Origin of the sequence: uncultured Idiomarina sp., assembly GCF_964010655.1 — a bacterium.
In the GTDB taxonomy this organism is placed as follows: Bacteria; Pseudomonadota; Gammaproteobacteria; order Enterobacterales; family Alteromonadaceae; genus Idiomarina; species Idiomarina baltica.
Window position 1 is genome coordinate 1 of sequence record NZ_CAXGLS010000014.1, and the last position, 49,284, is coordinate 49,284.

General features: G+C 47.2%; 45 protein-coding genes and 3 tRNA genes. 30 read left to right on the top strand and 18 right to left on the bottom strand.

Going from position 1 to position 49,284, the window contains the following annotated elements:
- Nucleotide 1 precedes the first annotated feature (1 nt).
- The 6 genes from ABNS04_RS05310 to ABNS04_RS05335 all read left to right on the top strand — a co-directional run bounded on the left by ABNS04_RS05310 (nucleotide 2) and on the right by ABNS04_RS05335 (nucleotide 3,735).
- Nucleotides 2-94: transfer RNA gene (locus ABNS04_RS05310), tRNA-Ser, on the top strand.
- A 29-nt stretch (nucleotides 95-123) separates the two neighbouring features.
- A tRNA-Arg gene (locus ABNS04_RS05315) sits at nucleotides 124-200 on the top strand.
- Nucleotides 201-229: 29 nt separating this feature from the next.
- A tRNA-Arg gene (locus tag ABNS04_RS05320) sits at nucleotides 230-306 on the top strand.
- A gap of 225 nt (nucleotides 307-531) precedes the next feature.
- A complete protein-coding gene (locus ABNS04_RS05325) occupies nucleotides 532-777 on the top strand; it encodes an OadG family transporter subunit (protein ID WP_006956593.1) in 246 nt (81 codons plus the stop codon).
- 24 nt (nucleotides 778-801) lie between these two features.
- Complete coding sequence (gene oadA, locus ABNS04_RS05330) at nucleotides 802-2,604, top strand: sodium-extruding oxaloacetate decarboxylase subunit alpha (RefSeq protein WP_006956595.1); 1,803 nt, start codon at nucleotides 802-804, stop codon at nucleotides 2,602-2,604.
- A gap of 3 nt (nucleotides 2,605-2,607) precedes the next feature.
- Nucleotides 2,608-3,735, top strand: coding sequence for a sodium ion-translocating decarboxylase subunit beta (locus ABNS04_RS05335; protein ID WP_006956596.1), 1,128 nt, complete (start codon nucleotides 2,608-2,610; stop codon nucleotides 3,733-3,735).
- Nucleotides 3,736-3,754: 19 nt separating this feature from the next.
- Here the strand turns inward: ABNS04_RS05335 and ABNS04_RS05340 are convergent, their stop codons facing one another.
- Both ABNS04_RS05340 and ABNS04_RS05345 read right to left on the bottom strand, forming a co-directional pair.
- Nucleotides 3,755-3,937: a hypothetical protein gene (locus ABNS04_RS05340; protein ID WP_006956601.1), complete on the bottom strand. Its 183-nt coding sequence runs from the start codon at nucleotides 3,935-3,937 to the stop codon at nucleotides 3,755-3,757.
- The gene (locus tag ABNS04_RS05345) at nucleotides 3,934-6,540 is read right to left on the bottom strand and encodes a response regulator (RefSeq protein ID WP_006956602.1); all 2,607 of its coding nucleotides are present in this window, start codon (nucleotides 6,538-6,540) and stop codon (nucleotides 3,934-3,936) included. Before ABNS04_RS05345 ends, ABNS04_RS05340 begins: the two co-directional genes overlap by 4 nt.
- Nucleotides 6,541-6,695: 155 nt before the next feature.
- Here ABNS04_RS05345 and gshA point away from each other — a divergent pair, with 155 nt between their 5' ends.
- On the top strand, nucleotides 6,696-8,303 hold the full coding sequence (gene gshA / locus ABNS04_RS05350; RefSeq protein ID WP_272977949.1) for a glutamate--cysteine ligase: 1,608 nt from the start codon (nucleotides 6,696-6,698) through the stop codon (nucleotides 8,301-8,303).
- A gap of 128 nt (nucleotides 8,304-8,431) precedes the next feature.
- Nucleotides 8,432-9,067, top strand: coding sequence for a hypothetical protein (locus ABNS04_RS05355; RefSeq protein WP_006956606.1), 636 nt, complete (start codon nucleotides 8,432-8,434; stop codon nucleotides 9,065-9,067).
- A 23-nt stretch (nucleotides 9,068-9,090) separates the two neighbouring features.
- Here the strand turns inward: ABNS04_RS05355 and ABNS04_RS05360 are convergent, their stop codons facing one another.
- Nucleotides 9,091-10,389 (bottom strand): CNNM domain-containing protein, encoded by a 1,299-nt coding sequence (locus tag ABNS04_RS05360; protein ID WP_040488136.1) that lies wholly within the window; start codon nucleotides 10,387-10,389, stop codon nucleotides 9,091-9,093.
- A 69-nt stretch (nucleotides 10,390-10,458) separates the two neighbouring features.
- On the bottom strand, nucleotides 10,459-11,256 hold the full coding sequence (gene ccsA, locus ABNS04_RS05365) for a cytochrome c biogenesis protein CcsA (protein WP_006956610.1): 798 nt from the start codon (nucleotides 11,254-11,256) through the stop codon (nucleotides 10,459-10,461).
- 157 nt (nucleotides 11,257-11,413) lie between these two features.
- Here ccsA and ffh point away from each other — a divergent pair, with 157 nt between their 5' ends.
- The 7 genes from ffh (at nucleotide 11,414) to tyrA (ending at nucleotide 16,726) form a co-directional block, all read left to right on the top strand.
- Nucleotides 11,414-12,778, top strand: coding sequence for a signal recognition particle protein (gene ffh, locus ABNS04_RS05370; RefSeq protein WP_006956611.1), 1,365 nt, complete (start codon nucleotides 11,414-11,416; stop codon nucleotides 12,776-12,778).
- Nucleotides 12,779-12,920: 142 nt separating this feature from the next.
- The gene (gene rpsP, locus ABNS04_RS05375; RefSeq protein ID WP_006956612.1) at nucleotides 12,921-13,169 is read left to right on the top strand and encodes a 30S ribosomal protein S16; all 249 of its coding nucleotides are present in this window, start codon (nucleotides 12,921-12,923) and stop codon (nucleotides 13,167-13,169) included.
- A gap of 26 nt (nucleotides 13,170-13,195) precedes the next feature.
- Nucleotides 13,196-13,741, top strand: a complete 546-nt coding sequence (gene rimM, locus ABNS04_RS05380) for a ribosome maturation factor RimM (protein ID WP_272977659.1) — start codon at nucleotides 13,196-13,198, stop codon at nucleotides 13,739-13,741.
- 8 nt (nucleotides 13,742-13,749) lie between these two features.
- Nucleotides 13,750-14,496: a tRNA (guanosine(37)-N1)-methyltransferase TrmD gene (trmD, locus tag ABNS04_RS05385; RefSeq protein ID WP_272977658.1), complete on the top strand. Its 747-nt coding sequence runs from the start codon at nucleotides 13,750-13,752 to the stop codon at nucleotides 14,494-14,496.
- 31 nt (nucleotides 14,497-14,527) lie between these two features.
- A complete protein-coding gene (gene rplS, locus ABNS04_RS05390; RefSeq protein ID WP_006956616.1) occupies nucleotides 14,528-14,884 on the top strand; it encodes a 50S ribosomal protein L19 in 357 nt (118 codons plus the stop codon).
- 72 nt (nucleotides 14,885-14,956) lie between these two features.
- Nucleotides 14,957-15,556 carry a DNA-J related domain-containing protein gene (locus ABNS04_RS05395; protein WP_006956617.1) on the top strand — a complete coding sequence of 200 codons (600 nt, stop codon included), beginning with the start codon at nucleotides 14,957-14,959 and terminating at the stop codon, nucleotides 15,554-15,556.
- Between the two features lie 21 nt (nucleotides 15,557-15,577).
- The gene (gene tyrA, locus ABNS04_RS05400) at nucleotides 15,578-16,726 is read left to right on the top strand and encodes a bifunctional chorismate mutase/prephenate dehydrogenase (RefSeq protein WP_006956618.1); all 1,149 of its coding nucleotides are present in this window, start codon (nucleotides 15,578-15,580) and stop codon (nucleotides 16,724-16,726) included.
- On the opposite strand, the gene ABNS04_RS05405 is transcribed toward tyrA, so the two are convergent.
- Complete coding sequence (locus ABNS04_RS05405; RefSeq protein ID WP_006956619.1) at nucleotides 16,716-17,081, bottom strand: response regulator; 366 nt, start codon at nucleotides 17,079-17,081, stop codon at nucleotides 16,716-16,718. The genes tyrA and ABNS04_RS05405 overlap by 11 nt on opposite strands.
- Before the next feature lie 88 nt (nucleotides 17,082-17,169).
- On the opposite strand from ABNS04_RS05405, the gene ABNS04_RS05410 reads away from it, so the two are divergent.
- Nucleotides 17,170-17,814, top strand: coding sequence for a cytochrome b/b6 domain-containing protein (locus ABNS04_RS05410; RefSeq protein ID WP_006956620.1), 645 nt, complete (start codon nucleotides 17,170-17,172; stop codon nucleotides 17,812-17,814).
- Between the two features lie 19 nt (nucleotides 17,815-17,833).
- On the opposite strand, the gene ABNS04_RS05415 is transcribed toward ABNS04_RS05410, so the two are convergent.
- Nucleotides 17,834-18,304, bottom strand: coding sequence for a cytochrome c (locus ABNS04_RS05415; protein ID WP_006956621.1), 471 nt, complete (start codon nucleotides 18,302-18,304; stop codon nucleotides 17,834-17,836).
- 141 nt (nucleotides 18,305-18,445) lie between these two features.
- Here ABNS04_RS05415 and ABNS04_RS05420 point away from each other — a divergent pair, with 141 nt between their 5' ends.
- Together ABNS04_RS05420 and ABNS04_RS05425 are read left to right on the top strand one after the other, a co-directional pair.
- Nucleotides 18,446-21,523, top strand: a complete 3,078-nt coding sequence (locus ABNS04_RS05420; RefSeq protein WP_287830302.1) for an amidohydrolase family protein — start codon at nucleotides 18,446-18,448, stop codon at nucleotides 21,521-21,523.
- 2 nt (nucleotides 21,524-21,525) lie between these two features.
- Complete coding sequence (locus ABNS04_RS05425; RefSeq protein ID WP_348671216.1) at nucleotides 21,526-22,833, top strand: amidohydrolase family protein; 1,308 nt, start codon at nucleotides 21,526-21,528, stop codon at nucleotides 22,831-22,833.
- Between the two features lie 48 nt (nucleotides 22,834-22,881).
- On the opposite strand, the gene ABNS04_RS05430 is transcribed toward ABNS04_RS05425, so the two are convergent.
- Nucleotides 22,882-23,676, bottom strand: a complete 795-nt coding sequence (locus ABNS04_RS05430; RefSeq protein ID WP_006956637.1) for a response regulator — start codon at nucleotides 23,674-23,676, stop codon at nucleotides 22,882-22,884.
- Nucleotides 23,677-23,779: 103 nt separating this feature from the next.
- On the opposite strand from ABNS04_RS05430, the gene ABNS04_RS05435 reads away from it, so the two are divergent.
- Nucleotides 23,780-24,085, top strand: a complete 306-nt coding sequence (locus ABNS04_RS05435; RefSeq protein ID WP_006956639.1) for an STAS domain-containing protein — start codon at nucleotides 23,780-23,782, stop codon at nucleotides 24,083-24,085.
- Nucleotides 24,085-25,767 carry a fused response regulator/phosphatase gene (locus tag ABNS04_RS05440; RefSeq protein ID WP_006956641.1) on the top strand — a complete coding sequence of 561 codons (1,683 nt, stop codon included), beginning with the start codon at nucleotides 24,085-24,087 and terminating at the stop codon, nucleotides 25,765-25,767. The genes ABNS04_RS05435 and ABNS04_RS05440 overlap by 1 nt, the downstream gene beginning before the upstream one ends.
- On the opposite strand, the gene yciH is transcribed toward ABNS04_RS05440, so the two are convergent.
- Genes yciH through ABNS04_RS05455 form a run of 3 tightly spaced genes read right to left on the bottom strand, consistent with a single transcriptional unit; the run spans nucleotide 25,748 to nucleotide 27,557 of the window.
- Complete coding sequence (yciH, locus tag ABNS04_RS05445; protein WP_006956643.1) at nucleotides 25,748-26,083, bottom strand: stress response translation initiation inhibitor YciH; 336 nt, start codon at nucleotides 26,081-26,083, stop codon at nucleotides 25,748-25,750. The genes ABNS04_RS05440 and yciH overlap by 20 nt on opposite strands.
- Nucleotides 26,084-26,089: 6 nt before the next feature.
- On the bottom strand, nucleotides 26,090-26,845 hold the full coding sequence (locus tag ABNS04_RS05450; RefSeq protein ID WP_040488138.1) for a hypothetical protein: 756 nt from the start codon (nucleotides 26,843-26,845) through the stop codon (nucleotides 26,090-26,092).
- A gap of 31 nt (nucleotides 26,846-26,876) precedes the next feature.
- On the bottom strand, nucleotides 26,877-27,557 hold the full coding sequence (locus ABNS04_RS05455; RefSeq protein ID WP_006956651.1) for a HAMP domain-containing sensor histidine kinase: 681 nt from the start codon (nucleotides 27,555-27,557) through the stop codon (nucleotides 26,877-26,879).
- 99 nt (nucleotides 27,558-27,656) lie between these two features.
- Between ABNS04_RS05455 and cysB the strand changes: the two genes are divergently transcribed.
- Nucleotides 27,657-28,631 carry an HTH-type transcriptional regulator CysB gene (gene cysB / locus ABNS04_RS05460; protein WP_006956652.1) on the top strand — a complete coding sequence of 325 codons (975 nt, stop codon included), beginning with the start codon at nucleotides 27,657-27,659 and terminating at the stop codon, nucleotides 28,629-28,631.
- Between the two features lie 25 nt (nucleotides 28,632-28,656).
- Here the strand turns inward: cysB and ABNS04_RS05465 are convergent, their stop codons facing one another.
- The 3 genes from ABNS04_RS05465 to pabB all read right to left on the bottom strand — a co-directional run bounded on the left by ABNS04_RS05465 (nucleotide 28,657) and on the right by pabB (nucleotide 32,189).
- Nucleotides 28,657-30,030, bottom strand: a complete 1,374-nt coding sequence (locus tag ABNS04_RS05465) for an L-serine ammonia-lyase (protein WP_071462400.1) — start codon at nucleotides 30,028-30,030, stop codon at nucleotides 28,657-28,659.
- Nucleotides 30,031-30,157: 127 nt separating this feature from the next.
- Nucleotides 30,158-30,769, bottom strand: coding sequence for a CoA pyrophosphatase (locus ABNS04_RS05470; protein WP_272977367.1), 612 nt, complete (start codon nucleotides 30,767-30,769; stop codon nucleotides 30,158-30,160).
- Entirely contained in the window at nucleotides 30,762-32,189 is a 1,428-nt protein-coding gene (gene pabB, locus ABNS04_RS05475; protein ID WP_348671217.1) for an aminodeoxychorismate synthase component I, read from the bottom strand. Before pabB ends, ABNS04_RS05470 begins: the two co-directional genes overlap by 8 nt.
- 181 nt (nucleotides 32,190-32,370) lie before the next feature.
- Here pabB and ABNS04_RS05480 point away from each other — a divergent pair, with 181 nt between their 5' ends.
- Together ABNS04_RS05480 and rmuC are read left to right on the top strand one after the other, a co-directional pair.
- Nucleotides 32,371-33,894: a fumarate hydratase gene (locus ABNS04_RS05480; protein ID WP_272977402.1), complete on the top strand. Its 1,524-nt coding sequence runs from the start codon at nucleotides 32,371-32,373 to the stop codon at nucleotides 33,892-33,894.
- A 15-nt stretch (nucleotides 33,895-33,909) separates the two neighbouring features.
- Nucleotides 33,910-35,205, top strand: coding sequence for a DNA recombination protein RmuC (rmuC, locus tag ABNS04_RS05485; RefSeq protein ID WP_040488161.1), 1,296 nt, complete (start codon nucleotides 33,910-33,912; stop codon nucleotides 35,203-35,205).
- 376 nt (nucleotides 35,206-35,581) lie between these two features.
- On the opposite strand, the gene cysZ is transcribed toward rmuC, so the two are convergent.
- Nucleotides 35,582-36,331 carry a sulfate transporter CysZ gene (cysZ, locus tag ABNS04_RS05490; RefSeq protein ID WP_006956662.1) on the bottom strand — a complete coding sequence of 250 codons (750 nt, stop codon included), beginning with the start codon at nucleotides 36,329-36,331 and terminating at the stop codon, nucleotides 35,582-35,584.
- A 152-nt stretch (nucleotides 36,332-36,483) separates the two neighbouring features.
- On the opposite strand from cysZ, the gene smc reads away from it, so the two are divergent.
- Genes smc through ligA form a run of 3 tightly spaced genes read left to right on the top strand, consistent with a single transcriptional unit; the run spans nucleotide 36,484 to nucleotide 42,912 of the window.
- On the top strand, nucleotides 36,484-39,969 hold the full coding sequence (gene smc / locus ABNS04_RS05495) for a chromosome segregation protein SMC (protein WP_272977910.1): 3,486 nt from the start codon (nucleotides 36,484-36,486) through the stop codon (nucleotides 39,967-39,969).
- An 18-nt stretch (nucleotides 39,970-39,987) separates the two neighbouring features.
- Nucleotides 39,988-40,866 (top strand): cell division protein ZipA, encoded by an 879-nt coding sequence (gene zipA, locus ABNS04_RS05500; RefSeq protein WP_006956665.1) that lies wholly within the window; start codon nucleotides 39,988-39,990, stop codon nucleotides 40,864-40,866.
- An 18-nt stretch (nucleotides 40,867-40,884) separates the two neighbouring features.
- The gene (gene ligA, locus ABNS04_RS05505) at nucleotides 40,885-42,912 is read left to right on the top strand and encodes an NAD-dependent DNA ligase LigA (protein WP_348671218.1); all 2,028 of its coding nucleotides are present in this window, start codon (nucleotides 40,885-40,887) and stop codon (nucleotides 42,910-42,912) included.
- Nucleotides 42,913-42,936: 24 nt separating this feature from the next.
- Here the strand turns inward: ligA and ABNS04_RS05510 are convergent, their stop codons facing one another.
- From ABNS04_RS05510 to gloB, 3 genes are all read right to left on the bottom strand, one after another.
- Nucleotides 42,937-43,458, bottom strand: a complete 522-nt coding sequence (locus tag ABNS04_RS05510) for a hypothetical protein (protein WP_348671219.1) — start codon at nucleotides 43,456-43,458, stop codon at nucleotides 42,937-42,939.
- A gap of 114 nt (nucleotides 43,459-43,572) precedes the next feature.
- Nucleotides 43,573-45,195 carry a LysM peptidoglycan-binding domain-containing protein gene (locus tag ABNS04_RS05515; protein ID WP_006956692.1) on the bottom strand — a complete coding sequence of 541 codons (1,623 nt, stop codon included), beginning with the start codon at nucleotides 45,193-45,195 and terminating at the stop codon, nucleotides 43,573-43,575.
- 49 nt (nucleotides 45,196-45,244) lie between these two features.
- Nucleotides 45,245-46,003, bottom strand: a complete 759-nt coding sequence (gene gloB / locus ABNS04_RS05520) for a hydroxyacylglutathione hydrolase (RefSeq protein WP_006956690.1) — start codon at nucleotides 46,001-46,003, stop codon at nucleotides 45,245-45,247.
- Between the two features lie 59 nt (nucleotides 46,004-46,062).
- Here gloB and ABNS04_RS05525 point away from each other — a divergent pair, with 59 nt between their 5' ends.
- Together ABNS04_RS05525 and ABNS04_RS05530 are read left to right on the top strand one after the other, a co-directional pair.
- The gene (locus tag ABNS04_RS05525; protein WP_272977907.1) at nucleotides 46,063-46,833 is read left to right on the top strand and encodes a methyltransferase domain-containing protein; all 771 of its coding nucleotides are present in this window, start codon (nucleotides 46,063-46,065) and stop codon (nucleotides 46,831-46,833) included.
- Between the two features lie 2 nt (nucleotides 46,834-46,835).
- A complete protein-coding gene (locus ABNS04_RS05530; protein WP_006956686.1) occupies nucleotides 46,836-47,231 on the top strand; it encodes a rhodanese-like domain-containing protein in 396 nt (131 codons plus the stop codon).
- A 9-nt stretch (nucleotides 47,232-47,240) separates the two neighbouring features.
- Here the strand turns inward: ABNS04_RS05530 and rnhA are convergent, their stop codons facing one another.
- The gene (gene rnhA, locus ABNS04_RS05535; protein ID WP_006956683.1) at nucleotides 47,241-47,705 is read right to left on the bottom strand and encodes a ribonuclease HI; all 465 of its coding nucleotides are present in this window, start codon (nucleotides 47,703-47,705) and stop codon (nucleotides 47,241-47,243) included.
- A 53-nt stretch (nucleotides 47,706-47,758) separates the two neighbouring features.
- On the opposite strand from rnhA, the gene dnaQ reads away from it, so the two are divergent.
- Both dnaQ and ABNS04_RS05545 read left to right on the top strand, forming a co-directional pair.
- Nucleotides 47,759-48,469, top strand: coding sequence for a DNA polymerase III subunit epsilon (gene dnaQ / locus ABNS04_RS05540; protein ID WP_006956682.1), 711 nt, complete (start codon nucleotides 47,759-47,761; stop codon nucleotides 48,467-48,469).
- Nucleotides 48,454-49,284: TIGR03503 family protein (locus ABNS04_RS05545; RefSeq protein WP_348671220.1), on the top strand; the 831-nt coding region annotated here is incomplete at its 3' end. The genes dnaQ and ABNS04_RS05545, both read left to right, overlap by 16 nt.

Sequence of the window (49,284 nt, forward strand, 5' to 3'; positions counted from 1 at the left end):
GGGAGAGGTGGCCGAGTGGCTGAAGGCGCTCCCCTGCTAAGGGAGTATAGGGTTTGTAGCCCTATCGAGGGTTCGAATCCCTCCCTCTCCGCCATATACTTAACGTTGATTGAAATAATGTTTGCGCTCGTAGCTCAACTGGATAGAGTACCTGGCTACGAACCAGGCGGTTGGAGGTTCGAGTCCTCCCGAGCGCGCCATATTTCAATAACCAAACACTGCATTATACGCGCTCGTAGCTCAACTGGATAGAGTACCTGGCTACGAACCAGGCGGTTGGAGGTTCGAGTCCTCCCGAGCGCGCCATCTCTAAGTATTTCATGTAATCCCGCTAATTAAGTTATCCGCTAGTCGATTTGCTGATTTTTATTTCTTATCCTTTATCCTATTGATTTATAAATAATAATTTTATATTTCCACTCATTTATATTCTGAATAGTCAGTATATGCCCCTTTATCCGCTTGCTAAGCCTGTTAGCATAGTATTTAATATTTTTATAACAATTGTACGGAAATCCGCAAGGAGTAGTCGTGTCTGAGTTATTTATAAATGCTGCGGAAATTATGGCTGTAGGGATGACATCCGTTATCGCCTTTTTATTGCTGTTAATTTTTTGCATGTCGATGATGGCAAAATACCTGCCTAAAGGTGCAACCCATGAACCGACGCCGCGAAGCGCACGTAAGCAATCTAAAGCAGGCAACCAACCTTCTGATGATACTGTGGCAGCCATCTCTGCAGCCGTTCACGCCTACCGTACCCAACGCAAAAAATAACGCGAATAACGAGGAGAATTCCATATGAGCAAGCCCCTTAAGTTAACAGAGCTTGTATTTAGAGACGCCCATCAGTCGTTATTAGCTACGCGGCTCCGGCTCGAGGATATGCTACCTATCGCTGACAAAATCGATAAGATTGGATTTTGGTCGGTAGAGTCGTGGGGCGGTGCCACGTTCGACGCGTGTATTCGTTATTTAGGTGAAGATCCTTGGGAACGCATTCGAAAACTTAAAGAAGCGATGCCCAATACCCGCCAGCAGATGTTATTGCGTGGTCAGAATCTCTTGGGTTATCGCCATTACGCTGATGATGTCGTGCGTCGCTTCGTAGAGCGCGCGCGCGAAAACGGTGTCGACGTGTTCCGTATTTTTGATGCAATGAACGACGTGCGGAATTTGAAGACTGCAATTAAAGCGGCAAAAGACGTGGATGGCCATGCACAAGGAACCATGTCTTACACGGTGTCACCGGTGCACACGTTGGAAAAATGGGTGGAGATGGCACAGGAACTCGAAGACCTTGGCTGTGATTCGTTATGTATCAAAGATATGGCAGGTCTATTGCGTCCCAATGATGCATTCGAACTGGTGTCAGCGTTAAAAGAAAAGACCAATTTACCAATCGCAATGCAGTGTCATGCGACAACCGGTCTTAGTGTCGCGACTTACCAAAAATCCATTGATGCCGGTATTGATATGCTGGATACGGCTATATCGCCGATGAGTATGACCTACGGGCACTCGCCGACAGAAACGCTGGTGGCGATGACGGAAGGCTCTGATCGAGATACCGGTTTATCACTTACTGAGCTTGAGGACATAGCCAGTTATTTCCGTGATGTGCGGAAAAAATATGCTCAATTTGAAGGCTCTCTAAAAGGAGTCGACGCGCGTATCTTATTGGCGCAAGTACCTGGCGGTATGCTCACGAATATGGAAAACCAACTTAAAGAGCAGAACGCGCTGGATAAGTTTGATCAAGTATTAGAAGAGATCCCGAAAGTACGCGAGGATCTGGGCTTCATCCCATTGGTTACGCCCACTTCGCAAATTGTCGGTACGCAAGCGGTGCTCAATGTGCTAGGTAAAGAGCGTTATGCCAATATATCAAAGGAGACTGCGGCGGTATTAAAAGGCGAATACGGAGCCACTGCCGCACCAGTCAACAAGGAGTTGCAACAACGTGTGCTTGAAGGCGGCGAGGCGATTACTTGCCGTCCTGCCGATCAAATTGATGATGAGCTCGAAAAGCTGACTCAAGAGCTGAATGAAAAAGCGAAAGCAGATGGTATTCGGCTGGCAGATAACGTCGTCGATGACGTGCTGACCTATGCTTTATTTCCGCAAATCGGTCTGAAGTTTTTACAGAACCGTGATAATCCCGATGCGTTTGAACCTGCGCCATCCGCGGATGAACCTAAAGCCGCTGAAAAGCCCAAGCAGAGTGCTTCGAGCGCAAGTGCCAGCAGCCCAGCGCAGGGCGGTACCGAGCATTATGATGTAGCGGTCAATGGCAAGACTTACCAAGTATCGGTCAGTGCTGCAGGTGAGCTTGAAGCTGTTCAACCTGCGCCGCAATCCAGCTCCGATGACAACGCTCCGACGGGAGAAGGTACGACTGTCGCTGCGCCTTTGGCCGGTAATATCTTCAAGGTCAATGTCAGTGAGGGCGATGAGGTCAGTGCGGGTGATGTGCTTATCGTCATGGAAGCGATGAAAATGGAAACCGACATCAAAGCCGAGCAGGGTGGTACTGTCAGCAGTGTCCATGTTAAGGAAGGCGATGCCGTGTCGGTCGACGATGAATTGGTAACGCTGGGGTAATCCATGGATAAGCTTACGTTGTTATGGCAAACCACCGGATTATCAGCGATTACCGTAGGGCAAACTGCGATGATTATCGTCGGCGGTATCCTGCTGTTCTTGGCCATTGCTAAAAAGTTTGAGCCGCTGCTGTTATTGCCTATCGGCTTTGGTGCGATATTAGCCAATATCCCTCTTGCTGGTTTTACCGAGGCGGGGGGCGTACTTTACTACGTCTACAAAGTAGGTATTGATACCGGCATGTTCCCGCTCATTATCTTCATGGGGGTGGGGGCTTTGACCGACTTTGGTCCACTGCTTGCTAATCCAAAAATGATGCTACTGGGTGGTGCTGCGCAGTTTGGTATCTTTGCAACTTTGTTCGGTGCGATTGCACTAAACTTTGTGCCTGGCATTGAATTTTCGATGGCCGATGCTGCGGCAATATCCATTATCGGTGGCGCCGATGGACCGACAGCTATTTTCTTGGCATCACGACTCGCGCCCGACTTACTCGGAGCCATTGCTGTTGCGGCGTATTCATATATGGCACTAGTGCCTATTATACAACCGCCGATCATGCGTTTACTCACATCAGAATCCGAACGACAGATTAAGATGAAGCAACTACGGCCGGTCGGACGTCGCGAGAAGATTTTCTTCCCTTTGGCCGTTATTTTATTGACGTTATTATTATTGCCAAGTGCAACACCGTTGGTCGGCATGTTCTGTTTAGGTAATCTGATGCGAGAGTCGGGCGTCGTTGAACGTTTAACAAAGACCACGCAGAACGATCTCATCAACATTGTGACGATTTTCTTGGGCTTAGCAGTTGGATCGAAGTTGCAAGCCGAACAGTTCTTGAGCTTCCAAACATTAGGCATTCTAATACTTGGTGCAATTGCATTTGCGATAGGTACCGCCAGCGGCATTTTAATGGCAAAACTGATGGGGAAATTCAGTAAAGAGCCCATCAACCCATTAATTGGGGCTGCAGGGGTGTCGGCGGTTCCAATGGCTGCCCGCGTTGTCAATAAAGTTGGATTAGACTCAAACCAAAGTAACTTTCTGCTGATGCACGCGATGGGACCTAATGTCGCAGGCGTGTTAGGCTCTGCTGTTGCGGCGGGTATTTTACTTGCATTGGTCTAACGCCTGAGATTGATGTGGCTTACAGGTTACCTCGACCCGTAAGCCACATCATGACTGTGTAAAACACTGCAATCACTGCGCTAACAACGACAATATAAATGAATCCTTTCTGTCCTTGTTTTAAAGTCCAACCGTGAGCCTTTAAGTAAACCAACCAAAGCAAACTCAAAACAAGCGGAATGATGAACATAAAGCGAATCATGATTGCTCCTGTTGTTGATGTTGATAAATCGCCGCTAGATCATTGGCTGCTTGGTGCGCATGGTTTAATGATTTTTCTAACCCAGTAATAGTGTCGGCAACTTTATCTATATTACCCGCTGCCATATGCTTTTCTAGGTCCGCAGCTCGCGTCTGCAACGCTTCTAATCCTAAGTTGGCGGCAGCACCTTTTAGCGAGTGAAAATAGCGACGAGCGCTTTCATGTTGTCCGCGTGTAATGAAATCAGACACTTTCATGGCGCTGTTCTGATACTCATTAAACAATTGCTCAACAAGACGAAGGTATAAGGGAACATTGTGCTGTAATCGAGCAAGTGCTTGTTCGAACTGAATACCTTTTACCTGCGGATAACGAATTCGCTTTTCATCTGCTTGGGCGTGTTCTGATGCTTCTTCTAAATCGGCTGGTTGTGTCGGCTCATCTTCATAATGACCGGGCACACACCACTTAATAATTGCCTTAATTAATTGCTTTTCATCGATCGGCTTAGCAATGTGCCCTTGCATGCCCGCAGAGAGTGAACGCTCTTCGTCACCACTCATGGCGTTAGCTGTCATCGCGAGGATCGGGAGCTGTTTGTAGTCATAGTAAGAGCGTATTTTTTTGGCGGCAGTAAGGCCATCCATGACCGGCATCTGAATATCCATTAACACCAATGCGTACTGTTTTTGTTCGATGGCGTCTAATGCTGCCTGTCCATGTTCGGCGATATCAACTTTAAAACCTTGGCTTTTCAGTAGCTCAAGCGCCACCTGCTGGTTAATCTCATTATCCTCAACCAGTAGGATAGGGGCGCCTTGAATCGCATCGGGTAGGTTGGTCGCCGGAGCGTCTTTTGATGATATGCTATCGTCTCGTTTATATAACGTGGTGGCGAGACTATGACCGAGTGTGGTTGCTGTAAAAGGCTTCGAGAGAATATCGGATATTCCAGCTGCGGCTGCCTGCTCACTCATCTCTTCAGCATAATATCCGGTCGCCAGAATCATCTTAGGCGCCTCGCTAGCGAGTGATTGATACACACGTTGGCACAACGATAGACCGTCCATTCCTGGCAGACGCCAATCCACCAATAGTACATCGTAGGGTTCTAGATCTTCGCGTAGAATATCGAGCGCCTGTTCGGCTGTTCTGCAAACACGGACATCGACTTGGTAGCTGCGCAGCATTTCTTGAATCATTTCACGCGTGCTTAGGTTGTCATCAATGGCGAGTACTCGCTTGCCACGTAACTTTTGGATCAAGTATTGGTGGTGTGAGTCGTCTTGCTCAGGTTGCATCGGCAAGGTTAACTCAATATAAAAGGTGGAGCCTTGACCTACACCGCTAGTAACGCCAATATCGCCACCCATGAGTTGGATTAACCGGCGTGAAATCGCTAAACCCAGCCCCGTACCACCGTATTTGCGCGTCGTTGAGGAGTCCGCTTGCGTGAACGCTTTAAACAGGTTTGCGCGTTGTTCTTCGTCCATCCCAATACCTGTATCGGTAACGGATATGCGTAACCAGACTTTATCGGTATTTTTATCGAGCAACGTAACGGCAACATTGATCTCGCCATCTTCGGTGAATTTAATAGCGTTGCTAACTAAATTGACTAATACCTGATTCAAGCGCAAAGGGTCGCCAAATAGTCGGGTCGGAATATTGGCGGGTAGGTTGATGATAAACTCAAGATCCTTGTCATATGCTTTGTAGGCAAACATGTCCGCTAAAGAGGTCAGAACGTCTTGTAGATCAAAAGGAATACGTTCGATACTGAGCTTGCCTGCGTCAATTTTTGAGAAATCTAAAATATCGTTGATCACACCAAGCAGCGCTTGCGACGATGAGTCGATTACTTTTATATAGCGCTTTTGCTTTTCTGATAACTGCGTTTTTAGGCAAAGGTTGGCCATGCCTACAATGGCGTTAATGGGCGTTCTAATTTCATGGCTCATGTTGGCAAGAAACTCGCCTTTGGCAACATTCGCTTGCTCTGCTGACTCCTTCGCTTGCTCCATTTGCTCTGCAACCGACTTAATTGACGAAATATCGTAGTAACTACCGATGATGCCGATGACATTTTTTTGGTCGTCATAGAGAGGGACGCTGGAGTGCTCTATATAGCGTGTGTTATTTGCTAAATTCAATTCAATTTCCGCATTGCATGACGCTAGGCCGTGCTCGAGCGTGAGACGGTCACGCTCCTGCAGTATGGGGTTTTTCGCCAACCATGCTAATTGGTCATCACGCTTACCTTCAAGCGCTTCAGTGCTGCATTGAATATCGCGCAGAAAAGCATCATTACCACCAAGAAACTCTAAATCGCTATTGCGCCAATAGACACGCGTTGGTAGATCGTTAAACACCTGTTGCAAAAGTTGTTGTGAACTTGCAGTTAGAAAGGGTTGGCGCAGCGGTGATGTCAGCGATGTCTGACGCGTCCAAGTGTAGATGACGGTGCCAGCTATTAATCCAACAACAACCGAAGTCAGTAATACGTAATCACTAAACGGTGCGGGTAAAATCAGATAGCTAATGATGCTAATGAGTTGAAAGGCAATAAAGCCTATTTGAAACCGTGTCCAGAATGTTGTCATTCGCCACTTGCCAAACGCTGTGAAATAAAAAGGTGCTTGTTAAGTGTGCCATGACATCGCCTTAACGCCAAGTTTATTAAGCCAATCATGGACGTGTGAAGTAAATCTAAGTAAGCTAACCGCATGCGTCAAAAAAGGTAGTATCGGAGTCCCTTTTGCAAACTCAATTCGAACGAAAAATCACCGAGCTCACAGAAAACCACTCATCTGCTATTTGGGAAGGTATTCATCGTGGCATCGAGCGTGAAGCTTTACGCGTATTAGAAAATGGTACGCTGGCACCCACGGATCATCCAGAAGCACTCGGTAAAACGCTCACGCACGACACCATTACGACGGATTACTCAGAAAATCTATTGGAGTTTATCACACCCGTTGCTGAATCTATTCGCACGACTTTGTCGCAACTTAAGGACATTCATACTCATACCTTTCAGTCGCTCGGTGATGAGTTGCTGTGGCCGTTGAGTATGCCGTGTTATGTTGGCTCGGATAAAGATATTAGGGTTGCCAAATTTGGCGATTCACATTCTGGACGGATGAAGTCTTTATACCGCGTGGGCTTGACCCACCGCTACGGTGCAACCATGCAGATTATTTCTGGCGTGCATTTTAACTTCTCTGTGCCAGAAGCATTGTGGACAGCAATCGCTAAAGATGAACAGATTGAAGATAACGCCGCATTTCGTTCGGAAAAGTACTTTGCATTGATTCGAAACTATAAACGTTTATCGTGGGTTATCCCATTTTTGTTCGGTGCTTCACCGGCACTCTGCGAGTCCTTTTTTACACAGACCCAAACAGAGAGTAAGTTAACCGAATGGGACTTCGCTAAACTGGGTAAAGGTACCTGCTATTTGCCTTACGGCACTTCGCTGCGCATGAGTGATCTGGGTTACACCAATAAAGAGCAAGCCAGTTTAAAAATCACCTACAACAACTTAGACGAGTATGTTGCAGGCTTACGTCGTGCTATTACAACACCATCGCAAAACTTTAAATCCATTGGTGTTAAAGAGGCGGGTGAGTACCGTCAGTTGAACAGTAATATTTTGCAAATTGAAAATGAGTTTTACTCGCCTATTCGACCAAAGCGCACGGCAAAAGGTGGTGAAACGCCGACACAAGCACTTGAGCGCGGTGGGGTCGAGTATATTGAAGTTCGCGCATTGGATGTAAACCCATTTAGTGAAGTGGGTATTACCGCGCAACAAATAAAATTCTTGGATCTGTTGCTGCTCTACTGTCTGCTGTCAGAAAGCGCGCCAATGGATTGGGATGCCCAACAAGAAACAGACCAGAACTTTAACAAAGTAGTGATGCAAGGACGTAATCCATCGCTGAGTTTGAGGCAAAATGGGCATGATCGCCTGATGACTGATTGGCTTGAAGAACTCTTTGCCGAACTTGCTGCTTTAGCGCGTACGATGGATTTGTCTCCGCACTCTGAGTCTGGGTATGTTGAAGCTATCGAGTCGCTATATCCCTGTGTCCTGAATCCTGAGCTTACTTTGTCGGGGCAAGTACTGGAGATATTGCGTAGCAACAATTGGGACGCAAGTCGACTTGGAAAAGAGCTAGCGCTTAAATATAAGCGGATGTTCAGTGAAGCCTCGTATGAATTTTTTACTAAAAACGACTTTTTACAATGGAAGCAAAGCTCGGAGAAAAAGTTTGCGGAGCGTAAAGCGTCGGATAATGTAGTTGATTTTGATACGTTCTTGCGTGACTATTTCGAAAAAGCGAAGTGTTCAGGGCGTTAGTGAACTACTGAGTCTTAGTAATGCATAATAGAAAAAGGCGCAACGGAAAGCCGCTGCGCCAAACAGTTCAGGGGTGAACACAACATAACGTTTACTCTGATACGTGTGTCATTAAAAAGTTCAAAATCATGCAAAAAAAATTTTATCAACGTAGCTCATTGATAGCCTCTGTCGTCTTAACGGCTGCGTTAACAGGTTGCGCGACACCCCCGCCTCAGTCACCTGAAAACATCTGTGATATTTTTGAGGAGCACAACGACTGGTATCACGCGGCCGCTGATGCCCGCGAACGTTGGGGAGTGCCCATCCATGTTCCCATGGCGATGATGTACCAAGAAAGCTCCTTTAAACATGATGCTGTGCCACCGCGGTACTATTTTCTTGGCTTTATACCCTGGGGTCGGGTGAGCTCGGCATATGGTTACTCGCAAGCCAAGGATATGACGTGGGAAGATTACCAACGCGAAACGGGAAACGGTTGGGCGAGCAGAAGCGACTTTGAGGATGCAGTCGATTTTATGGGATGGTTTATCTATAAGAGCTATGAAATCAACGGCGTGTCGAAGTGGGATGCTTATGCGCAGTATTTGAATTACCACGAGGGGTGGGGGGGATATGCTCGTAAAACCTACCTCAGTAAGCCTTGGCTCGTGAAAGTATCAAAACAAGTGAAAAGTCGTTCACTGCGATACGCTACGCAACTCAAAACCTGTGAGGACGATCTGAAACATGGTTGGCTGTATAACTTGTTTTTTGACTGGTAAGCGTCACATACTAGCCAGCGGCATTATTCACCGCTGGCCGAACTAGGTTCTTTAAAGTGCTGAGGTAAAACGCGCACTTGTTTAATCATCGTGTCACCGACTTCAATGAGTTCCACCGGGTAACCGCCTAGTCGTAGACTCAGTCGTGCATGGGGAATGTCTCCGAACTGTTCTATCACCAATCCACTGAGCGTTTTCGGGCCATCCGTAGGAAAGTGCCAATTCATTTCTTTGTTAAGCTCACGAAGGTTCGCAGCTCCCTCAACTAGATAGCTACCGTCAGGCTGGGCAACGGCTGTTTCGCTCGGTTGCGGTGCCATCGATGTGGTAAAGTCACCGACAATCTCTTCCAGAATATCTTCGAGAGTAACGAGTCCTTGAATATCGCCATACTCGTCAACGACCAAGCCAATACGTTCTTTGCGGTGCTGAAACTTAAGTAGCTGTACGTTAAGCGGTGTGCCTTCGGGAATAAAGTAAATATCCCGTGCTGCACGAACGAGTGTCGCTTTATCGGCTTCAAATTGGTTTTTGGTCATGAGACGCATGACATCGCGTGCGTGTAAAAATCCCACGGCATCATCGATATCGTTGCGGTATAGCAGTACTCGGGTGTGTTGCGCATGCTCGATTTTCTTAATGATCCGAGACCAGTCATCGTTGATGTCAATACCAACGATTTCGTTGCGTGGAATCATGACATCTTCGACGGTTACCTTTTCCAAGTCTAAGATGCTCAAAAGCATCTCTTGGTGAGATGCTGGAATCATGTTTCCTGCCTCGTTCACCACCGCACGAAGCTCCTCGGAGTTGAGTGCATCACCAACTTGTGCGCGTTTAGGGTCAACGCCTAATATTCGCATAAATGTGTTGGTAATAAAGTTTACACTGGTCACGAAAGGATACATGCCAATAAGTAGCGGTCGCAAAATCAGAGAGCTGGGGAATGCGATTCGTTCAGGATGTAAAGCTGCAATAGTTTTTGGTGTCACTTCCGCAAAAATTAATATGATCAGCGTAAGTGCAAGCGTTGCGATGACAATACCTGCATCCCCAAACCAACGAATACATAAAATAGTGGCAATGGAGGAAGCCGCGATATTCACCAAGTTATTACCAATCAGGATCAGGCCGATTAACCGGTCAGGGCGCTCCAGCAGGAACTGCACTCGACGTGCGCCATGATGATTGTTTTGCACCAGATGCCTTAACCGATAGCGGTTGATCGACATCATGCCCGTTTCCGAGCCGGAAAAATATGCAGAAAGAGCGATGAGAACTACGAGTATTACGAGTAACATACTCGTCGATATATCGTCCAAACTTACTACCCTCTTAGTCGTTGCGAATCTGACAATTTAGTGTTTTCAGCCATTAAGTCAAGCTTAGACTTAACTGAGAATGATATCTTTGACAAAGCGACTGCCAAAATACCCTAATGTAAGTAGGACTGTTCCTAAAATACTTAATACCATCACTGGTTTGCCTCGTAATCCTGTCGCCTTATGCGCCACATAAGTTACGATATAAACGAGCGCTGCAGCCATCGCAAGAATCGTTTTATGGGCTTGGTTTTGTGCGAACATATCGTCTAGAAAAGCAAAGCCTGATGCAATTGCGAGAATCAATAATAGAGTTCCCGCGGACAGCAACCTAAAGAAATAGCGTTCGATATTCATTAACGGTGGAAGCTGTTTAAACAGGCCACTGGTTTTTTTGGTTTTAAGTAAATAGTTAATATAGCTGGCTTGAATCGCGTACAACGTGGCTAGGGCGAGTACCCCATACGCGACTAATGAAAGGACAATGTGAATAACCAGTCCATGCCCAAAACCAATATAAGCGCCAAGATCCGCTGGTGTTAGTACGAGCAACAGGGCTGAAAGGGCCGCAAACAAATAGATAACGGGTTTAAGTAACAAACTATTGGATTGTTTGACACGGAACAGCGACAACAACGCAATCAGCCAAGCAACAATCGATAAACTAGAAGATACGTTTAGGTGATCGAATTCATCGCTGGCTAAGCGCATGTAAATTAAGCCGCCATGGCAGATTAATGCCAAAATAGCTGATACCCAACTAACGATAGTGAGCGGAGAACGTGGTCTGAAAACCTGTTGCAGCATAAATAGCGCACTGGCGACATAAAGCACGAGTGTCGCACTGAGTAATGCGGAAATAAGCACTGCGGTTGCTTCCCTAGTTTAACTAAAGTACGAATGAGTATACGCCCTTGATTAATTAAACCCAAGCGCTCTAAGGGCGAAACTTTGTTGGTTTTCAGATATACTATCCCCATAATATAAATTAGCTCGTTTTGCGACAACAGAAGAGATCGCGGTTATGTTTGAGAATTTAAGCGAACGTCTCACCCAGACGTTGCGAAGCATTGGCGGCAAAGGTCGTCTGACAGAAGACAATATCAAGTCAACGTTGCGCGAAGTGCGTATGGCGTTACTTGAGGCTGACGTTGCCTTGCCTGTCGTGAAGGAATTTATTGGCAAAGTAAAAGAGCGTGCGGTAGGCACCGAGGTCAACAAGAGCCTAACGCCAGGCCAAGTGTTTGTTAAAATCGTCCAATCAGAGCTTGAAGCCGCGATGGGCGAAGCTAACGTACCGCTTGATTTAAGCACGCAACCGCCTGCGGTGATTTTGATGGCGGGTTTGCAAGGTGCGGGTAAAACAACATCAGTTGGTAAGTTGGCAAAATACCTTAAAGAGCGCCAGAAGAAAAAAGTCATGGTGGTCAGTGCGGACATCTATCGTCCGGCGGCGATTAAACAGCTCGAGACCTTGGCCGAACAAGTGGATGTATCGTTTTTCCCATCGACAACAGCACAGAGCCCGGTTGAAATTGCTCAAGGCGCGATTGCGGAAGCTAAAAAGCAGTTTGTTGATGTGGTGCTCGTGGATACTGCCGGTCGCTTAACGATCGACGAAGATATGATGCAGGAAATTCAACACCTGCACACCGAGATCAAGCCGGTTGAGACACTCTTCGTTGTTGACTCAATGACAGGTCAAGACGCTGCGAATACGGCGAAAGCATTTAACGAAGCACTGCCATTGACCGGGGTTATCTTGACCAAAACCGACGGTGATGCGCGGGGTGGTGCTGCGTTATCGATTCGTCATATAACGGGTAAGCCCATCAAGTTTTTAGGTGTTGGCGAAAAGACCGATGCCCTTGAACCGTTCCACCCAGACCGTGTAGCGTCGCGTATTCTTGGTATGGGCGACATCTTGTCGCTGGTGGAAGAGGTCGAGCAAAAAGTTGACCGCGAGAAAGCCGAAAAGGTTGCTCGCAAGGTTATGAAGAAGGGTCAGTTTTCGCTGGAAGACTTTCGTGATCAGTTAGCTCAGATGCGTGAAATGGGCGGAATGATGGGGTTGATGTCAAAAATGCCCGGTATGGGCAAAATGACCGACCAAATCAAGGGGCAAATGGATGACAAAATGACCCTACGCATGGAAGCCATCATTAACTCGATGACACCTAAAGAGCGTCAACATCCAGACGTCATCAAGGGATCGCGCAAGCGTCGAATTGCGGCGGGTTCTGGCACCCAAGTGCAAGACGTCAACAAGCTGTTGAAACAATTTCAGCAAATGCAAAAAATGATGAAGAAGATGAAAGGTGGTGGCATGCAAAAAATGATGCGTGGCATGGGCGGCAAACTACCGCCTGGGATGTTTGGAGGCCGTTAATCCCAACCTCGCCTTTATCGCCCGATAAGCTTGCATTTGTTGTAAAAATCAGTAGAATTGCCGAGCCTTCCGAACCTATCGGAGGGCTTTGCTGTTTATAGCAATTACGTTTTACATTTACACAGAAAAATTGAGGAACGCAATGGTAACCATTCGTTTACAACGTGGTGGCGCTAAAAAACGCCCCTTCTACCAAATGGTAGTCGCAGACAGTCGCAACGCTCGCGACGGTCGTTTCATCGAGAACGTAGGCTTCTTTAACCCGGTAGCTCGTGGTCAAGAAGAGCGCCTTCGTGTTGACTTAGATCGTATCGAACACTGGGTATCTCAAGGTGCATCGCTTTCTGAGCGTGTTGCACGTTTGGTTAAAGACGCGCGCGCAGCGGCGTAATTAACTAGGCAGTAGGGAGCGAAGTAATGACGAAACAAACATCAGACGCATTAGTCGTCGGCCACATCGGTGCCGTCTACGGTGTCAAAGGATGGTTGAAAATTCAGTCATTTACAGAGAACCCTGAAGATATCTTTGATTATACCCCTTGGACTCTGCAGGGGAATGCAGCTCGCCAAACGACGGAAGAAGTCGTTAATGTGGTTCAGTGGCGTCGTCATAACAATGGGCTTATTGCTCAGTTAGAAGGCATCAACGACCGCGAATTAGCAGCGACAAAAACCGGTTTGAGCATTTGCATTAACGCAGAGAAATTGCCTGAGTTAGCTGATGACGAATTTTACTGGCGTGACCTTATCGGATTACGTGTGGTAAATAAGCAAGGCTACGATATGGGTGTAGTAGAGCAAATCATGCCGACCGCAGCCAATGATGTATTGGTCGTGACGGCAAACTCAAATGATGCGTTTGGAAAGTCTGAGCGACTGATTCCGTTTGTGCAAAGCCAGTATGTACTGGACGTGGACAACGAGAAGCAGCAAATTCAGGTGGACTGGCCCGCAGATTTTTGAGGCAAACAATGCACATTGGTGTCATTAGTTTGTTTCCAGATATGTTTTCGGCGATCACTGAACATGGTGTGACACGTCGGGCTATCAAGGAAGATTTGCTAACGGTTTCGGTATGGAACCCTCGCGATTTTACTCATGATAAACATCGCACGGTTGATGATCGCCCATACGGCGGTGGTCCCGGAATGTTAATGATGGTGAAACCTTTAGTCGATGCGATTAATGCAGCTAAAGCCGCGTTGGGTGAAGATACACCGGTTATCTACTTATCACCGCAAGGGCAAACACTTGATCATGGTGGCGTGACGCAATTAGCGCAAAATGATCGCATGATACTGATCGCTGGTCGTTATGAAGGCATTGATCAGCGTGTGATTGACCAATATGTCGATGCAGAATGGTCAATAGGTGATTACGTTCTCAGTGGCGGTGAGTTACCAGCAATGGTGCTTATCGATGCGGTGGCTCGAATGGTACCTGGTGTCCTCGGTCACCAAGATTCGGCAGCCGAAGATTCGTTCGCCAATGGGTTACTGGATTGCCCACATTACACGCGGCCCGAGACTTATAATGGTCAGCAGGTTCCGACTGTTCTTTTGAGCGGGAACCACGAAAAAATTCGACAGTGGCGCTTGCAACAAGCTCTGGGTAAAACCTGGTTGCAACGCAAAGAGTTAATTAATCGCCTAGCTCTGACTGACGAGCAGGAACAGTTGCTGAATGAGTTTATTCAACAACAAGAGTCCGAAGACTAACGTACAGTTTATCTAGGAAAGGAGATATACCATGGCAAAAGTAAGCCAGAACATCATTAAGGCTCTTGAAGAAGAGCAAATGAAGAAAGATTTACCGGCATTCGCTCCAGGCGATACGGTTAGTGTAAATGTAAAAGTAGTTGAGGGTAACCGTGAGCGTCTTCAGGCGTTTGAAGGCGTTGTTATCCGTGTTCGTAACCGTGGTTTGCACTCTGCATTCACCGTTCGTAAAGTATCTAGCGGTGAAGGCGTAGAGCGTACTTTCCAAACGCACAGCCCACTGGTCGACAGCATCACTGTTAAGCGTCGTGGTGCAGTACGTCGTGCGAAGCTTTACTATCTACGCGAGCGTTCGGGCAAGTCTGCACGTATCCGCGAGAAGCTGTAAGCAGCATTCGATGCAGAAAAAGCCCGGCAATTCAGTTGCCGGGCTTTTTTTTGTTTGTGCTAGACTGGTTCCATGCAAGCATCGATTCAAATACTAAAAGCAGCGTTAGAAGAACTGCTTAATAAACAGTCACGTTGGACCGAGTACGAGTTAATCCAAGCGCTCAAAGCCGAGCCTTACGTTATTTTTGACGGTCAAGCACTGTCAGATACTCAGGCACTATTCGAAACGCACTTTATTCTGTTTCATTGCCTGTATTTGATTCGCCAAGAATGGTTCGGACATACGGCTCTCGAGATTCACACGCTCGAAATACAAGCAAGGCCAAGCTCGACGAACTTAGATAAAGCCGGCGGCATGACTTCTTTGAAAGCAAACGATCCGCTAGCGGACTATTACTTAGATTGGTCCAACTTTACTGAAACAACACAACAGGATGTGGAACAACTATTAAATGATTTTTGGTCTCGTATGACTGGTTCGACGCCTAAGCGTCAAAGTATGGCACTTGATGAAGCCTGGCAACAGCTTGAGCTAGCGCCCACTTCGGATATGAGCGAAGTCAAACGCCAGTATCGCAAGCGGGTACATCAATGCCATCCCGATAAAGGGGGATCAGTGAGCGAGATGCAAGCAATACAGGTCGCATACCAGCGTATTATAAAGTCGTAGCCGGGGAAGTGAGAAACGCGCATGAATAACGATGCTAAGCAGCAACTAGAACAATTGCGTCAAGCGATTGATAACACCGACTCCCAATTGATTGAGTTAATCAAGCAACGCTCTGAGTTAACTAAACAAGTGGGTGATGTGAAACGGCACCTTCAAGCACCGCTCTATGTTCCTGAACGTGAACAGCAGATGATTTCTGCGCGGCGTCAGCAAGCTGAGCAGATGGAACTCAGCCCCGATCTAATCGAGGATGTATTGCGCCGTATTATTCGTGAGTCCTATCGTACACAAACCGCGCAAGCGACACCTACCTCGTCTGATTTGGAACGACGAGTCGTTATTGTCGGTGGACGTGGTCGTCTAGGCACGCTGTTTTGTCGTTTGTTTAAACAAACCGGTTACACGGTCAAAGTGATTGATAAAGGTGATGCATTGAGTGATATTACCGAGCATCACCCCCAACTGGTTGTTATCGCTGTGCCGGTTAATATCACAGCACAGGTTATCAGCGAACTTCCTAAGTTACCCGATGACTGTGTCTTAGCTGATTTAACCAGTATTAAGCATCAACCTCTGCAGCAGATGTTAGCGCAACATGAAGGTCCTGTCGTAGGACTGCATCCGATGTTTGGTCCCTCAGTACCTAACCTCGCTAAACAGCTTGTGGTTGCATGTGAGGGACGTAAAGCGGAAGCGTACCAGTGGCTTATCGCGCAATTCACTAATTGGGGTGCACATGTAGAGTGGGTTGACTCTCAGGCACATGATTCGAGTATGGGCTGGATTCAAGTGATGCGGCATTTGAGCACCTTTGTGTACGGTGCACATATGGCCGAAGAACAGGCGGACATAGCGCAGCTTTTACAATTAAGTTCGCCGATTTATCGGATGGAATTAATGATGGTTGGACGTCTCTTTGCCCAAAATGCCGATTTGTATGCTGATATCATTCAGTCCCATCCTGAACAATTCGATGTTATCAAACGTTATTTAGCGCGTTTTCAACATACTTTGGATGTGTTAGAGCGGGGTGACAAAGCGAACTTCGTCGAAACATTTCAACAAGTGAATGGGTATTTTGGCGAGTTTGCAGAACAGTTTCTGCAAGAAAGTGAAGCGCTCGTCCAGTTATCGGATGACCAGCGCTTTAGAGGGGCGGCTACCGGCTAACTTGATATTGACTCATCAGTTCGGCAAGTGCGTCTGGAGAAGCAGGTTTATGCAGTGTTGCGTCCATTCCTGCATCTCGGCAGGCTTCCATTTCAGTCGCACTTTGATGACTGGTGATGGCAATAATCGGTGTTTCGGTGTAGTGAGGTTCTGCGCGTAGACGTCGCGCGACTTCATCGCCATTCATGTCCGGCATTTCGTAGTCGATAAAGAAAATATCAATCGTGTTTTGTTGCGCCACTTGCAAAGCCTGAGCACCATTCTCGGCGTGATATAGTGTTCCCGCATACTGTGCCAGCATCGCCTTTAATACTTCCGTGCTGATAAAGTCATCATCAGCAATTAAGATATTCATGATATACGTCCTTATGATACTACCGTTCTTGAGCATTTCGTTTTACCCTAGCACTGAACGTAAGATTTGCCTAGTCAGGAGATAATCTGTGAACGAGAAGTTTCAGCGCATAAAAATCTGGGATAGTTTCATCCGTATTTATCATTGGTTAATGGTCGCGGCCGTTGCTGGGCTGTGGTGGACCGGTGAAGAAGGACGAATGGATCTGCATCAGGATATTGCGATTGCCCTTGCAGCTCTATTAATCACCCGTGTTGGTTGGGGTTTTTTCGGTAGTGAAAACGTTCGTTTTAGCGCGTTTGTCACCTCACCCAAACGGGTTCTGAGTCATTTAGGTGCGCTATTTAGCAAACGCTATGAGTCAGGCAATACACATAGCCCAGCAGGCGCTTATTCGGTTTTACTATTGTTGCTGATATTGATGATTCAAATAGGCACCGGACTTTTTGCGACTGATGGAATACTGTTTTCCGGTCCACTCAATGACTGGGTATCGCCTGATGTAGCGGACTTTTTGACCGACTGGCATAAAACGCAATTTAACGTCATTTTGGGGTTGGTAGCATTACATATTTTGGCGATTTTACTTTATCGCATACTCGGCTACCGGCTGCTGGCAGCCATGATTACCGGGTATCGATACACGGCTAGTCAAGTGCCGAGACTAAAATCGGGTTGGCAAGGCTTGGTAATCGCGCTTGCGGTTTGGTTTATATTGGTGATGCTGCTTTAACAGCATCACCCGCAACAACTTAATCTTTATATTGGTCGTGGCAACCTTTACAGTTTTTCGCCGCGGCCATAAATGCAGGCTTAATCTCATCCATCGAGCCCGAAGCGGCTGCGTCAACGAGGCTATCCGCATCTGTGATGAGTTGATTTGCGCGCGACTCAAAATCTTCCCAATTGTCCCAAATAGCCGGTAATGCATCGGTATCGTCACCAGGCATTGCGCCTTCAACAGCAAAACCATCCCATGGGATATGAGTCAGGCGAGCGAAGTCGCTAGCGCGGTTGCTAAACACTGCGGCATCGTATTGCTCTTCACCCTTCACCATCGCGGCCATTGCGGCAAAGTTATCTCGCATAATGGACAATGCACTTTGACGGTATTTCACCGCTGACTCAGCATCGTTGAATGCATGTTTGTCCGCATGTGCGAAAGTCGACACGCCTAAACACATGACACCAGCCAATACAGCTGAAACTGTTGTATTTTTCATTTTTATATCCTCTGCGCTAGATTATTTAACGATAATATTGCACATTCTATCTGTTATGTCTTGTTACGTATGTTACATACGCTTTAATTTACAATTTTGTCTAACTCTTTACATGAAAATAATAACTACTGGGGAACAACCATGAATGCGAAGCACCAGCTGAGCGCGTTGGCTTTGGCGGTTACGAGCGTTTTCGCAACGTCCGTGAGTGCCGATCAAACGACACGCGTCAATGGCATGCGCGACAATACACCATCGCTCGTTGCTATTCAGAATGCCACCATTACCACGGAGCCTGGGCAATCTATTGTTAATGCGACCTTAGTGATCAATAACGGTAAGATCGTTTCTGTCGCTAAGAACGGTAAAGTACCAGCAGGCGCAAAAGTGATTGATGGTACGGGATATCATATCTATCCAGGCTTCATCGATGCTTACACCGATTATGGTGTTGAGCAAGCGTCTCAACCAGATTGGTCTGAAACGCCCATTTACAACAACCACCGTGAAGGTGGCAACGCAGCCAACGACGCCATCCACGCGCAGCAGCACTGGTACACAACGTTCGAAAACACGCCCGATGCGGCTAAAAAATGGATAGCTAGCGGCTTCACTAGCGTTCAAACAGCACGTTTAGATGGTATTTTGCAAGGTTACGGAGCCACCGTTTCGTTAGCTGACAAAATTGCGAATGAGACGATCTACCAACCCTCGACGCGTCAATTTGGCTCGTTCGATAAGGGAACGTCGCAACAACAATATCCCACTTCGTTAATGGGGAGTATTGCGCTCATACGACAAACGCTATCAGACGCACAGTGGTACGAAAAAGCCTACGGTAAGGAAGCATATAACGGACCGGTCGAATTTAATGCGGCACTTGATGCATTAAAGGACATTGAGCAAACCGGTATCGTTTTCAAAATAGAAGATGAAAAATCGCTATTACGCGCTGATAAAGTATTTGATCAATTTAATGTGCCTGCGATCTACCTAGCCTCAGGCTACGAATACGCGCGTTTAGAACAAGTGAAAGCAACGGATGCTGATCTAATTGTGCCGGTCAACTTCCCCGCAGCCCCAGACGTCTCAGGCGTAGATGCTTACCTTGATGTTGATCTTGCGAAACTCCGCCACTGGGAACGCGCACCTGCTAACCCCGGTATGCTCGCCAACGCAGGCGTTGACTTTGCATTAACGCTGTACGGTTTAGATAAAGCCGATCAATTTTGGCCTAATGTAAAGAAAGCCATGGAAAACGGCTTAACCGAACGCCAAGCCTTAGCCGCACTGACTACCATCCCTGCCAAAATCGCGGGAATCGAAGATAAAGCAGGTAAGCTGCAACAAGGCTACATGGCCGACTTTGTTATGGCTAAAGGTGATTTGTTCAAAGACGGCGTGATCCAGTCGGTTTGGACACAAGGTCAAGAAATTGATTTGATTCCTCGTGAACAAGTGGATTTTGCGGGTGAATATACGACTGACTGGTCGGGTAATTCTTTAACGCTCAACGTGACGGCACAACCAAGCTTCTCGGGCGACGTTAAGTTAGGCGATCAGAGTAGTCAGTTACGTCATCTTGATTCCGGCATTGATCAACTATCTTTTGTGGCTGATCTGGATGTCGCTGGTGAGTCAGGTACGTGGCGCTTTAAGTTGATGCAGACAGCGCAGAATGCAGCTGAGTTAGTGGCTGTGGCGCCAAGCGGTAGCGAACAACGGTTAGCGTTGAACTATCAAGCAACGAACAAAGATGAACAGGCCGCAGAACAAGCAGAGCCGACGTTCGTCAGCGAATTAACGTTCCCGAACGTTGCCTATGGGCAAAAAGGCCTACCAGAGCGTGAAGATGTATTAATTAAAAATGCAACTGTCTGGACCGCAACCGATCAAGGCATATTAGAAAATACCGATGTGTTGGTTCGTGACGGCAACTTTGCTGCAATCGGCAAAAACCTCAGCACGCCAAGTGGTGTTCGTGAAATCGATGGCACCGGTATGCATCTAACCCCGGGTATCATTGACGAACATTCGCACATTGCCATCGACCAAGGGGTGAACGAAGGTTCAGAAGCAGTGACTTCAGAAGTACGCATTGGTGATGTGATAAATTCTGATGATATTCATATTTATCGTTCGCTTGCTGGTGGTACCACGATGGCACAGCTACTACACGGCTCTGCTAACCCGATTGGTGGTCAAGCGCAAGTCATTAAATTGCGTTGGGGCGCCACAGGTGATGTGATGAAGTTTGACGCAGCACCCGCCTCTATCAAGTTCGCTTTGGGTGAAAACGTGAAGCAGAGCAACTGGGGCGATGATATGACGATTCGTTATCCGCAAACACGGATGGGCGTTGAAACTATCATTCGCGATGGCTTCCAAGCCGCACTGGAATACCAAGAGCGTAAACGTGAATACGATCGCTTGAGTGCTGCGGAGAAACGTAAAGCCGCACCGCCACGTCCTGATTACCGTTTAGATGCACTGATTGAAATCATGAATTCTGAGCGTTTTGTTCACGCGCATTCCTACGTGGCATCGGAGATTTTGATGCTGATGCAGGTCGCCGAGGACTTTGGCTTTACCTTAGATACCTTCACCCATATTCTCGAAGGCTACAAGGTGGCTGATGAGATGGCCGCGCACGGGGCGTCAGGTTCGACCTTTGCCGACTGGTGGGCATACAAGTTTGAGGTCTATGATGCGATTCCACAAAACGCCTGCTTAATGCATGATCGCGGTGTACTCACTAGCATTAACTCGGATAGTGAAGATCTGCAACGTCGCTTGAATACCGAGGCGGCCAAGTCGGTGCGTTATTGCGGGATGGAACCGCACGAAGCGCTGAAAATGATCACCATTAATCCAGCGAAGCAGCTCAAGGTCGATCAGTACGTAGGCAGTATCGAGAAAGGTAAAGACGCGGACTTTGTGCTTTGGAACCACTATCCATTGAGCAGCTACGCGCAGGCGCAACAGACTTGGATTAACGGTCGTAAGTTCTTTGACCGTGAACTTGATAAACAACGTCAAGCCCAAGTGAAACAAGAGAAGCAAGCGCTTATTCAAAAAGTTCTTGCAGCGGGCGATGCCGCGAAGCAAGGCGAACAAGACGCGTATAAAAAAGAGCAACCCGAGTGGCACTGCGAAACTCAGCATGACTTTTGGCTCGATCATTTCGCTGCCAAGTCGCATAGCCATGGAGGACATTAATCATGAAATTACTTAATAAAGCACTGACCGCGGCTTTGCTTAGCGCATGCGCAGTGACGCAATCGGTAGCGCACGACGAGGTGCCAGGTAAGAAACAAGCACAGCCCATCGTGTTGCAGAACGGTACTTTACACACGGTGACTAAAGGCGTTTTAAGTCAAACCGACTTATTGTTTGCTGATGGTAAGATCGTCGCAATAGGTCAAGATCTGGCGGTACCCGCCGACGCGCAAGCAATCGATATCAGCGGGCAACATGTGTATCCGGGTGTAATTGCCATGGACACGACGTTAGGTTTGAACGAGATCGAGGCGGTGAGGGCCACTCGTGATGCTGATGAAGTCGGTGATGTAACACCGGAAGTGGCGGGGCACATTGCCTTTAACGCTGACTCCGAAGTGATCCCGACGGTTCGCTACAATGGAGTGGCGTATGCGCAAGTGGTGCCAGAAGGCGGTATGGTGAGTGGGCAATCATCTCTCATGCAGCTCGATGGTTGGAACTGGCAAGATGCGTTAGTCGCGGCAGAAGAGGGCGTACACATTAATTGGCCACGTACTTATGTGGTAGATACATGGTGGGAGCGCCGCTCAGCAGAAGAGCAACGTAAAGCCAATGCTGAAGCCTTGCAAAAGCTTAAGCAAGTATTTGCTGACGCTAAAGCCTATTATGATGCCAAACGTGCAGGTCGCGATATTCCCGAGGACCAGCGTTGGGAAGCGATGATTGGCTTGTTTGACGACAGCAAGCGTTTATATGTGCACGCACAAGATAAGCGTCAGCTTGAGCAAGCTATTGAAGTCAGCCAAAGCTATGGTTTTGATCTCGTCCTAGTGGGGGCTTACGATGCGTGGCGCATCGCGGACAAACTGGCTGAATTGCAAATCCCGGTTGTTTTCGGCTCACCGTTTGGTTTGCCGATGCGTGAAGATGATGGCTACGACCAAGCATTTTCTACCCCCGCTCGTCTTGCCGAAGCTGGGGTGAACTTTGCGATTGCGTATCCAGGTTACTGGGATGTTCGTAATTTACCGTTTGCGGCCGGTAATGCGGTTGCCTATGGCTTAGATGCACAGCAAGCGCTTAAAGCGATTACACTTAAGCCTGCTGAGTTTATGGGCGTTGCCGATAAGCTGGGTTCACTCGAAGAAGGTAAGCAGGCGTCGATTGTTGTTTCGAAAGGGGATTTACTTGATCCGATGGGACAATCGTTGACGCACATGTTTATCAATGGCCGTGCGGTGAGCTTAGAAAGTCGTCACACTGAACTGTATAACAAGTATCAGCAAAAGCCGGCTCGTAGCGAATAATCCTTGAATATTATTCGATATAAAAAGCCACTTTCCGAAGTGGCTTTTTTATTGATCTAATAAATTGATTAACAGCTTTTTAAGCGTTGCGGGTTCAAAGGGTTTATCTGTTAGCGCATCGACACCGCTTTGCTTGATATTGGTTACTTGCAGCTCGTTAGCTTGCGCAGTCACCATCAGTATAGGGGTGTGTGCATGAGACGGGTCTTGGCGAACGTGTTGAGCAAATTCGCTTCCACTCATTTCGGGCATATTAAAATCGGTAACTATTAAATCAAACGACTGTTGATTGAGAATTTCAATAGCAGTGACGCCGTTGTTTGATTCTACAATATGTTCAACGCCCATATTTTCAAAAACACGGCGTAACGCGTGTAGAGAAGTCATGCTGTCATCGACAAGTAAAACACGAAGGTCTTCTACGTCAAATAAATTGAGCTCAACGGATTCTGGTTCTATTAAATCAACAGTAGCGCGAATTGCGCGTTGCAGTTGTTGGCTGCTAAATGGTTTAGGTAAAATAGCAACGATACCTGCTTGCTTGAATTGCTCTAACTGATCGGGGCGGTGTTCACTTGAAACCAACATGAAATGAACCGTATCTTCTAAGTTCGATGCGTGAATAAAATCAATTAGCTGATGTGCTGTACCATCTTCAAAGTACATGGCACTGGTGACAATATCAGGCTGCCATTCACGAATTAACGTTTTTGCTTCTGCGATGGTTGACGCCCCTCGAGTTTCCGTTAATTGAGCTTGCATTAAGTGCTGACCGATAACTTTTCTCTGGACATCTGATGGTTCGACTAGAAGGATGCGAAGTTCGTTAATTGAAAGAGACATACTTATTTATTATTAAGATTTTTAAAAAGAGTATTTGATTTAGTCGGCAAACTCAATTAAAAAACGTTATGCTAGGAGCAATAATAATTAAAAAGGGGAAGTTATGAGCGTCACTCGTGAGTTTTCAGCGGACCAAAAGCAGTTGATTATCACTATAAAGGGTAAATTCGACTTTGGTTTGGTGCAAGAGTTTAGACAGGCCTATAGTCATATTGGCGACAGCGAGCCTTTGGTTATTATTGATTTGCGAGAAACGGAGTACTTGGATAGCTCTGCACTAGGTATGCTCCTGAATATGAGAAAGTCGCTTGGTTCGACGGTCAAAGGAATACACCTAATCAATGCTCGGCCAGAAGTAAAACGCATTTTAGATATTTCACGTTTCGAGAAAATGTTTACGATTGCGTAATGAAGATCCTTGTTGTCGACGACCAAAAGGCGAACCAAATCATGTTAACGGGGTTGTTGACGTCGTTCGGACATGAAGTGGTATGTGCTAGCAATGGTCGTGAGGCGTTAGGCTTATTTGAGCAGGTTCAGCCTCAACTTATATTGCTTGACGTGATGATGCCAGAGATGGACGGCTTTGAAACAGCCCCGAGGCTCAAAGCCATGTCTGGTAACGTGCACTTGCCGATCATTTTTCTCACCGCTCTAGATTCCCAAGATACACTTTTAGAATGCCTAAAAGTGGGCGGTGATGACTTTTTAAGTATCCCGTTTGAGCCTGTAGTGCTTCAAGCTAAAGTGAATGCCCATGCACGGGTGCGAGAGCTAAGTTATTCCATTGTTGAGAAGAACCGCGCGTTAGCATGGCACACAGCGCGTATGGAGCGCGAGCAAAATGTGGTACAACACATGCTTGAAAACGCACTGGCGGATAATCAACTCAACTATTCGTTCGTTAAAAGTTATCTGCGTGCCACCAGTGATTTTAACGGCGATGTGTGTTTAGGACGTAAGGGTCCGTTTGGAAACTATTATATCTTCTTGGGCGACTTTACTGGCCATGGTTTAGCGCCGGCCACCGGCGCGTTACCCGTTGCTCAGGCATTTTTTAGCATGGCTGAACGTGGCCTATCGGTTGGCGATATGGCGACCGAATTTAATAATCGACTCTACAAAGTGTTGCCGGACGATATGTTTTGTGCAGCTATAGTGGTAGAAATGTCGGCAAATGGTGACCGAATAAGTTGCTGGAATGGTGGCATGCCGGACGCACTTCTTCTTGATGCGCAAGGGCGCTTGGCGCATCGTATTAAACCCCAGCATATGGCACTGGGTATCCTTTCTCGCAGCGAGTTTAATAGTCAGTTAGAACATTATTTCCTAAGCCCCGGTCAGCGATTGGTCATGTTCAGTGATGGTGTAGTGGAGGCCTGCAATCACAAGAATCAAATGATAGGTGAAGAGCGATTTGCGAACTGGGTTACCGAAATGCTGGATAGCGACTGCTCGGAAGTTCAATTTAATGCCATCGTGCAACGTATAGACGACTTCACAGGCAACGCATCACTGAACGATGACTTATCTTTGGTCTGTCTCCAATGTCAGCCAACGGGTCTAGAGCCTCAAGCAAGATCAATAAAGGGGTACCACCTGCCGTTTTCTCTTCGCGTCACGCTGACCGAGTACGATGTCCGTGATCGCGACCCCATGCAAAGTATGGTGGATTCGCTCGCTAAACTCGATGCTTTACAGCCTCATAAAACATCGCTTTACTTATTGTTTGCTGAAAGCTTCAACAATTTACTGGAACACTCAGTCTTAGGGATGCAGTCTGAGTTAAAACACGAAGAAGGCTTTGAGAGATACTACGAAGAGCGGCAGTCACGTATTGAGCAGTTACAGGGGCTAGAAATTTATTTTGACATCAATTATGAGCCCAACTTAAATAGGCTTGCCTTTACGTTGTCGTCAAACAGCGAACATCGTTTTGATGGTCGCTGTGATAGGTCGACAACGATTGAAAACGATGACACTTATGGTCGCGGGATTAACCTTATTAATCAAGTCGCCGACAAAGTTGAGTGGCGTGACGGCGGCACGCTGCTTTACGTTAGCTACTCGCTCAGCCGCCCGCTTGTTTAACACGGTAACCTTGTTTAGTCAGCCATTTTTCAATGATATCACGCTGGTCACCCTGAAGCTCAATAACGTACTCTTTCACTGAGCCACCAACGCCACACTGTTGCTTTAGCTTTTTTGCCATTTGTTTGAGTTCATTCTGCGGTAAAGCTAAACCCGTCACCAGTGTGACACCCTTGCCCTTACGTCCTTTGGTTTCGCGTCGCAAACGCACAATTCCATCACCTTCGGGCACTTCTTCTGCTTCTGGCTCCGGACTAATGCGGCCTTGATCGGTGCTATAAACCATTTGTGACAATTGGTCTTTCCAATCTGACATACTGAATTACCACTTTTTCTTGGGTTGAAATAATTCCTCGAGCTCGTCGCTTTTTCGTTTGCGAGCATCATTTTTATTGGTGACGCGCAACTCGTTGGTGATTTGTTCTAGTGACGCCTCAATTTGCTGGTGGCGGTGCTCAGTGTACTCATCGCTGTAAGTATGCTCATCTATGGTGCGTAGTGCCTTCTCGTAATATTGCCGTGCGGAACCGAGCATACTGCTATTATAAGCATTCTCACCACGCTTGATTAGCGTCTCGACACTGATTTTTAATTGCAGCTTTTGTAGGCGCTGATCCTCAATATTATACACTTGTGTGTCAACACGGCCTTTTGCGTGTTCACTGCGTAATGCGCTTCTTAGGCGCTTAAGCGCATTGATCATGGCAATAATTTGCTTGTCATTGTGCGGCAATTCAAAATCATCAGAGATGACCGATGTGTCATTAACATCAAGACCCTGTATGCGGTTTTCGTATTCGTGGATACGGTCTTTCAAAGCATCGGACGGCATGACTTCGTTCATGTTGACGAGTAAATCTTTGGCGCGCGAATTCAATAGCGCATAGACGGAACGCCCAACCGGGAAATAACCCGTGATGTTGATGAGATCTTCAACCTGATCAAGTATTGCGCGAAACTTGGCATAACGCTGTCTGCGTTCTAAATTTTGTTTTTGTCGATACTGCTGTACAGCACTGATCATAATGGCCATCAGTACGAGTAGAATGATCAACGATATTATTATTGTGTAAACCATAATTTGAGTCTGTCGCTACCATTTAATACTGCTAGGGCAGGTGTAAGGTAAAACGGCTGCCGCCTAACGAGCTAGAGTTTTCTAGTTTAATATATCCTTGCTGTCCTTTGTACTCGTGTGCCTGGGCGATAAGCCTAGCGAAATAGAGTCCGAGTCCTGTGCGACTTCCTTCCATGTCTAAATAACGTGCCGATAGTTCGTTCAGTACTAGCAAAGATTCCGGGTATCCCGGACCATTGTCCTCTATCGTAATAGAACAGCCACGTTCTGCAACACGCTGCGCCTTTATAATAAGCTTATCGGCGGTGTAGCGCATAGCATTAATGACAACATCATTCAGAACCTGCGTAATCAAGCTTCGATCGCCATAAAAGTAAATATCCTCAGGTAATTTAACGTCGACCTCGATTGCTTTGTGTTGGCTATAAAAACGATTATTCATGACCAGTTCTTCAATAATTTCGTCTACGTAGACTTGTTCGCTTTCGATATGCCAAGCATCTTGCTGACGATACAAAGCCAGTAAGTGAACGAGATTGGTATTGATGCGTTGTGCCTCGTAATGCATATGCGCCAATTCGTTCTGTGTCGCTGCATCGTTCACCTTGTAGGAGATATCTTGCAGTTGTTGTACAAGTAGTCCTAATGAGTTTTTCATGTCATGCACGGAAACGGCTAGCAGCGTGGAAAAATCAATGGACGGTTTAGACATGTTAGCCTCTATCGATTATTGCAGAATGCATTTGGCATAGGATTCAAATTTAATATATGATTTTTTCATATTAAACGGCAGCAAATAAGGTCTGCTTATATGAAGTTACAGCAATTACGTTATATTGTCGAAGTTCTCAATCACAATCTGAATGTCTCATCGACGGCGGAAAGTCTGTTTACCTCACAGCCAGGTATCAGTAAGCAAGTAAGAATGCTTGAGGATGAATTAGGCGTACAGATTTTTGGCCGCACCGGTAAACACCTGACCCATGTGACGCCCGCAGGTCAAGAGGTGATACATATTGCTCAGCAGGTGCTCGAGCAAGTGCAGGCAATCAAAGCGGTGGCCGCTGAACATACGCAACCTGATTGCGGTAAATTAAATATTGCGACGACGCATACCCAAGCCCGGTATGCACTGCCTAAGGTTATTAAGCGGTTTATTGAGCAATATCCGAAAGTATCATTGCATATGCACCAAGGCTCACCTACTCAAATCAGTGAAGCAGCGGCTAAAGGAAAAGCCGATTTTGCCATCGCAACCGAAGCACTGCATCTCTATCAAGATTTGATCATGTTGCCTTGTTATCATTGGAATCGCTCCATCATCGTGCCCAAAGACCACCCGCTGGTTCAGATTGATAAGTTGTCAATTCAAGATATTGCGCAGCATCCTATCGTGACTTACGTGCATGGGTTTACTGGCCGTTCAGAGCTTGATAAAGCATTTAATGCGGCAGGAGAAGAGCCACAGATTGTTTTCACTGCCACAGATGCTGATGTGATAAAAACGTACGTACGCATGGGAATCGGTATTGGTGTGGTGGCGACTATGGCGTATGACGCTGAAGAAGATACTGATCTCGTCGCGTTACCAGCAGCTCATTTATTTGAGCCGAGCACAACCAAGATTGGGTTCCGCCGAGGATCGTTTTTGCGGACTTATATGTTTGACTTTATTGAGAACTTTGCGCCGCATTTGACCAAATCAAGGGTTGAGGAAGCAATGCAGTTACGCAGTCATGAGGAAATTGAGAAGTTATTTTCGGATATCGAGTTACCGACCTTATAAGCCGGTAACTCGATAGCCAGCGCGGTTAGCATTCGATGATGTTAACCGCTAAGCCACCACGAGCAGTTTCTTTATACTTCGTTTTCATGTCGTTGCCCGTTTCCCACATCGTCTTGATGACTTTATCGAGCGAGACCTTGTGATCACCGGTACCGCGCATTGCAAGACGAGCAGCATTGATTGCTTTAATCGCGCCCATCGCATTGCGTTCGATGCACGGCACTTGCACTAAACCTCCAACAGGGTCACAGGTCAGTCCTAAATTATGCTCCATGCCAATTTCCGCAGCATTTTCGACGGTTAGGGCAGAGCCCCCCATGTATTCTGCAAGACCTGCGGCAGCCATTGAACAGGCGACTCCGACTTCACCTTGGCAGCCGACTTCGGCACCCGAGATCGAGGCGTTTTTCTTGTATAAAATGCCAATCGCAGCTGATGTCAACAAAAATCGAACGACAGAATCTTCATCTAGGGTTTCGATGAACTTATCGGCGTAGCTCATTACGGCGGGCACAATACCAGCCGCGCCATTGGTGGGTGCAGTTACGATACGGCCACCAGCAGCATTCTCCTCATTCACAGCCAAAGCAAATAAGTCGACCCAATCCATAAACTGCATAGGTTCGGTCGATTTTTCCTTTTTCAAACGTTGGTATAGGCAGGAAGCCCGTCGTCTGACCTTCAACCCACCGGGAAGAATACCTTCAGTGTTGATACCGTTTTCGATGCTTTGTTGCATGGTACGCCAGATCTTCATCAGGCCTGAGCGGATTTCGTCTTCGGTTCTAAAGACTTTTTCATTGGCCATCATTAGAGAGCTGATGCGCATACCGGTATCTTTAGTATGTTGAAGTAATTCAGCCGCAGTGTCGAACGGGTAGGGGATTGGCTTATCCGACTGCTCAATCGCCTCTTCAAGCGTCTCGTCAAAGTCTTCGTCACGTACGATGAACCCGCCACCGATCGAGTAGTAAAGATCTTTGTAAATAACCTCACCTTGTTTGAGGAGTCTGAGCTCCATTGCATTCGCATGCTTAGGCATGGTTTTACGACGATGGAAAACGATGGCGCCTTCTTTTGGAAAGTCGACTTCTTTCTCTTTCAGTAGCACCAGCTTTTCCGTATCTCGGGTCTGCGCGAGAAAGTTTTCGACATTATCGGTATCCACAGTCTCGGGCAGCTCACCTGCTAAGCCTAAGATGACGGCTTTACCTGTACCATGGCCTTTACCGGTTTGGCCTAACGAGCCAAATAGCTCAACTTCAATACCGTCAGCGTCAGCAAGAACGCCTTTTTCCTTGGCTGCTTCTAAAAAATAATAGGCAGCTTTCATCGGCCCTACCGTGTGAGAGCTCGATGGACCGATTCCTATTTTATAGATATCAAAAACACTGATCATACATCTGACCCATTTGGTTAATTCGAGAAATTATACCTATTGTCGCATGCTTGCCACCCGGTATGGCAAGTAAAATTGCGGAATAATATAGATTTCGCGAGTATAGCGTAACTACTTTGGTTAATCGCTAATTGAGTGGACTTACCTGTTGTTTCAGTTCAGGTTGCAAGTGCTCGGCGAGTTCACGAAGAATGCCCGCAGTGGCGCCCCATATATTGCGATGTTGCCATGGAATAAAGTAAATACGGTCGTAGATAAACTTCCGAATACGATAAGCATAATGATTATAGGGATCGAGGATGTCGGCAAGTGGGACTTCAAAAATTTCGGCCACTTCACTGGGTTGCCGCTTGAGCTCGTGGTGGATGCGAGCAAACCCGATGAAAGGACGAATATTGTAATAACTCAGTACCGGATAATCTTGTAAACGACCAATAACTTCGATGTCACTCCGATTTAAACCAATTTCCTCTTCAGTTTCGCGTAGTGCCGTTTCGAGTAAGTTACGATCCGACTGATCGAAACGTCCACCGGGAAAACTAATCTGGCCGGCGTGTTTACGTAACGTTTTGGCACGCTGCGTGAGTAGCAACGATAAGCCATGAGGTCGTTCAACTAATACAATCATCACAGCAGCAGGACGTAGCTTTTGCTTCAGCACGTTATCTACTCGACGCTCGATCTTAGGGGACGGTTGTAAGTTGAAGCGACGCAAGAATTCGGCGCGCGTTTTAATCATCGGTCGTCTCCAACGTTGGCAAAATGCGCGCAACTTTATCAAATGTTTCTTGGTACTCTTCCTCTCCCTTCGAATCGTACACGAGCCCGCCGCCCGCCCAGCAATGTATGATCCCGCGTTCAGCAACTAAGGTCCGAATGGTAATACTGCTATCGCTGTTACCGTTTACTGATACGAATCCAATGGAGCCGCAATACGCATTTCGACGATTAGGTTCAAGCTCTTCGATGATCTCCATTGCGCGAACCTTGGGTGCGCCGGTGATCGAGCCCCCTGGAAAAGCGCCGCCCCATAAATGGAAGGTGTCGCTGTGCGGATTTAACTGACCGACCACGGTAGAGACTAGGTGATGGACGGCAGGAAAGCTCTCGACGGCAAACAACTTTGGCACATCGACTGAATGAGGTTGGCAATGTTTACTCAGATCATTTCGCAGTAGGTCGACGATCATCAGATTTTCAGCACGATCTTTTTCAGCGTTAATCAGCGCTAAGCGATTGGCTTCATCTTGCTCTGCTAAATGACTCCGGGGACGCGTACCTTTGATGGGCTTAGTCTCGACTTGACCTTGTGCTGAAACAGAAATAAATCGCTCAGGCGACACACTCAGTAAACAGCTTGTCGGTAAGCGCATGAATGCACTGAATGGTGCGCGGTTGCTTGCTCTCAATTTAAGGTAGGCGAGCCACTCCGCACCTTGGTAATGAGCGCTGAAGCGTTGTGCGAGATTAATCTGATAACAGTCTCCGGCCGCAAGATAGTTTTTCACTGCATTAAACCGGCTCAGGTAATCGTCGGCAGACATATTGCTTTGCCATTCGCTGGTCAGCTTAAATGGCTTAGTTGAGCACGCTGACTGCTCTAACCATTGCGATTGGCGTTCATTAAAGGTGTTTGCAGGGGCTAGAAGAAACACGCGTTTTTCCAGCTTATCGATGATTAGGGCATTGAGATAAATACCAAATACAGCATCGTTAGTCTCATATTCATCTGGATTAACGTCAGGCAGCCTTTCTAATTGACGGCCAAGGTCGTAACCCATCAAACCAGCAAGACCTCCGCAAAAGGGGAGTCTATCGGCGTCGCCATCAAGTTGTATTTGCCTACCCAACTGTTCATGAATTTGACTGGCGGCAGAAATAAAGTTGTCTGCTGAGCAGCTCAGCTCCAAAGGGCTCTGCTCAGATGTTCGAGTTAACGTTGTAGCCTGACCTCGTGCTGTTAAGACGTACTCGGGTTGCTTGAGGAGAATATGATAACGACTATTGGGATGGTCAAAAGCAGCGGAATCTAGCCAAAGACTATACTCCTGGTGCTGTATCGAAGCAAAACGTTGTTGTACCCAAAGGTCCCAGTCCTCTGCTCGAGAAGATTGGCTTGGGACCCGATGATCAATTAGTTCACGAAGTGTCAGTTGCACAGTGTCGTTTACCCCAAAAGTTTACGGCTTATCGTCGTTTTAGACGCAGTATACCATAGGCATTAACCCAATCATCTCTAGTCATGGCGATTTGAAAACGCTATTATGAACGGCACTATTCTGCCGTGTAAATGCCTGTTTGCGGCGGTATTAATATCATAGCTAAGCTGAGGTGCAGTGAATGGCCATCATTCGTCAAAGTGATTTTATCGACAGTATTGCAGACTCATTGCAGTACATTTCCTATTACCATCCTATCGACTTTATTCAAGCGCTTGATGAAGCGTATCAGCGTGAGAAGAGTGAGGCGGCGAAAAACGCCATCGCGCAAGTGCTGACGAACTCGCGCATGTCTGCGCAAGGGCACCGCCCGATTTGCCAAGATACCGGTATCGTGACGTGTTTTGTCAAAGTCGGAATGGGTGTTCAATGGGATAAGACCGATTTAACCGTGCAGCAAATGGTTGATGAGGGAACTCGCCGTGCTTACACGAATCCTGAAAACCCGTTACGTGCATCCATCGTTGCCGATCCCGCCGGTACGCGCAAAAATACAGGTGACAACACGCCTGCGGTAGTGCACTTAGATATGGTGCCAGGTGATAAAATCGAAGTGATGATTGCAGCCAAAGGTGGCGGTTCAGAGAATAAGTCGAAAATGGCGATGCTTAATCCGAGCGATTCGATTGCGGATTGGGTTGTTGAAACCTTACCAAAGCTAGGCGCGGGTTGGTGTCCACCGGGGATGCTGGGTATCGGCGTCGGCGGTACCGCGGAGAAATCAGCGGTGCTAGCAAAAGAGTCACTGATGGATCCGGTAGATATCCATGAGCTTATCGAACGTGGTCCACAGAACGCTGAGGAAGAGCTACGTTTAGAGATTTTTAATCGAGTAAACGCATTGGGTATTGGCGCACAGGGTTTGGGTGGTGTGACCACGGTATTGGATGTGAAAATCAAATCACTGCCAACTCACGCAGCATCCAAACCTGTCACTTTAATTCCCAACTGTGCTGCCACACGTCATGCGCACTTTACGCTTGATGGCTCGGGTCCTGCGGACTTAACGCCACCAAAATTAGAAGACTGGCCGCAAGTGACGTTCGAACTGGGTGATGATGCGCGCCGTGTGAATTTGGATGAGGTCACTAAGGAAGACATCCAAGAGTGGAAAATGGGGGAGACGGTCTTGTTGTCGGGTAAACTCTTGACCGGACGTGATGCTGCTCATAAGCGCATTAAAGAGATGCTGGCTAATGGCGAAGAACTGCCCGTCGACTTTAACAATCGCTTTATTTACTACGTTGGTCCCGTTGACCCTGTTGGTGAAGAGGTTGTCGGTCCGGCGGGTCCAACGACATCAACTCGAATGGATAAGTTCACCGATATGATGCTCGAAGAGGCCGGTATTATTGGAATGATCGGTAAAGCGGAGCGTGGTCCCGAAGCGGTTGAAAGTATACGCAAGCATAAAGCGGTTTATCTTATGGCTGTCGGTGGTGCTGCATACTTGGTGGCTAAAGCGATCAAGAAAGCGCGTGTTGTAGGCTTTGAAGATTTAGGTATGGAAGCTATCTATGAATTTGAAGTCGAGGATATGCCTGTGACAGTGGCGGTCGATAGTGACGGTCACAATGCGCACGAGCAGGGTCCTGCGATTTGGAAGGTTAAAATTGCAGAGCTTGATGAAAAGCTAGGAGCATAAATCGTGTTGAACGACATGATGACCATGAGCACCACCATTTGGGTGGTGCTTTTGTTTGTAGCCACCTTAACCAGTGTCACATTTGCTGTACTCTGGCGCACCCATGCGAGGCGTGTTGAGTCATTGCAGCAGACGGTGGATAATCAGATAGAGCAACTTGAGCAACTTCGCGAACGCCTACACTATACCGAGTCGCAATGGCAAACCTTAAGAGCGACCGCTGCACAAGAGCGTCGTGCGAGCGAGGATAAGTTACGCACACTCGAAGCGGCTGAGCAACGTATGTCGCAGCAGTTTGAGAACCTCGCGAACCGTATATTCGAACAACGTTCTAATCAAATGCAGCAACAGCATCAGCAAAGTTTACAAGCGACTTTAGCGCCTTTTAAGCAGCAGCTAGAAAGCTTTAAACAGCAGGTGCAACAACAGCATAGCGATGAAACTAAAGAGCGAGCCGCATTACGCAGTGAATTATTGTCGCTCAAAACCTTGAATCAACAAATGGCGCAAGAGGCCGATGCGTTAACGCGAGCTCTAAAAGGTGATAATAAACATCAAGGTAACTGGGGTGAGGTGGTACTTGAACGTATTCTTCAGCAGTCAGGATTAAGGGAAGGTCACGAGTACGATACGCAGTCATCATTGGCTGATGATGACGGCAAACGGTTTCGCCCTGATGTCATCGTTCACTTACCCAATGAGCGCGATGTGGTCATTGACTCAAAGGTCAGTTTATCGGCTTATGAGCGCTATTTTAATAGTGATGATGAAGCGGTACGTAAGAGCGCGCTTAATGAACACGTTCAGTCCCTAAGACAGCATATTAAGCAATTGGGCAAAAAAAATTATCAGCAGCTACAAGGTATCAAAACGCTCGATTATGTATTGCTATTCGTGCCGATTGAGCCAGCATTTTTGCTTGCCGTGGACAAAGATCCTGAATTAATTAAGCTGGCGCTTGATGAACAAATTATGTTGGTGAGTCCAACTAATTTACTCGTTGCTTTACGTACTATTCACAATATCTGGCAGTACGAACACCAAAACCAAAACGCTCAGCATATCGCTGCGGAGGCTGGTAAGCTATACGATAAATTCGTTGGCTTTGTTGAGGATTTAGACAAGATAGGAGCAGGAATTCAAACCCTTGAACAACGCTATCAAGATGCGATGAAAAAGCTCAGTCAAGGGCGTGGCAACCTACTCACTCGGGTTGAAAAGTTTCGTACGATGGGGGTGCAAACAAGCAAACAACTCAGTGCAACGACGCTGCACAAATCCGTTGAAAGTGAGGCGGACGGGGATGATTAATACTGACCTGCCCACAAATCCATAATTGGCGCTGCAAAACGACGGGCATTAAGACGTGTTGTAAGCCATTTAATTGCAAGCGCAAACATATTCCATGAGGAGTTGAGCTGTTTTTAAGCAACTCAATAGCGCATTTGAAACGCTGTTGGTCAGTGACCTCGAATTGACGTAGCCATTTTTTTTGCGCATCGGCAATTTTCGCCCGACTTTTACGCGTTGATAGTGAGGACAGTGATGTGCTTATTAGCATGATATTGTTTTCGGGCAGGTACAGATATGCATATAAAGTGTTGCTGTTCATAGATTGCGACTCCGTAATAACGTGTTAGCTATTTTGGCGAAGCCGCAATCTGCAAAACAGACGCAAAACGTGCTATCACACGTCTGAATTTAACGCTTTAACCCGGTAGTGATCGACCCACATGGACGTCGCTCCAGCAATTGCGACAGGCATGATGATCAAGTTGATAAACGGCAACATGGTAATGATTGTGATCGCCATGCCAAAGCTCAGAGAACGGAACTTTTGTGCACGCAACTCAAAGCGCATGCGACCAAAATCGAGCTTATGATTGTCAAACGCATAATCCATATACTGAATTGCAAGCATCCAGCATACCCATAAAAACCAGATGACCTGACCGATGACCGGTACAAACAGTGAGAGTAAAAAGAATCCAATGGCGCGTGGCAGATAGTAGGCGAGTTTTTGGAACTCACGACCAACCGTGCGTGGAATATCCTTAACTAATCCCATCACGCCATCGTCCCCTAATGGCTGACCGGACTCATATTGTTCAACCTTTTCGGCGAGTAGGCCATTAAAAGGCGCGGCGATGATATTCGTAATAGCGGTAAAAATAAACGCAAATAAGCCCAGTATAAAAAGAACAGTCAGTGGCCAAATAAGATACTCTAGCCACTGGAAGTAGCTTGGGAGCCACGCCATTAACTGATCAATCCAATCACTGGTGCGACTCATGAGCCAACTAAACGCGGCCGCAAATAACACGAAGTTAATCAAGATTGGACCCAGCACGAAGCGTTTAAGACCTTTGGTGGTCATTAATTGAAACCCACGAAGCAAATAGGCGAAGCCCGAATCGCTGAACACTGCTTTTTGCATTGAGTAACCTTTGTTGAGTTGATGTATAGTTATAGGATAATGCTAAAACGCCTGTTTTGCAGTGGCTAAATTGTTACAAAACTCAAATGAATCTGCTAGAGTTTCTAGCTCATCTTTAAACGAACTCGCGCGATGGATATAACGATAACAAGATGCGCCTGAAACATATAAAACTGGCTGGATTTAAATCGTTTGTCGATGCCACCAAAGTCCCTTTTCCCGATCAAATGACGTGTGTTGTCGGCCCCAATGGCTGCGGCAAATCAAACGTGATTGATGCGGTGCGTTGGGTCCTGGGCGAGAGCTCCGCTAAAAACTTGCGCGGTGATGCGATGACCGACGTGATTTTTAACGGTTCGCAAGCGCGGAAGCCTGTCTCTCAAGCGAGTGTTGAGCTGGTCTTCGATAATACCAGTGGTCGCATTCAAGGCGAGTTCGCTTCCTATAATGAGATTTCGGTAAAGCGACAAGTGACGCGTGATGGTCAGTCAAATTACTTCCTGAACAACAGCAAATGTCGGCGACGAGATATCACGGATTTATTTCTTGGTACCGGCTTGGGTCCACGCAGTTATGCGATTATTGAACAGGGCATGATCTCTCGACTCATCGAGTCGAAACCGCAAGAGCTTCGTATCTTTATCGAGGAAGCGGCAGGTATTTCAAAATACAAAGAGCGCCGTAAGGAAACCGAAAATCGCATGTTACACACTCGAGAAAATCTCGAGCGGATCAGCGATGTGCGCGAAGAACTCGGTCAGCAATTGCAAAAATTGCAACGTCAAGCCGCCGCCGCGCAGCGCTATAAAGAACTTAAAGCACAAGAGCGCGATTTACGAGCACTGCTTTTAAGTAGTCGCTGGTGGCAGTTAAACGAAAAGCAAAACCAATTGCGAGAGCAACGCAGCCATTATCGTTTGGAGCTCGATCGCTGGCAAACCGAGCAAACGGGCGATGAAAAAGGCGTCATTTCGCTACGTGAACACGCTGAGGAGCTTAAACAGCGAGTCGAACAGGCACAACAGGCAGTGTATGAATGTAATCATCAGATCATGCGCATTGAACAGGCGATGCAGCATCAACGCCAACTTGAACAGCAGCGGGAAGCACGTGTTGCGCAGTTAAAGCAAGAACGTGAACAATTGACCGAACATGATGCAGAAGACAGCCAAAGTGCCGAACGCTTGGCGCAGAAAATCGCGGAGCTTGAGCCCGGCTTAGAGCAACTTGAAGCGCAATTGGAAATGGCTACAACACGCCACGACGAAGCCCGTGAGCAACTTCAGCGCGTCGAACATGATGAAGAACAAACGCGACGTCAAATGCGTGAGGTTGAGCAGCAAAGACAGCGCAATGAATTGGCTTTGCAACAATCTGAACACACCAAAAGCCACAGTCGTGAAGCTTTAACAGACCTTGACGAACAACGCGTGCAAGTGACTCAACAAATACAAGCCATTGGTATTGCGGAACAGCAAGAAAAATTAGCCGATATCCGTACGCAACTGAATCAGAGTGAGTCAGACTTAGCGACCGCGACGCAATCTTATGAAGCTGCACAACACGCTTTGCAAGCGCACCGAGAACAATTACAAGGCTTGCAGCGCGAACAGCACAGTCAGCAAACGCGTGCTGAACTGTTACGAGAGTGGCTTGCAGGCGAGGATGGCAGCGTCAATGAGTATGTCCGACAATGGGCGCAGGATAACGACTTGCGCAGCATGCCGGAAATGCTCGATGTTGAACCGGCGTGGCGAGATGCGGTGGAGGTCTGGTTGTCGCCGTGGCTCAATAGTTACTGGAGCGAAGATAACGCATTGACTGATTCGCTCCCGAAGGGAGCCATGCTATCAAGCCCTGACCAACCTATGATCTTGCCGCAAGGCGTAACGGGATTGGCTGATGTGGTATCAGGCTCTGTGGGTGATTGGCCGTTAATTCAACGTTGCTTAATCGCTGAAACAGTAGACGATGGACAACGTTTATTACGGCAGTGTCCGGAAGCCATCGCGGCATTGACCAAGGCAGGGGATGTTATATTGCCCGGGTTGGTGCATCGCGCGGGAGAGGATAACAAGCAGGGGTTATTGCACAAGCAAGCTGAGCTGGCGCAATTAGAGCAAAACCAGCACGCGATTGAAACAAAGATAAACCAAACAGCTGAAGCGTGCGATCGTTTAGCGAAGCAACTAGATGAAGCTAAAAAGGCTCAACACCGAGTCGAGCAAGCTCACAATACACTGCGAGAGGAGTGGGTCCGTGCGCAGCAGCAATTAGAGAATGCGCAGCAACAACATCAGCGATTTGAAAGCACCTTGTCACAGCTTGCCGAAAAAGAGGCGCAAATTAAGTCTAAATTAGAGAGTGCGGAGCAGCAGGCGGCAGTGTGTGAATCCACCGCGGACGAGCTAGAGCAGCGGTTTGAACAGCTACAAATTGAACTCAATCAATCTCAACGCGAAAGTGTCGAACAACATCAGCGCGAGTGCGAACAACAAGCACAGAGTGTTCGCACACAACTCGACCAACACCGTTTACAGCTGACGAGTACACAAGAACAACACGCTCAGCTTCAACGTATGTCCGAACGACAAAGTCAACGTTTGCAGGCGATTGATCTTGAGTTGAATGAATTAGCGGCACAGAAGGGTGAAAGCGAAGAGCCACAGCAGGCACGACTCGAAGACCTGTTAGCACAGCGCGAGGAACGCAGTGAAGCGTTGCAACAAGCGCGCGATGCGCTCGCGCAGGTGGAATTAGACATTCATGAGCTCAGTCAAGGCCGTTCTCAATTGCAGCTTAAAATCGATCGCACTCAGCAGGCACTGCAAGGTCTCGATATTGAGTACGCTAAACTGGATGAACGGACACAAGGTGTACTTGAGCAACTCTCGCAAACTCAAAAAACACTCAAGGATATCTTGCCACGTTTGCATGAAGCGGTGGATGAAGGGGCGACCATGAGCCAGCTTGAGCAAACGTATTCGCAGCAACTTGAACGTACTACACAACAAGTCGGTCGGTTAGGTGCTATTAATTTGGCGGCAATTGAAGAAGCCGAAACGCAAAAACAACGTAAAGATTACCTCGACGAACAATATGATGATTTATCGTCCGCACTAGAAACACTTGAGGCAGCCATACAAAAAATTGACCGTGAGACACGACAACGATTTAAAGCGACATTTGATGCGGTAAACGGTGATTTACAAGCATTGTTCCCGAAAGTATTTGGTGGCGGCTCGGCATCCCTCGAGCTTACAGATAGTGATTTGCTTGAAACCGGTGTAACTATCATGGCGCAACCGCCAGGGAAAAAGAATAGTACGATCCATTTACTCAGCGGTGGAGAAAAAGCGTTGACCGCTTTATCATTAGTCTTTGCTATTTTTAGACTCAATCCGGCGCCGTTTTGTCTTCTTGATGAGGTAGACGCACCGCTTGATGATGCCAACGTCGGCCGATTTTGCCGTTTAGTAAAAGAAATGTCTGAAACAGTACAGTTTATCTATATCAGTCATAATAAAGTGGCTATGGAAATGGCAACACACTTGGCTGGAGTGACGATGCAGGAAGCCGGCGTATCACGACTCGTCGCTGTCGATATTGAACAAGCTGTGGCAATGACCGAAGCATAATAATAAAGGAAGTATGAGATGAGCAATTTACAGATAACACTCAGTATTATTGGAGTATTGCTGATTGCTGGCATTATTGCCCATGGCTTGTGGACGATGCGGCGCAACAATAGTATTTATAAACAAGCGCAGAGCGAAGTCGCTGAAAAGCGTCACCAACAGCAATCCGATGATGACTTTGATGCGGACGGTATTGGTGCGGTAAAAACGATTAAAGCAACACGTGATGAACCCAATACAACGTCAAACGAAGCTACACAAATGTCGATGGATCTTGATTTAGAGACGGACGACGAGGAAACACCATTACCATCGATGCGGGTCGATAAAGATGAAGAGCCTGCACCGGTTGAAGAAGCTGAAACTGAAACCGAACCTACAGAGGATGAAAACCTGGATGAGCCTGAGCTAGAAACAGAACGTCAACCAGCGTTCGAAGCGGCACCTGAAGCTACTTCTGCAACGAAAGCCGAAGAAAAACCTCAACCGCCGCAGGATGTCATCTCGTTGTTTGTAAAAGGTAACGTGCAAGGTGCGCTATTATTGCAAATGATGACCGAGTTAGGCTGTAAATTTGGTGAAATGGGAATTTTCCATCGCTACGAAAATACTAACGGTACTGGAACCTTGATCTTCTCTGTGGCCAATATGTTTAATCCAGGTACCTTTGATCTTGATAACATAGAACAATTTGAAACCGATGGTGTTGCATTGTTTATGACGTTACCTATCAATTACGATGGGCAGCAAGCCTTCAACATGATGCTCAATGCAGCGAAGAAACTGGCGACTGAAATTCCACAGGGGCAAGTACTCGATGGTTCTCGTCAACTGCTAACGCGTCAATCGATTCAGCAAGCCCATCAAAAAGTGCGCCAATACGAATCCACGTCTTAAAGAGATATACACAACGATATGAGCCGTTCATCGACTGTAGAAAAACGCATGCGTGAGCTAGAGCAACAGCTAACACGCTACAATAAAGAGTATTATGAGCTAGATGAGCCGACGATACCGGATAGCGAATACGACAAATTATTTCGCGAACTGCAAACACTTGAAGCCAATAATCCGGAGTTAAAAAGTCAGCAGTCGCCGACTGAAAAAGTAGGTAGTAAGCCACTTGATGCGTTCACTTCTGTCACTCATGAGCTGCCGATGTTGTCGTTAGACAATGCGTTTTCTAGCGAGGAGTTTTCTGCGTTCGCTGAGCGAATTCAGCAGCGGGTGGATAGTTCGGTGGCTTGGGCGTTCTGCTGCGAGCCTAAACTTGATGGTTTGGCTGTCAGTATTTTATACGAAAACGGACAGTTGGTGAGAGCTGCGACTCGTGGTGACGGCTATTCGGGTGAAGATATAACAGCCAATGTTAAGACGATAAAGAACGTACCCCTGCAGTTAAGTGATGATGCGCCCGAACGTTTAGAAGTGCGAGGGGAAGTATTCATGATGACGGACGCATTTGAACGCTTTAATGACAATGCTCGAAAGCGCGATGAGAAAGTATTTGCCAACCCTCGGAATGCCGCAGCAGGGAGTCTGCGTCAGCTCGACTCTCGAATTACGGCAAAACGACCACTGCACTTCTACGCATACAGCTTGGGCGTGGTAAGCGAACAAGATCAAGAACAGTTGGCTGACTCGCACTATGAACGTTTGCAGCAGTTAAGTGCTTGGGGTCTACCGATTAACGATGAAGTAAAACGAGTTGAATCGGTTGAGGCGTGCGAGACATACTATCAAGCCATGTTCGAGAAGCGCGACAGACTGCGTTACGAAATTGACGGTATTGTCTATAAGGTTGATTCGATTCGTATGCAAAATGAGCTGGGCTTTGTTGCGCGTGCGCCACGCTGGGCGATTGCGCGTAAATTTCCTGCGCAAGAGCAACTAACGCGTATTACTGGCGTTGATTTTCAGGTGGGTCGCACCGGGGCAATTACCCCAGTGGCTCGTTTAGAGCCCGTTTCAGTCGGCGGTGTAACTGTATCAAACGCGACTTTGCACAACGCTGACGAGGTTGCTCGCTTGGGCGTCATGATTGGTGACACTGTGAGTATTCGCCGGGCGGGAGATGTCATTCCTCAGGTTGTCAGCGTATTAGAAAGCGAGCGTCCTGAAGATGCCCAAGCGATTGAGTTTCCAAGTCATTGTCCGGTCTGTGATTCTGAGGTAGAACGCATTGAGGGAGAAGCGGTTGCGCGATGCAGTGGTGGACTCATTTGCGCCGCCCAACGAAAAGAGGCGATAAAGCACTTTGCTTCGCGCAAAGCGATGGACGTCGACGGGCTTGGAGATAAATTAGTTGAGCAGTTGGTCGACAAAGATTGGGTCAAATCGCCTGCAGATCTATACGAACTAAAAGCACCTGTCGTCGCTTCTTTGCCTCGCATGGGGATGAAGTCCGCCCAAAATCTAGTGGATGCGATAGCCAAGACGCGCGAAACGACTTTACCGCGCTTTATTTATGCGTTGGGAATCCGCGAAGTAGGGGAGGCTACCGCAAATAACTTGGCTCGTCATTTTGGTACATTTGAGGACGTACAAAAGGCAGACCTCGAGGCGCTGCAAGAGGTCGATGATGTGGGTCAAGTGGTTGCGAAACATATTATTGCTTTCTTCCGTGAGCCTCATAATCAGGAGGTTGTGGCTAAGTTACGTGAGTGGATTAGTTTTCCGGAGGGTAAAGCGGTTGGGCCTAAGAGTGATGAACTTGCTGGGCAGACCTTTGTACTGACCGGCACATTAACCGAAATGACCCGTGATGAGGCTAAAAAGGCATTGGAAGCGTTAGGCGCGAAAGTCAGCGGTTCTGTTTCGAAAAAAACATCTGCTGTTTTTGCAGGTGATAATGCGGGTTCGAAGTTAGCAAAAGCTGAAAGTTTAGGCGTTCCGGTGAAAACAGAACGCGATTTGATTAATCTAATTAACGGAAACAAATAACCCCGAGCGTGTGTTTGCGGAGAATTAACCGCTTCTCCGCAAACGTAAATCTTTGATTAAGCCACTGCCATTAATATCGCTGATACCATTGTGATCAAATTCAAATCTCAAATTAGGATGCGTCGTGTCGATTAAATAGCTACGATCGTCTATTTCAATGACGATATGTCGATAGGGCTTATCTGGTTCAAACTCACCGCGCGTATAAACACTGACCTGGTGACTACCGATCGACAGGTCGAATGATGTGAAAAAGCCATTAGCGAATTCCGCGACGTAAATTAAGCCCTCATCATTAATAATTACATTAAGAATATAATTGGGCGGTACGGAATCGGTTCGTATTTGAGATTGGCCGGCTTTAAATATGTGGGTATCAAAGTGTTTGGTATAAGAAAAACCAAAGTTAATCGCTTCCTTGCGGCCCGAAGGATAGGTCAGCTCACCTTTTCCTTCTACGCGCCAGTCTGCTGCAACCGCATTATGAGGCACTGCTGCGAAGAGCAGTGTGGGTATAAGTAATAGCTGGAGCAAGTAGCGCATCATCAATACTAGACCTTTAAGAATTTATTAAAGGTCTAGTATTGAACGATTTTAAAACGTGATCAAGTGGTCAAATTGACTGCTATGAGTGTGAATATTTACTCAATACGCAGCATGTCACGAATTGACGTTGACAACATCAACCTTAAGCGTGAGATGTTGTCCAGGCTGCAAGTACCGGTTACGGCTTATATTATTCCATTGCTCAATTTGAGAAATAGTAACATTAAAGCGATTAGCGATGCGTGCTAACGAGTCGCCGCTACGCACCTGATATACGATGGTGCGTAAGATACCCGTCGATTTAGGTGAGCTATCGCCTTTTTGCCAAATGACTAGCTGCTGTCCTGGTCTTAGATAGTCGCCGGGTGCCATCGAGTTCCAACTAGCTAACTCTCTAACGCCAACATTAAACGCGCGAGAAATATCCCACAACGTATCACCAGAGCGAACGTCATAGTTTATCTTTGACTGACCATATTGCTTATCTTGTTTTGCTAAACGGCGCTGATTAGAAGATAAGGTGTACTGCTCAAGGTCTTTTGTCGCAACTGGAATTAACAAGTAATCGCCCGCGCGAATCAAGGCTCCGTTTAAGTCGTTGACACTCTGAATCACATCAACAGAGGTGTTGTACTTTTTAGCTATCGTCAGCAGGCTTTCGCCGGTACGAATTTTATGGCGCTTCCAGCTGAGCCAATCTTTAGGATCGGTTTTCTTAATGGCGCTTTCGAAGATACTCGCATTCGGTTGTGGTAGCAGCAAACGATGAGGTCCATCGGGAGCCGTAGCCCAGCGATTATAAGCTGAATTATAGCGGTGTAGCGTTTCGAGCGGTAATTCAGACATTTCGGCAGCGCGGGCAAGATCGATTTGTCCTGGTACCTCAATAACGTTGAGTTGCGGCTGGTTTTCTATCGGATACCAAACGATACCGTACTTGTCTGTGTTTGCTAAAATATCAGCAAGAGCAAGCAGCTTGGGCACGTAAGCGCGCGTTTCTCGCGGCAAATCTAAGTGCCAAAAATCAGTTGGTTCGCCTTTACGCTTGTTGCGTCGGATCGCAGCTGCTACGCGACCTTCACCCGAGTTATAGGCAGCGAGCGCATGTAACCAATTACCATCAAAGTAATCATGCAGTGCTTCGAGGTAGTCGAGTGCTGCTTTAGTCGCCGCGTAAACATCACGGCGGCCATCATACCACCAATCAATTTTAAGACCGTAATGGCGCGCCGTAGACGGAATAAATTGCCAAACCCCCGATGCACTACCATGACTGTATGCGAAAGGGTCAAATGCACTTTCAACAATCGGTAGTAGGGCAAATTCCATCGGCATCCCGCGCCGATCAATTTCCTCAACGATTAAGTGCAGAAAGGGTTCGGCTCGCTTACCGACGCGTTCAAGATACTCGGGGTGACTGACATACCAATTTCGCTGTGAATTCACTCGAGCATTGTCGGGTACATCCAACGCGAGTTTCATGCGAATTCGTTGCCATAAGTCGTCGATTGGCACAGGTTTAGCGTTTTTGCTCTCATGTTCGGTCGAGCTAGCTTCGACGGGAACCGGTTGTAACTCGTCAAGATTGAGAGCCGTATCGGTCACTGGTTCGTGCGCTTTTTCATTGACGCTGACATCTTCACTTGGATGCAAAATAGACGTCATTTGGCAACCCGACAATGTTAGTAAAGAGGCGCACAGCAACGAGCTCGTTAAAAAGTTATAACGTACATTCATGATTAACTTCTTTAATAATGTTATAATATAACGTGGATATACTACGTGACTACGCGTTATCTTTCCACTCTCTAATGATGCCAAACACGTCTTCTGAGGAACTTAGTGTCTGTTCAGCATAATCACTCGCCGCTTGGCGAACTGCTGACTGGTCAAACCGTAAAAACGGATTAATTGCCAGCTCCAATTGGAGCGTCGATGGCAATGTGATCTGATCGTTTTGACGCATGAGCTTTATTTTTTCTAAGTAACTTTTTAAAACTGCATTGTCGGGTTCGACAAGAGAGGCGAAGGTTAAGTTCGCTTGCGTATACTCATGTGCGCAAAAAACACGCGTCTCGCCTGGTAGGCGACGCAGTTTATCAAGTGACGAAACGAACAACTCGGGGGTGCCCTCAAACATACGGCCGCAGCCGCCAGAGAACAGCGTGTCACCACAAAAAAGTGCTGTGTCACCATAGAAGCTAATATGATCTAGGGTGTGACCCGGCGTGGCTAAAACGTCAAACCGTAAGCCAGCGATCTGAACCGTATCGCCCTCCATTACAGCGTAGTCAATGCCCTTAATAGCGGGATTGTCAGGACCGTAAGATGTCGCTGGGAAGCGCGCTTTGAGTGCTTCAAGCCCACCCGTATGATCATGATGATGGTGTGTAATGAGGTAACCAGCGATGTCCTTTTTATTCGCTTTTAACCATTCAATGACCGGCTTGTCATCACCCGGGTCGACAACGACAACACGATCCTGAGTGGATTCGATTAACCAAATATAATTATCATCAAAGGCTTTAACAGGATGTACTCGCATACTCTGGGTTTCCTCGCTATGATTATGCGTAGACTCTAGCCTAACACAAAGGTCGGCCCTTGTTTATTCAACCCGCGTATCGTCGTACGAAAATGCAGGAACCCGATGACTGGGACCAACTTGCGAACGGACAGATGATTCAGTCCTGTGTACAACAACAACTGGACGACTCTCGCAAGCATTGCCTTAACGGCACGACGGTTACGCTTGGTAACTTGGCTCAACAACTGGATGTCAGTGGCTTTACGCTGGGTCGACCGATACATATCTGTCAAATTCAGAAGCCAGCAGAAAAATGTCATGGGGTTCGCGCGCACTATACTCAGTTGCCGATTAAAAATGAGTCGGTGGACACCTTGGTTTGTCCGTTTGTATTAGATTTTTCGGCCGATCCACACCAAGTATTGAGAGAAGCGCTACGCGTATTAGCGGATGACGGTACTCTGATATTAGCGGGCTTTAACCCGTTGAGCCCTGCTATGTTGAGCGGGCTCTGGCGCAGTCAGCGATGGTCATTCCCGTGGCAAGGACGGTATTTCAGCCAAGCACGCGTTAAAGACTGGCTGTCGTTGCTGGGATTCCGAGTGGAGCGGCAACGCTATTTTATTGGGCATTTTCTTGCAAAGCAGGATGCCGAGTTCGGTGGCTACAGTGAGTGGCTATGTCAACGCTGTTCGTGGTTAAGTGCGGGTTACTGGTTAGTTGTAAAAAAATCATGTTATATAAAACCACAGGTCAACAAATCGAGAAAAGAGCGTTTAAGCTTGACACAAGCGTTACCTGCGGCGAGAGTAAAACAATCTGCAAATTGGCATTTTGAAGAGAGGTAATTATGGTAATTGATGCTAAAAAGCTTTGTCAGACGGCAAAAAACAACGTAAATGAAGTAACCACTGAGCAACTTCAGCACGCATTGCGGGACGGCGCGCGAATTATTGATGTGCGGGAACCGGCTGAATTTACTCAAGGGCATATTCGTGAAGCTATTAATATGCCTCGTGGTGTCCTTGAGATGCAGCTTAATCAGCATCCCGATGTTGCGGGTTATGATGACGCGCTTGATCGTATTGCCGAAAAGCCGTTGTACCTAATCTGTCGTTCAGGCGGACGTTCTGCGCTCGCAGCTGAAAGCTTACAACGGATGGGATTCACGCAAGTGTATAGCGTGGACGGTGGCATGAACGCATGGCAAGAAGAAAAAAGACCCGTTGTTGCGGGTGTCGAATAAGCACCGAGGTTATTCGGTGCTAAAACCCGTATCGACTTGGGTCGGGTTTTGTTCAGCTGCGGCGCGCGCAAGCTCGTCGCAGCGCTCGTTTTGCGGATGCCCTGCGTGACCTTTCACCCACTCCCATGTCACTTTATGAGCAGCAATGGCTTGGTCTAACTGTTGCCACAAGTCGACATTTTTAACGGCTTTTTTATTTGATGTACGCCAACCATTGCGTTTCCAGTTATGAATCCATTGCTCAATGCCTTGCTTTACATATTGACTATCGGTGGTCAGAATGACATCGCAGGCTCTGTTAAGGACTTGAAGGCCCTTAATGCAAGCAAGAAGCTCCATACGGTTGTTGGTCGTGCACTGATAACCGCCACTGAGCTCCTTATGATGTTGACCGTACTCGAGTACGACACCGTAACCACCAGGACCAGGATTGCCCAGGCATGAACCGTCTGTAAAAATATGTACTTTAGCCATGCGACTCACTGTAAAATAAACTGAAACCGCGAGTATATCAGGAATCAAACACTATGCGTCAGATCGTTTTAGACACCGAAACTACAGGCATTAATCCCGATGACGGACATCGTATCATTGAAATCGGGTGTGTTGAGTTAATAGATAGAAAGCCGACGGGAAACCACTTTCACGTTTATATTAATCCGGAGCGCGTGGTTGAGGATGAAGCCATTGCGGTGCATGGTATTACGAACGAATACCTCGCGGATAAGCCCGTTTTTGCACAAGTGGTTGATGCATTTATTGATTTCATCAAAGGTAGCCAGCTTGTAATCCATAATGCGCCGTTCGACGTCGGCCACATGGACGCTGAGTTTAAGCGGCTCGGCAAGATGTACGGCAAGACATACGACTACTGCGATGTACTCGATTCACTTCAATTAGCGCGTGAAAAGCGTCCGGGCCAACGCAATAGTTTGGACGCATTATGCAAAGCTTTTCATGTCGATAATTCTGCTCGTGAATTACATGGCGCTCTGCTCGATGCCGAGATCCTCGCGGATGTCTATTTGGCGATGACGGGCGGGCAAACAGCGTTGAGTTTGCACGGTCAAAATCAAGACAATGAGAACCAAGAACCGGGCGCCATTGCGCATCAAGCAATAAAAAATCGTCCACAGCTAAAGGTTTTACGCGCAACAGCCGATGAAGAGGAACAACATCAACAGCGCTTAGCGATAGTAAAATCTGAAGGTGGTGCGTGCCTGTGGCTCGATTCGTAACAACGGTATTACTGGGACTTTTATTAACTTTTAGTAGCCAACTACTCGCACAGTCGGATCAAGGCAACGCGCAAAACAATAGCGAACCACCGGCTAAGCTTGACGTAATTAATGATCCGATGGCAAACCGCTTGCCCATTGAGGGACAGCGATTTCGAATTGATGACAAAATCAAACAGATTACGTTGCTGTTCTTCCGAGAGCGCGGCAGTGCGCCGCTCATACTAATAAAACCCGATGGCAGTAAATGGTATGAAACACGCCATCCTATCGAACAAGTCACTTGGTATACTAACGAAAACTTCGACATGATCCGCATTAAGGATCCGATGCCTGGACCTTGGCAAGTCGCAGGACGAGTCGACGAGCAAAATGAAGCGGTTATCGTCTCAGATATTAAATTTAAAGCAAAACCGTTACCTTCCCCACTTTATGAAAATGAACAAATAAAGGTCGAGGGCACGCTGTACAACGGGGATGTTCCTGTTGAGACTGCTCGCTTCCATGAGACGGTATTACTTGATGTGTTATTTATTAGCACCAACAATTCGAGCTTCGACAATTTTGGCGTTGCACCTAAGCGTGTGGGTCAGTTTTCAGATGATGGCAAAGGATATGATGAACAAGCGGGAGACGGGGTGTTTACCAGTCGGTTCAAACTAACTATTCCGCCAGGCGAATACATGCCAACGTACGAATTAACCACGCCACTTTATGATCGCTCGTACGAAACTTCTGCTGTAGTGGTTGAGCCAAGTCCAATAACCTTGAGTGTTAAGCAAGCGAATCGAGCTGAGCAGGATCATCAACTAATT

What these genes read in the sequence shown, in the direction of transcription:
- oadA (WP_006956595.1), top strand. Translation starts at nt 802, where the DNA reads ATGAGCAAGCCCCTTAAGTTAACAGAGCTTGTATTTAGAGACGCCCAT.
- ABNS04_RS05335 (WP_006956596.1), top strand. Translation starts at nt 2,608, where the DNA reads ATGGATAAGCTTACGTTGTTATGGCAAACCACCGGATTATCAGCGATT.
- ABNS04_RS05340 (WP_006956601.1), bottom strand. Translation starts at nt 3,937, where the DNA reads ATGATTCGCTTTATGTTCATCATTCCGCTTGTTTTGAGTTTGCTTTGG.
- ABNS04_RS05345 (WP_006956602.1), bottom strand. Translation starts at nt 6,540, where the DNA reads ATGACAACATTCTGGACACGGTTTCAAATAGGCTTTATTGCCTTTCAA.
- ABNS04_RS05355 (WP_006956606.1), top strand. Translation starts at nt 8,432, where the DNA reads ATGCAAAAAAAATTTTATCAACGTAGCTCATTGATAGCCTCTGTCGTC.
- ffh (WP_006956611.1), top strand. Translation starts at nt 11,414, where the DNA reads ATGTTTGAGAATTTAAGCGAACGTCTCACCCAGACGTTGCGAAGCATT.
- rpsP (WP_006956612.1), top strand. Translation starts at nt 12,921, where the DNA reads ATGGTAACCATTCGTTTACAACGTGGTGGCGCTAAAAAACGCCCCTTC.
- rimM (WP_272977659.1), top strand. Translation starts at nt 13,196, where the DNA reads ATGACGAAACAAACATCAGACGCATTAGTCGTCGGCCACATCGGTGCC.
- trmD (WP_272977658.1), top strand. Translation starts at nt 13,750, where the DNA reads ATGCACATTGGTGTCATTAGTTTGTTTCCAGATATGTTTTCGGCGATC.
- rplS (WP_006956616.1), top strand. Translation starts at nt 14,528, where the DNA reads ATGGCAAAAGTAAGCCAGAACATCATTAAGGCTCTTGAAGAAGAGCAA.
- ABNS04_RS05395 (WP_006956617.1), top strand. Translation starts at nt 14,957, where the DNA reads ATGCAAGCATCGATTCAAATACTAAAAGCAGCGTTAGAAGAACTGCTT.
- tyrA (WP_006956618.1), top strand. Translation starts at nt 15,578, where the DNA reads ATGAATAACGATGCTAAGCAGCAACTAGAACAATTGCGTCAAGCGATT.
- ABNS04_RS05405 (WP_006956619.1), bottom strand. Translation starts at nt 17,081, where the DNA reads ATGAATATCTTAATTGCTGATGATGACTTTATCAGCACGGAAGTATTA.
- ABNS04_RS05415 (WP_006956621.1), bottom strand. Translation starts at nt 18,304, where the DNA reads ATGAAAAATACAACAGTTTCAGCTGTATTGGCTGGTGTCATGTGTTTA.
- ABNS04_RS05420 (WP_287830302.1), top strand. Translation starts at nt 18,446, where the DNA reads ATGAATGCGAAGCACCAGCTGAGCGCGTTGGCTTTGGCGGTTACGAGC.
- ABNS04_RS05425 (WP_348671216.1), top strand. Translation starts at nt 21,526, where the DNA reads ATGAAATTACTTAATAAAGCACTGACCGCGGCTTTGCTTAGCGCATGC.
- ABNS04_RS05430 (WP_006956637.1), bottom strand. Translation starts at nt 23,676, where the DNA reads ATGTCTCTTTCAATTAACGAACTTCGCATCCTTCTAGTCGAACCATCA.
- ABNS04_RS05435 (WP_006956639.1), top strand. Translation starts at nt 23,780, where the DNA reads ATGAGCGTCACTCGTGAGTTTTCAGCGGACCAAAAGCAGTTGATTATC.
- ABNS04_RS05440 (WP_006956641.1), top strand. Translation starts at nt 24,085, where the DNA reads ATGAAGATCCTTGTTGTCGACGACCAAAAGGCGAACCAAATCATGTTA.
- yciH (WP_006956643.1), bottom strand. Translation starts at nt 26,083, where the DNA reads ATGTCAGATTGGAAAGACCAATTGTCACAAATGGTTTATAGCACCGAT.
- ABNS04_RS05450 (WP_040488138.1), bottom strand. Translation starts at nt 26,845, where the DNA reads ATGGTTTACACAATAATAATATCGTTGATCATTCTACTCGTACTGATG.
- ABNS04_RS05455 (WP_006956651.1), bottom strand. Translation starts at nt 27,557, where the DNA reads ATGTCTAAACCGTCCATTGATTTTTCCACGCTGCTAGCCGTTTCCGTG.
- cysB (WP_006956652.1), top strand. Translation starts at nt 27,657, where the DNA reads ATGAAGTTACAGCAATTACGTTATATTGTCGAAGTTCTCAATCACAAT.
- ABNS04_RS05465 (WP_071462400.1), bottom strand. Translation starts at nt 30,030, where the DNA reads ATGATCAGTGTTTTTGATATCTATAAAATAGGAATCGGTCCATCGAGC.
- ABNS04_RS05470 (WP_272977367.1), bottom strand. Translation starts at nt 30,769, where the DNA reads ATGATTAAAACGCGCGCCGAATTCTTGCGTCGCTTCAACTTACAACCG.
- ABNS04_RS05480 (WP_272977402.1), top strand. Translation starts at nt 32,371, where the DNA reads ATGGCCATCATTCGTCAAAGTGATTTTATCGACAGTATTGCAGACTCA.
- rmuC (WP_040488161.1), top strand. Translation starts at nt 33,910, where the DNA reads ATGATGACCATGAGCACCACCATTTGGGTGGTGCTTTTGTTTGTAGCC.
- cysZ (WP_006956662.1), bottom strand. Translation starts at nt 36,331, where the DNA reads ATGCAAAAAGCAGTGTTCAGCGATTCGGGCTTCGCCTATTTGCTTCGT.
- smc (WP_272977910.1), top strand. Translation starts at nt 36,484, where the DNA reads ATGCGCCTGAAACATATAAAACTGGCTGGATTTAAATCGTTTGTCGAT.
- zipA (WP_006956665.1), top strand. Translation starts at nt 39,988, where the DNA reads ATGAGCAATTTACAGATAACACTCAGTATTATTGGAGTATTGCTGATT.
- ligA (WP_348671218.1), top strand. Translation starts at nt 40,885, where the DNA reads ATGAGCCGTTCATCGACTGTAGAAAAACGCATGCGTGAGCTAGAGCAA.
- ABNS04_RS05510 (WP_348671219.1), bottom strand. Translation starts at nt 43,458, where the DNA reads ATGATGCGCTACTTGCTCCAGCTATTACTTATACCCACACTGCTCTTC.
- ABNS04_RS05515 (WP_006956692.1), bottom strand. Translation starts at nt 45,195, where the DNA reads ATGAATGTACGTTATAACTTTTTAACGAGCTCGTTGCTGTGCGCCTCT.
- gloB (WP_006956690.1), bottom strand. Translation starts at nt 46,003, where the DNA reads ATGCGAGTACATCCTGTTAAAGCCTTTGATGATAATTATATTTGGTTA.
- ABNS04_RS05530 (WP_006956686.1), top strand. Translation starts at nt 46,836, where the DNA reads ATGGTAATTGATGCTAAAAAGCTTTGTCAGACGGCAAAAAACAACGTA.
- rnhA (WP_006956683.1), bottom strand. Translation starts at nt 47,705, where the DNA reads ATGGCTAAAGTACATATTTTTACAGACGGTTCATGCCTGGGCAATCCT.
- dnaQ (WP_006956682.1), top strand. Translation starts at nt 47,759, where the DNA reads ATGCGTCAGATCGTTTTAGACACCGAAACTACAGGCATTAATCCCGAT.